Genomic DNA, 57,671 nt, shown 5'->3' with positions numbered 1-57,671 from the left:
CCTTAGGCATACCGCTTCCCCGCCTCCCGGGCGAGGCGGTAGATAAGCGGAGCGTTGCCGCGCACAATCTCAGAGAGGAAGTCGAGATCAGCGGCGGTAAAACCCTCAACGGACTGCCAGCGGCACTGCGGAAGGAAGCACGTCGCCGAGCAGAAGCCTCCGTCGATGGGGCGCTCGACGGAAACCTGAACCGTTTGGTCGTCGAGAATATTCGAGTGCGCTATCTGAGTGTCGTCAGCGAGCTTGATGTAGTTGTACATCATGGGCGGCCTCCGCATCTTGCCGGGTCAGCATGGCGACTCTATTCTACCACGCCGAGAACCCCGACACTTGCACCCACCCGTGAACACGCCTCAGACGCAGGCGCCCACCACGCACCGGCGAGCGAGGGGCACGGAAAGGGCCGGAGCGCATTTGGCGCTCCGGCCCTCGAATGAGACGAATCTCCGTGTCGCAGGAAAGCCCGCGACGTAGCCTACCCGCAGTGCGGGCGCAACCGCAAAACCGCCAACCGCTACCCGCGAACGCGGCGGCGGACTGCAACGGCGGCGGCCAGGGCGCAGGTGGCGAGGGCGGCGGTGGCCAGGGGCGCGGCCGCTGGGGCCTCGTCGCCGGTCTGGGCGAGGCGGGTGGCGGACTTGGCCGTGGACTTCACCAGGGCCTTCGCGGCCGGGTCGGCCACGGTGTAGGTGGCCTCGATGACCCGCTCGGTGCCGTCGGGCATGGAGTACACGGCCGTCACCTCGTAGGTGCCGGCGCTGGTCGGGTCGATGGCCTCGACCTCCTTGCTGCCGTGCCTGATGGTGACCGACACTCTCTCAGCGTCAGCCGGGAAGCCCTCGCGCGAGCCGAAGCGCTTGGCCAGGTCGCGGACGATGTCGTCCTTGTCCATGGCCACGCCGGTCGCGTCCAGCGGCAATGCCACGACCTCCGAGAAGGCCACCGTGCGCTTCGGGGCCGGGTTGGCGGAACCGGAGCCGTTGCCGCTGCCGTTGTTAGAACCGCCACTTCCATTACCAGAGCCGGAGTTGTCTCCATTGCCGTTGTTACCGCTGCCATCACCATTGTCCGAACCGGATCCGTCCCCGTTAGAATCACCGCTCGAATCACTCCCCACGACAACGGCAGTATAGGTGCCAGCCGTGCGGGCCGGGATGGCGTCGGCCGCGAAGACCTCTCCCTTCTCGTTGCGCCATTTTAGCGATTCGCCCCACTTCATATCATCGCGTCGGTCGGGAAGATCTGCTTTAGCGAAATCGCCCGTAGCCGGCAGCGAGATGCTGCTCAAAGAGTCGCAGCCCACGAACATCATGTCGGTTTCCTTTACCCGCGCCATATCAAATTTCGAAAGGTCGAGAGACTCCAGGGACGAGCAGCCGGGAAACATTCTCCACATGTTTGTCACCCAGCTGGTCGTAAACGTGTCCGGGAATTGAATGCTCTCGAGCGAGGAGCAGCCACTGAACATTTGGCTCATGTTTGTCACCTTCGAGGTGTTGAATTTCGAGAGATCGATCGACTTCAGAGACGAGCAGCCCTCGAACATTCCTGCCATGCTCGTCACCATATCAGTCTTTAGGGTCGTCGGAAACACAATAGCCTCTAAGGACGAGCAGCCGGAGAACATGTCCTGCATGCTTGTTGCCCGGGAGGTGTCGAAGCCCGACATATCCAAGGCTTTGAGGGATGAGCAGCCCCTGAACATTGCCCACATATCCTCCACCATCCCCGTCTTGAAGCTCGCAGAAAAGACAAGGGACTTCAGGGAAGAACAGCCATCGAACATCGAACCAGCATTAACCATCTTAGAGGTATCGAACTTTGAGAGGTCGATGGTCTCCAAGGACGAGCAGTCGGAGAACATTCCGTAAGCCTCCTCCAAGCTCGAGGTATCGAACTTGGACAGGTCGATGGACTTCAGAGAGCGACAGCCGTCGAACATGTAGCCCATGTCCGTCACCTTAGACGTGTCCAACTTCGAGATATCGATCTGCTCAAGATTCTCCAGACCCTGGAACCATTCGGATGTGCTCTCGGGCTGGAGAGCGTCGGCCACGACTGCGCTTAGCACATAGGATCTCTTCCCGTCCAGCGGATCACCGGGCCCACCCGAAATAACCCTGCCCAGGGGATAAACCTCCTCCAAAGGGCCATATTCGGCCCTAGCGGCCTCACCCTTTTGGAACACGAGCGTGTAACCACCACTGTCGCGAGAGTACAGCGCGACGAACACGTCGTCGTCCGCGACGGGAGCGGCCTCGTCCGCCCAAGCGCCAGAGGCAGATGCCAGCGCAAGAGAAAACGCGACGGCCACCATCAGCACCAAAGCCCACAGGGCTGTGAAGCCCTTCGCCCTCAATGTGCCCCGCATCGTATCTCCCATGTTCGCCTTCCCTTCTCTCGGCACGCGCCGGGCAGCGAAAGCCCGGCGAATCTTCTCCATCCGAGAGTAGCAAATAAGTGCCCCCCCCCCCCGCAAGGGGTGAATTCGGAATGGGTGCCGAGTTTCAGGGCGGAAAGTATGAGACTGAGCCATCAAGACAAGGCCGCTAACCCGATAGCTCAACGGCGAAACGCTCTTGAGCCCCACCCCGCGACTATCCCAGCGCAGCGGAGGCATCGCACGGAAAGGCAGGCTTAAGCCAGCTCTCCCGTGGCATAGGCATCGTAGATGGCCTCGGGGGAATCGTAATAGAAGCTGCCGTTGTAGTCGTCGATGAGCGCACTGACGGGCGACCGGTAGGCCCGCAGCAGGGCCTCGGGCAGATCGACGCCCTCGCGATCGGCGATGGCCAAAACAAGGCGCTTGTAGACCTTCCCCACGTCCCAGTGGGAGGGAACGGCATAACGGGCGGCCGCCACGTTGTCGAAAGACCCCTCACCGATGGCCGCCTCCTCGATGAAGCCGTCGCTCACGGCATCGATGTTGTCGCTGTGGTACACGTCGGCCAGCTCGATAATACGGGCCACGCGCCCAGAGCCCAGAGCCTCCGCCACGTCCACCCGGCGGTTCTTCGTCTTCCGCGCAATGTAGTCGATGAGACTGCATGCGAAGAACACATCGTTCGCCCGGCGGCTCTCACGCCCTGCCATGGCCGACCTCCTCGCATCCGACGAACTCCAGCGACCGCAGTGCCGCCTCCGTGCAGAAGGCAATCTGGTGCGTGGGATATTTGAATTTGGCGAGAGACCAGAACTGCTCCCGCGTGAGAGTCCCCTCGATGTAGTCGGAAACGTAGTTGTACACCTGATCGTCGGCCATGGCTCCGATGACCACGTCATGACCATGGGGCTCGCCGTGGCGGCAGGCGACGATGAAATCGAGCCATTCCTCGGTCATCTCGCGAAATTCAAGAATATCGAGGCCTTCAGCGAAGCGCACAGTATAGGTGTTGACACGCGGCACCGGCATACGGAGCGCCCAGCGCTCGGCCTGCTCGCGCATAACCGTGCAGTAGAAACCCGGGCCGAAGTCCTTGGTGTAGCGCCCAATGCGCACCTCCGGGAATTCGACCACGTCCCCGCTGCCGTGATACACCGTCATGAGAGCCATGGAAACCGCGCTCCTTTCTGAGAAGGAGCCCATTATACCGCACCCCCGACACCGAAAAATGGCCGAGGCCCGAAGCGTCATGCCTCGGGCCTCGGATGAGAGACGGCTTGCATTCGTGGAAGCAGCTGCGGAATCGACAGTCGCTATCCCCGAGCGCGACGCCGAACTGCGACAGCAGCGGCCAGGGCGCAGGCGGCGAGGGCGGCGGTGGCCGCCGGCACGGCCGTCGGAACCCCATCGCCGGTCTGAGCGAGGCGGGTGCCGGACTTGGCGGCCGACTTCGCCGGGGTCTTAGCCGCCGGGTCGGCCACGGTGTAGGCGACCTCGATGACCCGCTCGGCGCCGTCGGGCATGGAGTAGACGGCCGTCACCTCGTAGGTTCCGGCACGGGTCGGGTCGATGGCCTCGACCTCCTTGCCGCCGTGCTTGATGGTGACCGCCACGTCCTCAGCGTCGGCTGGGAATCCCTCGCGGGTGCCGAAGCGCTTGGCCAGGTCGCGAATAATGTCGTCCTTGTCCATGGCCACGCCGGTCGCGTCCAGCGGCAGCGCCACGGCCTCGGAGAAGGCCACCGTGCGCTTCGGGGCGGGGTTGGCGGAACCGGAGCCGTTCCCATTGCCGGAGCCATTGTTGCTGCCATTGTTGGAGCCACTATTTCCATTACCAGAGCCGGAGTTGTCCCCATTGCCGCCGCTGCCATCACCATTGCCCGAGCCGGACCCGTCCCCATTAGAATCACCGCTCGAGTCACTCCCCACGACAACGGCAGTGTAGGTGCCAGCCGTGCACGCCGGGATGGCATCGGCCGCGAAGACCTCCCCCTTCTCGTTGCGCCACTTCAGCGATTCGCCCCATTTCATGCCATCACGTCGGTCTGGAAGATTTGCTTTAGCGAAGTTGCCCATAGCAGGCAAGGAAACCTTAAAGAGAGAGTCACATCCTGTAAACATCCAACATATCGCATAGTTCTCTCGATCAGCTGACATAGCTGCATCTACTTTGGCCATGTCGAACTTCGACAAGTCGAGAGTCTCTAGCAACGAGCAGCCAGAGAACATGCCGTACATGCTCTCCACCAAACTGGTTTTGAACGAAGCAGGAAATGCAATCGAGGCCAGAGACGAGCAGCCAGAGAACATATAGTCCATGCTCGTCACCTTGGAGGTGTCGAACTTCGAGAGGTCAATGGATTCCAAGGACGAACAGCCTTGGAACATCTTACCCATATCCGTTACCCAACTGGTCGTAAACGCGACAGGAAACTGAATACTCTTGAGAGAGGAACAGCCATTAAACATGCGCTCCATGTCCGTCACTTTGGAGGTATCGAACTTCGAGAGGTCGAGAGAATCCAAAGATGAGCACTTTTCGAACATCCCCGCCACACGCTTAACTCTAGAAGTATCGAACATGGATAAGTCAATGGATTTCAGCGACGCGCAGCCAGAGAACATGCCGTACATGCTCTCCACCAAGTTGGTTTTGAACGAAGTAGGAAATGCAATCGAGGCCAGAGACGAGCAGCCAGAGAACATATAGTCCATGCTCGTCACCTTGGAGGTGTCGAATCGCGAGATATCGATGCTCTTCAGTGACGAGCAGCCGGAGAAAACCCCCGACATATCCGAAACAGACTTCATGGTGAGGCTATTCGGAAGCTTAATTGATTCAAGGGAGGAGCAATCAGAGAACAGAAAACCGACCGCTGTCGCTTGACCCATATCAAAGGAAGACAGATCCAGAGAAGTGAGCGAAGAGCAGCCTGAGAACATGCCCTCACCGTCGTTGGGGCCGCCAAAATACAAAACCCGCGAGGTATCGAGGCTCGAGAGATCGAGTTCCTTCAGCGATGCACACCCCGAGAACATGCGCTCCATATCTTCCACTTCCGAAGAGTCCAATCCCGAGAGATCGATGGTTTCAAGTCCCCCGAAACCACCGAACCATCCACCCAGTGAATGGGGCTTCACCCCCGGCTTGATCATCACCTTCGTGGTGTATCCGACGTATTCATACGGCAGAAGAGGATCGCGCGAGTATCCCATCTGGATGCAACCGCACGAACCAGCGGGAGAAGGCGTCTCGTCGCATATGAGAACCACTCCGTTGTTCGCTGGCTTTCCATAGGAGGTATCCACTGTGTCGCCGTTCTGGATGACCAGCGTATAGGACTTCTTATCGGGGTTTTCATAAAAGATGGCGTAGATATCCTGGTCGGCATCGGCAGCTAGCGCTGGCAATGGGGAGCCCATGACGATTCCAAGCACAGCGGCCATCATCAGCGCTGAAGCGCAGAAGGCCGCGATGACCCTCGTCCCCAACCCGTGTCTTGTCGTCTCTTTCATGATCGCCTTCCTCTCAAAGGTTTACGTTCAATAAAGTAAATTGAGGTTGCAGATTAAGCGCTTTCAGCACATACCCCCGTCGACCCGAGCCTCGCTCCCCGAAGAGCAGATCCCACCCAGTTGGAGCGATAACTACGTTGTCGATAGAGAGCGGGGCATTCGGATTGCGGCGAGCAACCATCCCGCCATCGAAGAGACAAGCTAGCATTGCGTCAGACACCGACTGTTGCCACGGAAAGACATCGAATGGGTTGTCCTTGTGCCGGCAGTAGTCCCGAAGGAACGCTCTCAGCCCGTCGATCCTGTAGGGAGGACAGGCATTCGAGGGAATGCGCCAGCCGTTATCTTTGAAAGCACCGATCTGATCACCGTACCTCCTGCAGTACGCCTGAACAGTACGCTCGGAAACACCCCAGCGCTTGGCCGCTTCTCTTGTTGTCATGAAGTCTTCTCCCACTGACTTCACATCTCCTGTCTTTCCTTCGTGCCGCGAGCTCAACGGGCGCTCCTCGGTTCTTAGATGCAAGGGACCCGCATAAGCACCCCGTCATTTGCCGGCGGCGCTGCGCTCCCGATACGGGCGATCATGGGCACCGAACCTCTCTCCGATCGAGAATAGCAAATAAGTGCCCCCCCCCCGCAAGGGGTAATTCGAGAGTCGGGGCTTAGGTTTCGAGGCACAGTGAATTAGACCCATCGAGGTGCAGGCGAACGAAGGCACACCGAGCCCTCAGTGCCGGGAGGGCGCATCGAGCTACCGATATAGCGGTGCGCCAAGCGAGCCAATCGCCGAAACACCTGCAAAAAACCGCGGCGCGAGATTCCGCAAGCCGCCAACGTCCTTCTCGGTACCCAAACTCCCCGTTTCCGACAGGCACCGCGGTCTTTCTGGCGGAAACGAGGCGTTTGGTGTCATTTTTCAAGCCGAAAGCGGGGATTTGACGTTCTCGTCCAACAAAAGCCAGTTCGCAGACGGGCGATCCGACACATCGTGATACCAAACCTTCTGTTTTTGCCAGGTTCCGCAGGTTTTCCGTCAAAAACGAGGGGTTTGGTATCGTTTTCTCTGGCAGAATAAAGGGATTGGATACTTTCAGTCGACAAAACCCCAGGTCGTAAATGGAAGATTCAGCGCACCCTGTTACCAAACCCTCTGTTTTTGCCGGAAAACGAAACGAGGGCGGCGAAAATGCGGGATTTGGTATCGGAGAAGGGCGCGAAAGACGTGCCTATGGGCACACGTTGCAGCGGCCTTGCCGTGGAGTTCTCGCGGAAGAGGGGCGAGAGGAGCGCCAAGAACATACCGAAAGGCTCAGCCGGGCAGACCCCTGCCTTGGGCGGCCGGGCCCTACTCGACGGGCTCAGCCGCCACTCCCCGCCTTGGACGGCCGAGCCCAACTCAACCGGACACAGCTGCCAGTCGCCGCCCCGCCTCGGGCCCGGCCAGCCGACTGCACCCGAACGCCTCGGCCTGGCTCGCTCGGGCCGACTGCCAACCGTCACGCACCTCGGGCTCGGCAGCTCAATCGCCAACCGTCAGGCGCTTCCCTACAGCAGGTCCATGGGGTCCACGTCTACAGCGGCGTTTACGTGGGGGTTCGCCTTGCGGGCGCGGAAGAGCTGGGTGAGGGGCGCGGACAGGTCGGCGCCCAGGGGCGCCTTCACGACGATGTGGTAGCGGTAGGTGTTGCGCAGCTTCCCCAGGGCGCAGGGCACCGCCGGCAGCACGGTCCAGCGGGAATCCCCCACTTCGCTGCGGATGTGCTCGCTGATCTGCGCGTGCAGCAGCTCGGCCTCGGTGGCCACGGCGTGCTCGTCGGCGCCCCACACCAGGACGTTGGCCAGGGCCATGTAGGGCGGGTACCCCAAGAGCTTCCGGCGCGGCAGCTCCGAGCGCAGGAACAGGGCCCGGTCGTAGCGGGCCGCCGCTTGGATGGCCACGGCGTCGGCCTCGTAGGTCTGCACGAGCACGCGCCCGTCGAGCTCGGCACGGCCGGCGCGGCCCGCCACCTGCTCGATGAGCTGGAAGGTGCGCTCGCCGGCCCGGTAGTCGGGCAGGTGCAGCTGGGTATCGGCGTTGATGACGCCCACGAGGGTCACATCGTCGAAGTCGAGGCCCTTGGCGATCATCTGGGTGCCCAGCAGCACGGCGGCCTCGGCGGCGCCGAACCGCTCCAGCAGCTCCTGGTGGGCGCCCTTGGCCTTGGTGGTGTCGGCGTCCATGCGGATGATGGGCACCTCCGGCCCCACCCCGGGCATCTTATCCAGCAGCGAGCGCAGGTCGGCCTCCACCCGCTGGGTGCCGGCGCCGAACTTCTTCAGATAGGGGCTGCCGCACTCGGGGCAGACGGGCGGCGCGGGCACGCTGTGGCCGCAGTGGTGGCACACCAGCTTGGCCCCCTGCTCGTGATAGGTGAGGCTCGTTGAGCAGCTCGGGCACTCGGGCACGAAGCCGCAGTCGCGGCAGAGCAAGAACTTCGCGAAGCCCCGCTGGTTCAGCAGCAGCACCGCCTTGCGGCCGGCCGACAGCTCCTCGGCCAGGGCTCGGGTCAGGCGCCCCGAGAACATGGAGCGGGCGCCCGAGGCGAACTCCGCGGCCATGTCCACCACCTCGATGGCGGGCATGGGGCGGCCGTTGGCCCGCTCGGGCAGGGCCGCGCTCGTCCAGCGCGGGTTCTTCGCCACCTGGTAGAGCGCCTCGATGGAGGGCGTGGCGGACCCGAGCACCACCGCCCCGCCGGAGCGCGCCATCATCCACTGGGCCACGTCCCGAGCCTGGTAGCGCGGGGCCGAATCTTGCTTGTAGGAGCCCTCGTGCTCCTCGTCGATGACGATGAGCCCCACGTTGGCCAGGGGCGTGAACAGGGCGCTGCGGGCGCCCACCACCACCCGGGCCGCGCCGCTTCGGATGAAGTCCCACTGGTCGAAGCGCTCGCCGGCGCTCATGCGCGAGTGCATGACGGCCACAGTAGCGCCGAACCGGCCGCGGAACCGCCCCACGGTCTGGGGGGTGAGCGAGATCTCGGGCACGAGCACGATGGCCGTGCGCCCTTCGGCGAGCACCTCCTCGATGGCCCGCAGGTACACCTCGGTCTTGCCCGAGCCGGTCACGCCGTCCACGAGCACCACGCGCCCCTCGGCCGCCACCCGGGCCTCGCCGATGGCCGCCAGAGCCGCCGCCTGGCCGGCGGTGAGCACCGGTCGCGCGGGGGCCGCGGCTGGGACGGCGGGAGCGACGCCTTCCATGCCGCGCATGCGCCGGCGCCGTTCCACGACCACGGCCCCCTTCGCCTCCAGCGCCTTCAGCGTGGAAGCCACCGATCCGAACTCGCAGGCCAGCTCGGCCACGCGCACGTCGCCGGCGCCCACGGCGGCCAGCACCTGCTGCTGCCTCACGGCGTTCTTCCGAGGTTGGAACTGGTCGAAGGCGGGGCCCTGGGTCACCCAGCGGTCGTCCACCTCCCCGATTTTGGGCTCTTCCAACCGCCAGCGCCCGTCGCGTCCCCGCACCATGCGCGGCACGGCCCCCGGGGGCGTGAACAGGCGCACGCAGCTGGCCAGGGGCGCCACATAGCGCTCAGCGATGTACTGGGCGGCCGCGGCCCCCTCCTCGTCGAAGTACGGGGCCGTGAGCACGGCCTCGATTTGGCGCAGCTCGGCGGCGGCCAGGGGGTTGCCCCACAAATCGGTGCCCTCATCGGGAGAGGCCGCGGCTTCTTCCATGGCCACGATATAGCCCACGGCCTTGCGGCCGCCCAGCGTCACGAGCACCGCGCACCCCACCTCGGCCGGATGGGCCGCGCCCGGCCCCTCCCCGGCCGCCATCTCGTCGGACACGGCATAGGAGTAGGGGGCATCGAGCGCCTGGGTGGGGATATCGACTATGACGGAGGCAATGTACATGGGGTGCAGTATACCGCAACCGCTCCTGGCTCAGCGAAGACGCGGGGTGTTCTGACCGAGCGAGTTCCGCAGCGACTGAAACAGCCCGGTGGGCTGTTTCGCAAAGCGAGGACTGTTTGAGCGAATCAGAATACCGCGCGGCTCCGCTCCCGAAAGGCGCTGCTTTACCCCGTGAGGTCAGCGTAGGCGCAGGCGACGGCGGCGGTCATGCCGGGAATCCCCCACGGCTTCGAGGCGATTTGCGGGCGACCAAAACGGGACAGCCGCAAGGCGCCAACGCGGTTTGTGGACGGTTGCCAGCGAGACATTCCCGCGAACTTTTTACGGTTCCGGGAAAGTAAGCTATCGGCCAAGCAAATCATGCGAAAGGAGCACGCCCATGGAGATACGAGACCTCGTCTTCAGCGACGGCCCCATGTTCCAACGGCTCATGAGCAATGCGGATATCTGCCGCGGCGTGGTGGAGCGCGTGCTGGGCACCAAAGTCGTTGAAGTAGAGAACATCGTGACAGAGCAGGTCATCGAGCCGAGGCTCGGGAGCCACGGTATACGGCTCGATGCCGTGCTCGCCGCAGACGGCCGCACCTACGATGCGGAAATGCAGAGCTACCGAAAGGGACGGCTCGCAAAACGGCTGCGTTACTATCAGGCTTCGCTCGACATAGCAACTCTAGGACCGGGGCGTGCCTATGACACCCTCCCCAACACCTATATCATATTCATTTGCACCGATGACTTCCTGGGGACCGGCCTTCCCGTGAGCACCTTGGACATACGCTGCGACGAACGGTCCGATTTCCGTTGCGATCATGGCTTCACATGGGTTATCCTAAACGCAAGTGAATGGGTGCAGATGCCCAAGGGCCTTCTGCGCGATTTCCTGAAATTCGTCGGCACAGGCAGGGCAGCTGAGGGCGACCCGCTCTTATCGCTGATCGAAAGAGAGATGCATCATGCCAATGCCGATGCGGCGTGGAAGGAGGAACTCATGCCCTTTCTGACCATTGAGGACGACGCGCGCATTCAAGCTCGCATCAGCTACGAAGACGGGATGGCCGAAGGTTTGGCCGAGGGCAAGCGCAAGGGCATCGAAGAGGGTCAGGAAACACTTGCGGCCCTTATCCGCCAGTTGCTCGCCGAGGGGCGTATCGAAGATATCGAGCAGGCCACCGCTGACCCCGCTGCCCGCGCCCGGCTCTGCGAGGAGTTCGGCCTTTCGGCTCAGACGGTGAGGTCGGCGTAGGCGAAGGGGACGACGGCGGCCAGATCGTCGGGGGCCATGCGCACCTGGCAGCCCACCTTGCCGCCGGAGAAGTAGATCTCGTCGAAGAGCTGGGCCGTCTCGTCCACGAAGGTGCGGAAGCGCTTCTTCATGCCGATGGGCGAGCAGCCGCCGTGCACATAGCCCGTGAGCGGCAGCAGGTCGCGGGATCGCACCATGGCCACAGCCTTCTCCCCCGCCGCCGCAGCGGCCTTCTTCAAATCCAGCTCGCAGGCCACGGGCACGAGGAACACGTAGTGCTCGCCGGACTTGCCCTCGGTGACGAGGGTCTTGAACACGGCGTCCACTTCCTCGCCCTGGGCCCGGGCGATCTCCACCCCGGTCATCGCGGGGTCGGCCTCGAAGAACAGCGCCTCGTGGGACAGGCCGGCCGCATCCAGCTCGCGCAGGGCGTTGGTCTTGTGGTCTTTGGGGGCGCGGGCCATGTTAGCGACGCTTCCCCTTCTTCCCCTTCTTAGGACTGCGGGCCGCCTCGGCGGCCTCTTGCAGCGCACGGGCCTGCACTTGGGCCCGCCAGGCGGCCACGCAACCGCCGGCGAAGCACAGCAGCCCCAGGCCCACGGCCGTGGCGAGCCACACGGCCCCCATGCCCATCCAGAAATCGAGGGGGTACATGGAGATGAGCAGCGAGTCGGCGCTGAACGTCCAGGTGCCGTCCACGAAGAACAGGGAATGGAACGCGGCGAACAGGCCGTTGAAGTCCACAACGCCCCACAGGCCGAGCACCACCAGCAGCGCGACCAGCAGGGCCGGGCCCATGCGCAGCATGAAGGCGAGGGCCGCCCACTGCCGGCGCACCCCCAGCAGCACCCCCACGATGAGCGCGGCCACCCCGATCATGCCGAGCCACGAGCTCACCCCCACGATGAGAACGTTGCAGTCCTCCAGATGGTCCATAGCCGCTCCGTCCAGGGCGTAGCGATCCGACACCTTCGCCAGGGCATCCATAGTGGCCAAAGACGATCCGTCGCCGGCCAGGGCCTCCCGCGCCCCCTCGCTCCACCCGTCGGCCTTCGGCGCGCCGGCCTCCGAGGCCTCCCGGGCCGCGGCCACCACTGATGCGGCCAGGCCCTCGGCGGCCGCCTCCGCATCCCCGTGGGGGTCAACGGTGAAGGCCCGGGTCGCGCCGGCCAGTTCCACCAGCTGCTCGTGGGTGTAGGGGGAATCCTCCCCCGTGCTCACGGCCCCGGCCAGGGCCGCCGTGGTGGCCGGCAGGCAGCAGGCGGCGAAACCGCACACGAGCAGCGTGACGGCCAGCACCGTGGCGCCGATGCCGGCGAGAATGCTGTTCGATCCCATTTACAGCTCCAGCCCTTCTACGCCCTCGCAGTCCACCCAGATGGTGGCGGCGGTCATGCCCTCGTTGGTCTTCGAGATGGTGGGGTGCGGCCCCAGCCGGCTGAACATGCCCTGGAAGCGGCCGTTGTACAGGTACAGGCCGTTCAGGTTGTTGTAGGGCACCGGATCGCTGGTCACGGCCCCGTCGGGCATAGCCAGAATGCCCGCATCCGGCGGCAGCGTGTCGGTCTTGAAGGGGCGGATGTAGCGCTGCACGATGAAGGGGTAGCCGGCCCGCCCGTTGGCGAACTCGTCGATGACCCGTTCCCACTCCCGTTGGCTCACCTCGCAGCCGGCGTACACGTTGTCGGCGCCGTAGTGGTCGGTGGGCTTCACGATCCACTCGTCCTTGTTGGCGCGAATCTGGGCGAGGTTCACCACCGACTCGTCCAAAAAGGCGGTCATAGGCACGGTCTCCTCCACAAAGGCGATCTCCTCCTCGGTGAGGAAGGCCTGGGTCTCGGGGGCGAACAGCACCTCGAACAGCTGCTTGTCGTGGACGATGTGCCCCGAGAACGCTCCGATGAGCGCCACCTTGCGCGCCCGCACCGCGTTGATGAGGGCCTGGGAGTCGTCCCAGAACTCCAGCACGTCGTTGGTGACCGAGCGGCGCCAGATGGCGTGCACGGGCAGCCCGTCGGGGGTCGTGAGCACCTCGCCGTCGAAGGCCAGGTCGCGCACGTCGGCCACCACGCAGTCCACCCCGGCCTCGCGGAACTTCTCGGCGAAGATGTGGAACTCGTCCACCACGCCGTTCTCCAGGTAGTCGCAGATGGCGATGCGCGGGTGCTCCACCTTGAAGCGGTAGGTGTCGTAGATATCCAAGAAGGTGCGCACCCAGGGCTCGAACAGGTCGCAGCCGGCCACGGCGTGGTTCTCGGCGAACACGCGGAAGGTCTCGGTGCCCGTCACGGCATGAGTGATCTCGCGGTTCTCGTTCATGCCCGCGCTGCCGTCGCCGTTGAACTCGCAGAAGTGGATGCGGTAGTCCTCCTCGTTCAGGAAGGTGTCCACCCGGGCGAAGGGCAGCACCGCGTCGTAATCGCGCGGCAGCAGAATGAGCTCCACCAAGCGCTCGTCGAAATCGAAGAGCTTGCGGTACTCCTCGTCGGACCGGTAGCGCTCGATGACCTTGCAGAGCACCCGGTGGCTCATCTCGGCCGTGCGCTTCATCACCTCGTAGCTCTTCTGGTTGAACAGCCGCGGCACGAAGGAGGAGGCCACCACCTGGTGGTGCACGATGGCCGTGGAGTTCTGCATGTACTCGAAGGCGGCGCGGCGGTCCTCCACCGCCCCGTCGAGCTCGTCGATGATCTGGAAGTACGCGCGGGTATAGTCGGCGTTGGTGGGCATGGAGGCTCTTTTCCTCGGATCCGGTACAACAGGGTAAGTGTAGCACGACCGCGCGACGGCGCGGGGAAGGCGTAGGGGAGACGTTGGCCGCCCTCGACCGGGCGAGCCGCGGCGGAGCCGCCCGAGAGCCGCCACGCAACCGCCGCAGGGCCGCCGCGACGCCCCGTCCCTCCCCTTCCGCCGCCTTCCGTAGGGTTTCTGTAGCCTTCGCCTCGGCCGTCCTTGCGCGGGCGGCCCTTCCCCGTTACCATGGGCAATCGCGCCCGTGCGTGCCCACAGGCCCGCGGCGCACCCAGTTATCCAGAGTCGGGGTAGAGAGTTGGCTCGCCGATCCCGACACCAACCTGACGCGCCTCGCCCACGGGCGGCCGCCAAGGTGGTCCGGCCAACAGCGATACGAAAGGAATCTCATGAGCGAGAATCGCACCAGCTACCTGTTCACGTCCGAGTCCGTCACCGAGGGCCATCCGGACAAGATCTGCGATCAGATTTCCGATGCCATCCTGGACGCCATCCTGGCCAAGGAGATCGCGCTGGCCGAAGAGGGCTACGTGGCCCCCGACGGCAACCCGGCCGACCCTTCCAAGATGCGCTGCGCCTGCGAGACCCTGGTGACCACCGGCACCGTGTTCGTCACCGGCGAGATTCGCACCCAGGCCTACGTGGACGTGCAGTCCATCGTGCGCGACGTGGTGTGCGGCATCGGCTACGACCGCGCCAAGTACGGCTTCGATGGCAACACCTGCGCCGTCATGAGCTCCATCCACGAGCAGTCCGCCGACATCGCCCAGGGCGTGGACGAGTCCTTCGAGGCCCAGCGCGATGATACGGCCGCGGCTGACCCCTACGAGACCGTGGGCGCCGGCGACCAGGGCATGATGTTCGGCTACGCCTGCAACGAGACGAGCACCCTCATGCCCCTGCCGATCTTTCTGGCCCACCGCCTCTCCGAGCGCCTGACCGCGGTGCGCAAGAACGGCACCCTGGACTTTTTGCGCCCCGACGGCAAGACCCAGGTGTCGGTGCGCTACGTGGACGACGCGCCGGTGGCCGTGGAGAAGGTGGTCGTGTCCACCCAGCACGCCGAGGACATCGAGCAGGACGCCCTGCGCGAGGCCATCATCGAGACCGTCATCCGCCCCGTCTTCGAGGCCGAGGGCGTGGCCATGGCCGAGGACTGCGAGATCTACGTGAACCCCACCGGCCGCTTCGTCATCGGCGGTCCCATGGGCGACGCAGGGCTCACGGGCCGCAAGATCATCGTGGATACCTACGGCGGCATGGGCCGTCACGGCGGCGGCGCCTTCTCGGGCAAGGACTGCACGAAGGTGGACCGCTCCGCCGCCTACGCCGCCCGTTGGGTGGCCAAGAACGTGGTGGCCGCGGGGCTCGCCGACCGCTGCGAGGTGCAGATCGCCTACGCCATCGGCGTGGCGAAGCCCGTGAGCGTCATGGTGGAGACCTTCGGCACCGAGAAGGTGCCCACCTCCGCCATCGAGGCCGCCGTGGCTGAGGTGTTCGACCTGCGCCCCGGCGCCATCATCGACGCCCTGGATCTGCGCCGCCCCATCTACCAGAAGACGGCCGCCTACGGCCACTTCGGCCGCGAGCTGCCCGAGTTCACCTGGGAGGCCACCGACCGCGCCGCCGATTTGCGGAAGGCCTGCGGGCTGGAGTAAGGGGCGCAGCGAGGGGCACCATCCAGTCGGGACCGCCCCTCGGTCGGGACCGCCGGGTATTCCAATTCGCTCAAACAGTCCTCGCTTTGGAGAACAGCCCACTGGGCTGTTCTCGTCGCTGCGGAACTCGCTCGGTTGGAACACCCGACGTTCCCTCTACGCTTTCACACTGTTGCAGCAGAAGGGGCCCCTGATGGGGCCCCTTCTCATACGTGATGCCGGAGGCGGCTGTCGCGGGCGGCTACTCCCCTTCGCGGTAGACGGTGGTGGTCACCCGCGCGATGCGGCGGCCCGTGTCGTCGGTGACGTCGGTGGTGTAGAAGCCGAGGTGACGGCCACTCTTGTCCACGTTGCAGGTGGCAATGAGCCGAGTGCCCCGCGAGGCGGACATGTAGTCGATGGCGCTCGAAACCGACACGCTCGGAGCCACGCCGATGTTGCTGGCCAGGGCCAGGGCGAAGTCGGCCAGGGTGAAGATGGCCCCGCCCATGACGTTGCCGAGCGCGTTGCGGTGGTGGTCCTGGATGTCCAGCTCCGCCACGCCGTGGCCCACCGAGCCCTCCACGATGCGGCAGCCCACGTGCTCGGCGAAGCGGTCGTGGCCGAAGAAGTCGTTCAGCTCGTCCAGGGTGGGGTAATCGGACAGCGGGGGCATGGGGCCCTCCCTTCTTGCAAGAAGCGCTCCAGCCGGGGCGGAAGCGCTTCGATAATCGTGCCTATATAGAACCGGCCTAGTTCTCCAGGACCGGCGTGGCCGTGGCGGCGAAGAGCTCCAGGTACTGGCCGTCGACCACGGTGACGGTCTGCTTGCCGCCGGGGATGATGTACTGGGTGTCCACCACGGAGTCGTCGTCGAAGTCGAGGTCGTCCATGACGTAGGCGGCGCACTCGTCGGTGACCTCGGGGTCGTCCACGGGGGCCGCCGTGATGGTGTAGGTACCTGCGGGGATATCGATGCCCACGCGGTAGCAGCCGTTGCCGTAGGGCACCGTCGGGTTGACGGAGGTGGACGGCGCCGGCTTCATGACGGCCCCTTCCACGCCGGGCTCGAAGGCGATGAGGTCGCCCTCGTCGAGCTCGACGAAGTAGTTGCCCAGGTACTGCACGCTGTCATCAAGGTCATAGGCGTTGCCTTTGCCCGTGGCGCTATCGCCATCGAAGACGTAGTAATGGCTCAGGAGGTCGCCGCCCTCCAGGGCGTAGAGGCCGGCCGGAATGGCGCCCTCGGGACCCACGGTGTAGTAGCCCTTGGGGCAGGTGCCGTCGGCCGCGGGGGTACCGGCCTCGAAGCCCTCGGTCTCCAGGAGGCTGGTCACCTCCTCGTAGCTGAGGGCCATGGTGGTGGCACCGTCGGTGTCACTGTCCTCGGGCGTGTAGTAGTCGCCCTCCGGCGGCCAGTTGTGGTAGGGATCGTCGTAATCGTAGTCGTAGCCGTAATCGTCGTAGACGTAGTCGTTCACGCTCTCGTAGCCGGCCACGGTGAGCCCCACGCAGCTCACGCAACCGCCCAAGCCGATGACGAGGCCCACGGCAAGGCCCAAGAGGAACCAGGGCCAGCGGCGCTTCTGGCCGCCTGAAGCCGGCGGCTCGTAGCCGTACACCGGCGCCGGGGGAACCGGCGGCGTCGGCGGCACGGCCCCGTAGGGCTGCTGGGGCACGGCGCCATAGGGCTGCGGGGCCGCTGCGCCATGGGACGGCTGCCCGGCGGCGGCCCCGTAGGCCCGCTCATAGGCGCTGTAGCCGGGTGCGGGAGCCGCAACGGCGGGCGTCGGGACGGCCTGGCCGTAGGGCTGCGCGTAGGGCTGGGCAGCGGGCTGGGCCGGAATGCCCACCGCATAGGGCGCGGTCGGCTCGGGAGCCGGGGCCGACGCAGCGGCAACGGCCTCGGGCGCCGGCCCCGGCGCGGCGGGACGATGGGCGGCGAAGGGGTTCGACACGTCGGGCGCCGCCGGCTGCGCGGGAGCCGGAGCCGCGGGAGCGGCTTCGGCCTCGGCCGTCACCGGTGCGGCAGCGGCAGTCGGCTCGGGCTCCGTCACGGCCGCGGGCTCGGCCACAGGGGTCGTCACCTCGGGCTCGGGCGCGACCGTCGGAGCCGCTTCGGGTGCCGCAGCGTTGGGCGCGGCAGCCTCAGGCGCAGCCGCCACGGGCTCGGGCTCGGCCTCGGGCGCCGGGGAGATCTCGGGGTTCTTCTCGTCCATGGGAAGGCCTTTCTACTTGAAGACGTGGGCGACCACCGCATCGATGCGGGCCACCACGTCGGCGGGATCCATGAGCATCATGGCCTCGAACAAGGGCGGCGACACCATGTTGCCGCAGATGGCCACGCGCAACGGCTGGAACAGAAGCTTCGGCTTGAGTCCCGCTTCCTCGCCGGCGGCGCGGCAGAGCTCCTCTAAGGCCTCAGCGTCCCAGGGGTTGTCGTCGTCAGTCAGGATGGCGCGGCAGATGGCCAGGGCCTCGTCGGCGCGGGCCCCTTCCTTCAGCAGCACCTTCTGCACGCTCTTCTCGTCGAGCACCACCGAGTCGCCCCAGAACAGGAAGGCCAGCTTGGCGGGAATCTCGTCCAGGCGCGCCAGGCGCTCGGCCACGAGCGGGTACATGGCCTCGTAGAACTCGGGGTCGTCGTCCACGTCGGCCAGGCAGGCCTGCCACGTGTCGGCGTCCACGCCCTCGCCGGGCACGCGGGTCACGGCCGCGGCCGCAGCCGCCTCCTCCTTGGTGGGCGTGGGCACCTCGGTGATGCCGTCGGCCACGTTCGACCCGTCCAGATTGGTCTGGGCGAGCCACGGCTTGGCCGCCTCGCGCCAGGCGGCGGCGCCCATCTCGCGGATGTAGACGCCGTCCATCCAGTCGAGCTTCTTCTCGTCGAAGATGGAGTGCTTCTTGGTGATACGGTCGAGCGAGAACGTGCGGCAGAGCTCCGCCGGAGGGATGATGGTGGTCTCGCCGTCAAGCGACCAGCCGAGCAGGGCGAGGAAGTTCACGAGCGCCTCGGGCAGGTAGCCCCGGTCGCGGTACTCCTCCACGTTGGTGGCCCCGTGGCGCTTGGACAGCTTCTTGCCGTCGGCCCCCAGGATCATGGAGAGGTGCGCGAACAGCGGCACCTCGGCGCCCAAAGCCTCGTAGATGAGCACCTGGCGCGGGGTGTTGGACAGGTGGTCGTCGCCGCGGATGACGTGGGTGATACCCATGTTCACGTCGTCGCAGACCACGGCGAAGTTGTAGGTGAAGGTGCCGTCGGTGCGGCGCAGGATCATGTCATCCATGACGTCGATGGGGAAGCTCATGTCCCCGTAGACGGCGTCGGCGAACTGCACGGGCCCGTGGTTCTCGGGCACGGCGAGGCGCCACACATGGGGCTCGCCGGCGGCGATGCGCGAGGCGGCCTCCTCGCGCGGGATGGCGCGGCAGGTGCGGTCGTAGCCGCCGTAGCCGCCCTCGGTCTTCTCCGCCTCGGCCCGCTTGGCATCGAGCGTCTCCTTCGAGCAGAAGCAGGGGTAGGCGGCCCCGGCCTCGATGAGCTTCTCAAGCGCCGCCTCGTAGGTGTCGGTGCGCTGGGTCTGGAAGTAGGGGCCGCACGGGCCGCCCACCTCGGGACCCTCGTCCCAGGTCAGGCCGAGCCAGTCCATGGCCCGCAGGATGATCTGGGTGTTCTCCTCGGTGGAGCGCTCCGGGTCGGTATCCTCGATGCGCAGGATGAAGGTGCCCCCGGTGGCGCGGGCGAAGGCCCAGTTGTAAATGGCAGTGCGGGCGCCGCCGATGTGCAGCTTGCCGGTGGGAGACGGCGCGAAGCGAACGCGCACGGGCTTGTCGGTGGTGGTCATGGAACTCCTCGGAATTCAGTCGTATACGGGGTCGATGTAATCGCCGACCAGTATAGCACGACCCTCGCCCGCGACCTTCCCTACCCCAATTTCCGCACAGGCTCGGACAGACGGCCCACGGTGATGGGCAGGTCAGCCAGGATCGCCAGGGCCTCGTCGGCCGTGGCCTCGGCTCGCAGCCGCTGGCTCATATTAAGCCCCTCCCGGTCGAAGGCCTCGGCCGCCGCAGCCGCGTAATCGCACTTATGGGCGTCATTGAGCGCCTTCCAGGGAATGTCGGCGAACCAGCTGGCCACCTCTTCGTCCAAGGGCAGGCGCCCCTGCAGCAGCAGAGCCGCGATGACCGGGTAGCCGGCGTAGCCCTGCCAGTAGGTGGCGCTGTCGTTGGATCGGTAATGGCCGTCGTCGTCCCACGTCACCGTGTACTCCTTCGATCCGTCCGACGAACGCACGGTCAGTCGGTGGGGCGCGAGATCGAACCGCTCGTCGGCCAGCACGCTGTAGGCCTCGTACACTTTCTCAAGGGGCGGCAACTTCTTCATGGACAGGCTCCTTTCCTGCATGGGAAGCCCATCATAGCGCTCGGGCCGCGCACCCCGCAGGCAGAGCGTCCCTTCGTTTCCAAACGAGAACCCGTGGCGGTCGGACCGTCACTCCCCTACGATACCGGCGGGGCAGCCGCTTCCGAAACCTGCTCCCCCTTCGCGCCCGAGAGGGACACGAGGGCGATCATAGCGGCCATGAGAATGAGGCCGAGCCAATCGGCCCCCGAGAACGCCGTGCCGAGCCACAGCGCGGCGATGATCATGGCGCCGGCCGGCTCGGCCACGCCCAGGAGGCTGCCCTTCACGGAGCCGACGAGGGACACGCCGTAGAGGAACAGGCCGAAGGCGGCGAAGGTGCCGAGCAACCCCACGCCCCCGATCAGAGCGAGCCAACCGACGGCGTCCAAGGCCGGAACGAGAGAAGAGCCTGCGCCGCCGCCCGCGGCCTGGACCACCCACACGAGGGCCGCCGCGATGCCGCTGATGACCATGCCGCAGCTGATGATGGTGACCCGGTCCCACCGGCTGTACAGTCTTTGGGGCGCCATGATGTAGAGGGTCTCGGACAGGGCGTTGCCGATGCCCCAGGCCAGGCCTGCCACGGGCAGCACGATGACGCCCCAGTCACCCTGGGTGGCGATGAGCGTTGCGGCGGCCAGGGCGCACACCAGGCCGATGAGATCGGGCAGTCGGGGCGCCCTACGCAGCTTCAGGCAGGTGAACAGCATGACGAACACCGTGCAGGTGGCCTGGAGCACCGTGGCCGTGCCGGCGTTGGTGTACTCGATGGAGATGGCGTAGGTGATCTGACTGAGGTAGAGCCCCACGCCGAACAGCAGCAGAGGCCCGCAGGCCGCCCGGGCACCGAGCAGCGACAGCAGGGCCTCGCGGCGGGTGACCAGCACCACGGCGATGAACAGCACCGCCGCCACGGCGGCCCGCACGAAGGAGATGAACGACGAGGTGATGGCGTAGCTCTCCCCCAGAAACTGGATGCAGGCCCCCGAGAAACCCCACAGCGTGGCCCCGCCCAGCGTGCAGGCCACGCCCCGCCAGAAATGGCTCGTTCCCATAATCGTCCTCTCTCACCCTTTGTCTCTCACAGTCTGCCGAACGCCGCCGTGCCACGTCAGGCGCCATGCAGCCCAGCGCGTGTCCGATGGCCGTGGCAAACCGCCCCATCTCGTCGCGTGACGGCTCGCCCGCAGGGACGGCCGCTCCTGCTACTCGTCCCGCTTCTTCGCCCGGGCCGCCCGTTTGGCCGCCAAGCGGTCGCGGGCCGCCTCGCCCCGGGCCTGAGTCGCGGCCCGGCGCTCCCCGCGCGCCGTCAGCTTGCCGCCCGTGCCGCGCCCCGACTGTACCGCGGTACCCGCACGCCCGGCGGCGCCGGAAGCCTGCGACCGTCCCGCGACCGCGGAGCCCGCGCCCCGCGACCGCTCCGCAGCCGTCGCTCCCGCCGTGCCCGACCGTCCCGCATTCGCCGCCTTCGTCGTGCCGGGCCGTCCCGCAGCCCCCTCGGCCGGCGCCGCAGCTCCCACCGCACTCCCGTCCGCCTTCTCGGCGGCCCGTTCGTCCAGCGGCTCCTCGGCGCTCTCGTCGCCGGTCACGTCCGCCAGAAAGCCCGCAATGGGACCCATGAGGTTGTCCTGCTCTTCCAGGCCGAAGTAGCGCAGGGGCAGGGCGAGTTTGCGCTTGTCGGGGTTGTAGCGGGCCGCGGCGCGGCGCAACCCCTTCATCTTGTCGGCGGGAATGTCGATGGGCTCCACCACCAAACGCCCGGCCACCACCGAGATCAGCTTGATGCCGCGCTCGTTGGCGAAGGCCTTCAGCCGCGCCCGCTCGAACAGGTTCGCCGCGGCCGGGGGCATCTCGGGGGCCTTCGCCTCCATCTCCTCCCGCAGGGCCGCCACCGCATCCACCGTGGCCGCCGCGGCCAGCTTGCGGTACCACAGCACCCGCGCGTCGGCATCGGGAATGTACTCCTCGGGCAGGTAGGCGTGGCCCGGGATGTTCACCGTGATGTCCGACAGGGCCGGCGGCAGCTCGCCTGAGGCCTCGCCGCGTTCCCGCGTGTCGTTCACGGCCTGGGAGAGCATCTGAGCGAACAGATCGAAGCCCACGGCCGACATGTTGCCCGACTGCTCGGCCCCCAGCATAGATCCGGCGCCGCGGATCTCCAGGTCGCGCATGGCGATGCGCATGCCGCTGCCCAGGTCCTGGTGCTCGCTCAAGGCCGTCAGGCGCGCGGCGGCCTCCTCAGTCAAGGGAACGTTCTCGGGGAACATGAAGTAGGCGTAGGCCTGGGCCGACGAGCGGCCCACGCGGCCCTTCAGCTGGTACATCTGGGCGAGGCCGAGCCGCTGGGCGTCCTCGATGATGAGCGTGTTGGTGTGCGGGTTGTCGATGCCGCTCTCGATGATGGTGGTGGCCACGAGCACGTCCAGCTCGCCGGCCGCGAACTCTTCCATCACGCGCTCCAGCTCCTCCTTGGTCATCTGCCCGTGGGCCACCCCCACCCGCGCCTCGCCGGCGGCGGCGTGCACCCGGTCCACGGCCTCGTCGATGGAGCGCACGCGATTGCTCACGTAGTACACCTGGCCGCCCCGGGCCAGCTCGTAGCGGATGGCGGCCGACACCACATCGGGATCCCACTCCCCCACGTGCACCTCCACGGGGCGCCGCTCGTCGGGCGGCGTCAGGATGAGCGACATGTCGCGCACCCCCGACAGCGACATCTGCATGGTGCGGGGAATGGGCGTGGCCGACAGCGTGAGCACGTCGATGGACTCGCGCAAGTTCTTCATCTGCTCCTTATGCTGCACGCCGAAGCGCTGCTCCTCGTCGATGATCACCAGGCCCAGGTCGTGGGGGTTCACGTCGCGGGAGAGCAGCCGGTGGGTGCCCACGAGCACCTGCACGTCGCCGGAGGCGAAGCCCTCCAGGGCGGCCGCCTGCTGCTCGGCGCTACGGAAGCGCGAGAGCACCTCCACCTTCACGCCGAAGGGGTCGAAGCGGTCCTTGAAGGAGGTGTAGTGCTGCTGAGCCAGAATGGTGGTGGGGCACAGCACCATCACCTGCTTGGCGTCCTGGGTGGCCTTGAATGCGGCGCGCAGCGCCACCTCGGTCTTGCCGAAGCCCACGTCTCCGCAGATGAGGCGGTCCATGGGCCGGGCCGATTCCATGTCGGCCTTCACGTCGGCGATGGCGGCCAGCTGGTCGCGCGTCTCCTGATAGGGGAAGGCCTCCTCCATCTCGCGCTGCCAGGGGGTATCGGGGCTGAAGCGGAAGCCCTGGGTGGCGGCGCGGCGGGCGTACACGTCTACCAGATCGAAGGCGAGCTTCTTGGTGGCCTTGCGTGCCTTCGCGAGTGCCCGGGACCAGTCGCTCGTGTTCAGGCGCGTGAGCCGCGGGCTCGCCCCTTCCGGCCCCACGTAGCGCGTCACGCGGTCCAGCTGCTCCACGGGCACGAACAGCTTGTCGCCCTCGGCGTATTCCAGTTGCAGGTAGTCGCGCTCGGTGCCGTCCACCTCGCGACGCACCAGGTCGCGGAAGAACGCGATGCCATGGGCGGCGTGCACCACGTAGTCGCCCGGCTTGAAGGGGAAGGTGACCTCGGTGACGTCCACCGACACCCGCGCCGCCCGGCTCGCGGCCCGCGACCCCTGGGTGTCCGCGGCGCTCACGAGGGCCAAATGCGCCTTGGGAATGATCATGCCGAGGGGAATGTCGTTGTCCACGATGTTCACCACCCCCCGGCGCAGCCGGCGCTTGGCCGCCTTTTCCTCATAATCGCTTTCATCGGGCCGCTGGTCAGGCGACGTCAGCGAGGGGTTCTGAGGTATCTGAGAAACGCCCGCCGCAGGACCAAGTTGGCTTTGGCCAACGCCGCGTCCTGCACAAGGGTGTTTATCAGATGCATCAGAACCCCGCAGCGTCGACCCGTCCGTCGTTGCGTCAGCAACGACGGAATCGAGATTTTCCGGCTGCACGACTTGGATGGGAATGCCATGGTCCACGAAAGCGTGGCGCATGGCCTCGCGGGCGCGGTAGTTCGGCGAGCTGAACACCACGGTGTAGCGGTCGGTGGTGAGGCTCTTCATCTTCCCGAAGATCTTGTCGGGCACCCCGGCCACGTCCACGCGCTTCACGGGCAGCTCGTCGTCCAGCTCGCCGCCCACGCGCATGATGGACACGTAGGTGGCCCGCACCGCACCGCCGAAGTCCATCTCCGCCGGTGCCGCGTACAAACCGGAAAGGGCGATGTTGGTGCCCCGGGCCCGCTCGGCCAGGTCATCGGCGCCGTGGGAGGCGTCGTCGAAGAGCGAGCGCGGCTCAATGAGGGCCGTCATAGTGCCCGCCCCGGCATAGGCCCCCAGGGTCACCGGCTCCTTGTACAGATAGGGCAGAATCACATCGGATCCCTCGAACACGAGGCCGCCCTCCAACTTCTCCAGCACCTCGCGCAGGGCCGGGTTCGTGAGCGCCGGCTTCTCCAGGGCCCGGCGGGCCGCGGCCAGGGCCCGGGGCGACGTGGGAAACTCAGACACGGGATAGATGTCCACAGCGGGCAGCGAGGCGATGGTCTGGCCCGTGGCCGGCACGATACGGCGGATCTCGTCCAGCTCGTCGCCGAAGAAGTCCAGTCTCACGGGGAAATCGAGGTTGCCGGGGAACACGTCCAGGGTGCCCCCGCGATGGGCGAAGGTGCCCGGGCCGTCCAGCTCGCCCGTATCCACGTAGCCGGCCGCCGCCAGGGCGCGGGGCAGGTCGTCCAATTCAGTCACGCCGGGAACGCCCATGGTATCCAATTCCGTGCCGGCGCGCAGGGCCAGCGGTCGGGCCGCCATCTCGGCCACGGGCGGCAGCAGGCGCAGGAGCGCCCGGGCGCTCGCCACCACGATGACCTCGCGGCCCGATTGCAGGGCCCAGGCGGCCTCCATGCGCCGGGCGACCACCCGGGCGTCGGGCCTCTTCGGCGCGAAGGGCGCATCGGGCCGTTCGGGGAAGCGCAGTACCCGCTCCTCCCCCACGTAGGCCGCCACCTGGCGGGCGAAGGCCACGGCGGCGTCTTCCCCGGCCACCACCACGAGCGTGGCCTGGGGCCCGTGGGCGAACCGCGCCGCCACGAGGAAGGGCCGGGCCGAGGCGGCCACGCCCAGCGTGGCGTCGGCACCATGGTCCAGCTTTCCCCAGAAAGCCTCCAGGCAGCCCGATTTCTCCAAGGTGAAGGCAAGCGCGTCAATGAGCACAGCGGTCTCTTTTCGTCGGTTGCGGGCCCGTCGCCGGGAAAGCGCGGGGCCGCAGGAGCGGTCGTTCGTGGAAACCCGAAAAGCCGCCCAACAAGGCGGCCGCGGTTTGCTACAGTGTACTTCATAACGGAAACGGGAATCCGCGGGGAATCCCCAACGGTAACGATGCGGTAAGCAGCGATAAGGAGCGGCCATGGCACGGGAATCTCTGGCGAGCAAGCGGGAACGGGCGGCAGCCGTCGAGGAGCGCATGTTCGCCCACTACGGCCCCGGCAAGGCATCGCTCGACTACACCACCCCCTTCGAGCTGACCGTGGCCGTGGTGCTGTCGGCCCAGTGCACCGACGCCGCCGTGAACAAGACCACCCCGGCGCTGTTCGCCGCCTACCCCACGCCGGCCGCCATGGCCGCCGCCGACCCGGCCGCCATCGCCGAGATCATCCACTCCCTGGGGTTCTTCCGCAGCAAGGCGAAGAACCTCGTGGCCCTGGCCCAAACCGTCATGGCCGACTTCGGCGGCGAGATTCCCGCCGACGTGGACGCCCTCCAGAAGCTGCCCGGCGTGGGCCGCAAGACCGCGAACTGCGTCATGTGCGAGGCCTTCAAAGACCCCCAGGGCATCGCCGTGGACACCCACGTCTTCCGCATCGCCCACCGCCTGAAGCTGGCCGGCCCCTCGGCCGACACGCCCCAGAAGGTGGAGGACATTCTGCTGAAGGTGTACCCCCGCGACCAGTGGCTGTTCATCAACCACCAGTGGGTGCACTTCGGCCGCGAGTTCTGCCGCGCCCGCAACCCCCGCTGCGCCGACTGCATCGTCGGCGACCTCTGCCCCACCCGCGGCCAGTGGAGCTAGCCCCTTCCGAAAAATTCCCGTCCTCGCGTCACCTTTCCGATCGCCGGCGCATCTAAAGGGCCGACCAATACTTCTGCAAGAGAAAGGCCGCGCCGTGACCAGCGAACACTCTGATATGCCGCGTCTGCGCCGCCTCGTGCGCGCAGCCCAGGGCGGCGACGCCGATGCCTTCGAGGCCCTCGTGCGGCCGTGCGCCGACTCGCTCTACCGCATGGCCGCCAGCTGCCTGGAGGGCCGCGAGGCCGATGTGGCCGATGCGATCCAGGAAACCGTCGTGGCCGCATGGCGTCATCTGGGCAGCCTGAAGCAGCCGAGCTACTTCAAGACCTGGCTTCTGCGCATCTGCATCAACTGCTGCCGCCAGATCACCCGCAAGCGGCGTCCCGCCGCCTCCCTCGACGAGGTGCCCGAGCGCCTTTTGGAGGATTGCGGAAACCGGGGAGCAGCCACAGCCTTCGAGGACGCCGACGCCTTCCGCAACCTCGTCATTGCGGCCGGCACCGCCAATGCCCCCGCCATCGCCCTGTTCTACGGCGAAGGCTACTCCGTGCGCGATATTGCCAGACTGCTGGGCATCTCCGAGGCGGCCGCGCGCCAGCGCCTCTCCCGCGGTCGGAAACGCATTGCCGAGATCCTCGCCGGCAACGAGCCAAGGGGCGCGGCGGAAGCCCCTTCCGCGCCACGGCGACCTCTTCCCGGCGGTGCCCGGCCGCGAGCACCCTCGCATGACGGTTCCGCCCCCGTCCGTTCCACCCCACCATCCCCGTGAGGAGCCCCGCCATGAGAGACAGCCTCGACGCTTCCATCGCCGCCGTTCTCCGCGGCACCCCCGCCAGCCCTGCGGCCCACCATAGCCTCGATGCAGCCTTCGCCGCCGTCCGTTCTTCGGCGGACGCAACCGAGGAGGGCGCACAGGTCACCCCCTGTGCCGCAGACCCAGCCACAGGCGCGACCAGCCCCCGCCCCTCCGCAACCGCGGGCGAGACCACCGCGCACCGCGCCGCAACCGCCGCGGACGCCGCAGCCCGGCGCGGCCCATTCCCCCCGCATTCCCCCTCTCCATCTCACCCGAGCGGGCGCCCGCGACATCCCTGGCTGCGCGGCGTCGCCATCGCCGCGACCATCGCACTGGCGGTGGCCGGCACCGCCTACGGCGCCGACCGGCTCGGACTCATCGACCTCCGTTGGTCAGCTCCCCACCAGGTCATGATCGGCGTGTCGCTCGACAATACCGCCTCGGAGGCGATCCCCGATACCGTCGAAGGCTACTACACCAACCTCGCCTACAAGCCGGCCGGTCTTTCAGCCAAAGACGCCATCGGATCTGAGGCCTCCCTCGATGCGGCCCCGTCGATCCAGTTCTTCTCCAGCGACTTCATGGAGTTCCTCTCGGTGTACACGCTCTACCGCGACACCAACGAGGCCCTTCCCCTTTCCTTCGCGACCGAAAGCGAGCCGGTAACCGTGAACGACCGCGAGGCGCTGCTCGTCACCACGCGCGCCACCGCCGAAAGCGAGGGGCTTCTGCAGCTGATCGTTCCCTTCGAGGCCGAGAACCGCATGGTGGTCGTTACAGCCCGCGAGCCCTTCCGCGATGAAATGCTGCGCGTAGCAGAGGGGATTAGCCTGACAGCGGCCGGCCCCGTGCCCTCCGACACCCTCTGGCTCTGGAGCGACTACCTTAGGCCGGACGAGCCGAACGACGAATACGATCCCGAAACCGGCATGCACGCGACCGCCGAGCAGATGGGAAACCTCCATCGCATCGGCGAGACGGTGACACTGTCCAACGGCACCATAGGCCTTACGGACCTCGTTCCCGACAATGCACCACCGATTCTGACGGCCAGGGTGACCTCCGTGGATACGGCCGACAACCTCTCATCGCTCGCCTGTCCCGAACTGATTCCCGACGACTGGATGGAGCTTGTCGGAGACGAGGGAACTCTCGGCCCGGACACCGTGATCTTCACGCGCTGGGGCGACGGCGAGAGCAGCCTACACGAAGAGCTGGAACGCCGCACCATTCCCGTATCCCTCGTGAGCGTGACAGTGGAATACACCAACACCTCTAGCGCCGTCTTGGACGATTTCGTCTTCAACGCCGCCCTGCTGAGTGCCATGGAGAGTGACACCGGCTGGACTGTCATGCGGCCCGAGGAGGCCGTCACGGGTGCCGACTATGCCGAGAGCATCGCCATCCTGTCCATGGGAAGAACCGACTACTTCGACGTGGACGGCGCGAATCCGTCCGACAATCCCGACCAGCCGAACCATATTCGCAATCTGGGACCCGGGGAGACGGCCGAGGTGCACTTCGCGTGGATCGTTCCCAAGAGCGAGACCAGCCACCTGCTGCTAAGCCTCAACGGCCACGGCTTCCAATTCTCAGAGAGCAGTCTTGCCCTGGGCTATGTGGACTTGCGACAGGAGTCTTGACGGAACCGCCAGTCAAAGTGGGAATGCCCTTGCCGGGTAAGAAGTGCGCCCCGGTTTTGCGGCGAGGGCGGTCGTGCAACGTCCTTGCCCGGCAAGGATCCCGCAGATGGAGCCAGTCGCACCCTAGCCCTTCTTCCGCAAGGGGAAGCCGCGGCGGAAAAGCTCGGCGACGACGGTTTCCACGAGGAGGGGCAGCGCATCCGCACAGGCGGGGGTGAGGCCCACGGCGAACTGCTCGGGCGAGGGATTGCCCACCTGCATGCCGAGGCAGAAGCCCTCGGCCTCGTAGCCCATGAGCGTGGCAGCGTCGAAGAGGTCCACGAGCTTCAGGTCGTGCAGCGAGGCCTCGGGCCCCGCATGGCGCGCCATGGCCTCGGGCTCGAAGCGGTAGACGGTGCCGGGCGCGTCCCCGGTGCCGTCCACGGCGTCCACGGTGAGGATGAGGTCGCAGCGATCCACGTAGGACAGCATATCCAGAGCCATGCAGCCCACGTCGAGCAGCGTCACGTTGTCGGGAATGTCGTAGGCGGCCATGATCTCGTCGTAGGCCGCCGGCCCCACCCCGTCGTCCAACATGAGGCGGTTGCCCACGAAGAACACCGCCGCCGTGTGAGAAGGATCGGGCGCGGCGCAAGCCTCCCGCTCGGGACAGTCCGTCACGCCGCCATCCCCTTCGGGGGCGTCCGCACGCGAACAGCCGCTTGCCGCTCCATCGGGCCGACCGTCAGCCGCCGGCCGGGCGCCGCGCACGCCGCCGGGCGCGCTCATGCGGCGCCTCCTGCCTGGGCGGCGGCTTCCGCGGCCGCGTCCACAAGGGGGCGGAACTCCAGGTTGTACCAGGTGGCCAGGGCCACCACGATAACAGCCACTACCACGGAGACCACGGCCCACACCCGCTGGCGGCGCAAGTAGTGCTCGCGGCTCTCCCCCAGGTTCTCGGCCCGATGGGCCGCCAAGGGCTGCGACACGATGGCGAACACCACGGTGGCGCCCACGAGAGCCGCGGTCATGACCGCCGCCAGCACCACCGACAGCACCGTCGGCTCGGTCACGGCGGCGTAGATGACGTTGTCCACGAACAGCCACGCCACGAAGAACAGGAACGCCGCCCAGATGCCGTGGGCCGGCCCCCACACCGGCGCCAAGAACAGCGCCCCCAGATTCACCCGGGGCAACCCCCGCAAGAACTTCTCTTCCTCGGCGATCTGCTCGTCGGTTAGCGCCATGGGCCTCTCCTTCTCATCCAACTAACTTGGATGATTCTACCTGTTCCACGTACCATTCCATGAACTTTTCCAGTGGCTTGCGCAGAACGAGGCCCAGAAGGGCGGCGGGGATGAGGAAGAGGGCCAATTCTCCCATCTGCACCCAGAAGTCGTTGCCGTAGGGGCCCATCATGGCCGCGCGCATGGCGTTCACCACGTGGGTGGCGGGCAGCCACGGGCTGATGGTCTGGATGAAGCCGGGCAGAAGCTGGAGCGGGAAGGAGCCGCCGCAGCCGGTCACCTGCACGATGAGCAGCAGCACGGCGATGGCCTTCCCCAGATTGGCGAAGGCGGCCACGAGCGAGTAGATGAGGAAGGTGAACACGAGGCCGGCGCCCCAGAAGCAGATCATGAACAGGGCCGGCTCGGCCACCTGCACCCCGAGGAACAGCCAGTTGCCCAGGCCCATGACCGTGGTCTGGGCCAGGGAGAGGACGCCCATGACGGCGAAGCGCCCGAGGAAGAGCTGGCGCGGCTTGGGGTCTACCAGCCCCGCCTCGTCGATCTCGCGGGCCGATACCTTCGGGCGCACCACCACGAGGATGAGCAGCGAGCCGATGAACAGGGCCAGGGTCGTGTAGAGCGGGGCCATGGCGCTGCCGAAGTTCTCCACGGGGAACACCGCCACCCGATCGAGGGCCACCGGCGTCGCCAGGGCCTTGGAGAGCACGTCCACATCGGCGCCGAGCACGGCCTGGAGGGTCGCGCGGTCGCCCGAGGCCAGGGCCGCGTCCAGCCGGTCGGCCATGGCCCGCAGCTTCTCGGAGGCACCGGCGAGCTTGTCGGTGACGGCGCCCACCTTCTCGGCGGTCTGGCCCATCACCTCGGCGGCCGAGCCGGCCGAGGCGGACAGGTCGTCGCCCACCCCGCGCAAGTCCCCTGCCACGGCGCCCATGCGCTCGGCTGTGGCACGGGCGTCCTCGGCCAAAGACGAGAGGCCGGGGGCCACGTTGGCGGCGTAGTCGTCCTTCATGGATTGGATGGCCTCGCGGGCCGCGGCCGCCTGGGCCCGGGCCTCGTCGCGCTCGGCGAGGAAGCTCTCGTCGCCGGCCTGGAGCTTGTCGGCGGCGCTGCGCAGACTGGCGGCCATGGAGGCGGCCTGGTCGGCCACGGCTCTCATGCGGTCGGCGAAGGCCGAAAGCCCCCCGGCCAGCTCCGCGGGCGCCTTCTCGGCCAGGGCGTCCATCTGGTCGGCGGCCTCGCGGTAGAGAGCGGCCTGGGCATCCAGAGTGTCGCCGTGGCCGCGCAGGTCGCCGGCGACGGCATCCACATCGGCCGAGGCGGCGGCGAAGAGGTTGTCCACGGCCTCCTCCACGGCCCCGAAGCCCGCCGCGCTCTCGTCCAGGGCCTCCGAGAGGCCCGCGGCGGAATCCCGCAGGGCGTCCACCGTGGCGGGAATGGCGTCGGAGCGGCCCGTGGCCGCGTCCAAGGTGCCGTCCAGGGTGCCCGTGGCCTTCTGGGCCAGGGCCGCCGAGTCGTCGGCGAGGCGCTGGCAGGCCTCGGCCAGGGAACGGTAGAGGGACAGCACCTGGGCGGTGTCGTCCACGGCATCGGCCATGGAGCGCACGTGGCCGGACAGCGCGGCGATGCGGCCGTCCCAATCCTCCGAATCGGCGAAGGTGGACACCGACTCCGCCAGGGACAGGGACACCTCCGAGAGGGTCTCGGCGAACACGGCGTTGATCTGATAGGACACCGAGTCGGCGCCCTTATCGGTGATCTTCGGGGCGATGGCGCTCTTCTTCTCGTTGGTGTAGTACACGATGTCGGCGTGCTGGGCGTCGGCGGTGTAGAAGGTGAGCATGTCACGGCTGAAGCTCGGCGGGATGACCACGGCGGCGTAGTAGCGGCCCGAGCGCGCCCCGTCGATGGCATCCTCCTCGTCGGTGAACACCCAGTCGATCTGGTCGTTGGCCCGCAGAGCGCTGACCACCTGGTCCCCCACGTTTATCCGCAAGGGCACCAGATCGCTCTTGTAGCCCTCGTCGGTGTTGGCCACGGCCACGGTGAGGTTGCCCGTGTTGTCGAAGACGTTCCAGCAGGCGATGATGTTGTACCAGGCGAAGAGCGACGGCACGATGACGAGCCCGACGGCGATGATGATGGACATGACGTTGGCCCCCAGCCGCCGCAGGTCGGCCCGGGCGATGCGCCGCATGTTATCCACGGCCCTCACCCCCCTTCGCGGCCCCGTCGTCCGGCGGTGCGGCCGCGCCTCCGTCCGCGGGGGCACCGTCCGCCTCCGACGACCCTTCCGCAACCGTCGCGGATCCCTCGGCCGACCGCGGCGCAACCGTCGCCGGCGAGCTGCCCGACCGCGCCGCAGCCGCCGTGGCAGCCCGGGCGGCGGCCCGATCCACCGTGGCCGTGGCGCTGTAGAGGTCCAGCAGGCTCTCGTCGGAGAGGGTCTCCAGCTGCATCTGGCGCTCGAAGCTGAACCGGAGGCTCTCCACCACGATCAGCGCCACGAAGATGACGATGACCCAGATGAGCCATGCCGTGAGCAGCCACACCTTCTCGGCCGGCGTGAGGGCGAACACCACGGCCAGGACCACGGGCACCGCCACCCCGGCGATGAGGGCCCCCTGCATGATGCGGGGGTACCAGCGGGCGAAGCGCTCGTAGCGGACGGCGATGGCGCGCCCGTAGGCGCCCTTGTCGGCCAGGGCCCGCAGGATCTGAGAGATGCGGTAGGGCCGCACGGGGATGTCGGTGTCCTCGCCGTTGAACAGGCCGCCGTCCCTCACCTGACGGGCCACCATGCGGTTCACATTGGCCATGAGCGGCCGCACCAGAAGCCCCGTGGCCGTGGCCGCCACGAAGAACAGCCCGAGCACCGCCAGATCACTGGCGTACTGGCTGCCGTAGAAGCCGCAGATGGCCTCCCGCAGGGCCCCGATGCCGTAGGTGAAGGGGAAGGCCGGGTAGATGGCCTGGAAGAAGCCGGAGGTCATCTCGATGGGATACAGGCCCGTGGCCCCGGGGATCTGGGCGAACACGAGGATGATGCAGATACCCTTCCCGATGTGCTGGAGGGTGACCGACAGGGCGTAGATGATGGCGAGGTAGGCCAGCGAGGCGCAGACGGCCGCCGCGAAGAGGGCCGCCACGCTGGCGGCCTGCACGCCGATGACGAGGACGCCGGCGCAGCAGATGACCGCCTGGAGCACGGCCATGGCCGCCAGCAGCAGGAAGCGGCCCCAGTAGCGCTGGGCCAAGGTGAGGTTCTCGATGCCCCCGCCGTCGGCCTCCTGACGCATGATGACGAGCAGCATGAAGGCGCCGATCCAGAAAGTGAGGTTCATGAACAGCGGCGCCATGGCGCTGCCGTAGGCGTTCAGGGGGTACAGCGACTCGGTGACCACCTCGGTGGGCGAGGCCATGAAGCTGGCGATCTTGCCGGCATCGAGGCCCTCCTCCCCCACCAGGCGCGCGAGGGCATCGGAGGCGCCGACGGCGGACAGGTCGCCGTAGACGAGCCCGAGCTCCGACTCGAGCCCCGCGAACAGCTTGTCGGTCTGGTCCACCGTGGCCCGGGCCGTGTCCATGGTGGCGTCCAGCTGGTCCACCACGAGCCCGGTCTGGTCTATGAGCAGCTGCTGGTCGGCCAAGGCGCCCCGCAGGGCGGCCGCCGTTTCCACGAGGGCGTCCAGGGCGTCGTTCACGGCGGGCAGCGTCGTGCCGAACAGGCCCGTGGCGTAGGCGCCCAGGCTGTCGGTGGCCCCCTGCACGGCCGTATCGAGGGAGCCCGTGGCCCCGGTGAGGGCAGAAGCGGCGCCCTCGGCGCGCTGGGAGAGATCGTCCAGGGAGGCCAGGGTGTCGGCCGCGGCGGCGCTGCGCTCGTCGAGGGCATCGGCCAGGGCCAGAAGCCCCTCCTTCTCAGGGCCGTCTCCGAGGGCCTCGGCGGCTTGCCGGACCGAAGCGGCCAGGGCCCGGCTCTCCTCCACGGCGGCGTTGCCCTGGGCGAGGGCCGCCTGGATGTTCCCCTCGGCCGCACCGATAGAGGCGGCCAGACCGCTCGCCGCGTCATGGGCGCGGGCCGTGGCCGTCGTGGCCGCCGAGAGACTCTTGCTGAAGGCGGGCAGGGCGAAGGCGGAGAAATCGTCCAGGGTCTTCTGGAGGCCCTGGGCCGTCTGCTCCATCTCGGTCAGGGTGCCCGAGGCAGACTCGATGCCCTCGCGGGCCCGGTCGAGGGCATCTCGGGCCGCAGCGGACTTCTCCTGGGCCCCATCGGCCGCCGAGCCGATCTCGGCGAGCGTGGCCCGGGCCTGGCCCACAGCATCCACCGCGGCCGACACGTGCCCCGCCGCCTCCGACCGGGTCTCGGCCGTGGAGGCGCGGGAATCGTCGATGGCCTCGTCGATGGCACCCACCGCCACGTCGGTCACCGTGGAGACGAAGGTGGCGTTGATGGTCTCGTCCAACGTGGAGGCGCCCGTGTCGGTGATCTTCGGCGCCACCGGGCCGGCCTTCTCGTTCACGAAGTACTCCAGCTTCGGCTGGGTGAAGTCGCCCGTGGTCAGGGTGAGCAGATCGGCGGTGAAATGCTCGGGAATGACGAAGGCGGCGTAGGCCTCGCCCGAGCGCACCTGGTCCATGGCGCTGTCGTAGTCGGTGAACTCCCATTTCAGCTGCGTGTTCTCGTGCAGCTGATCGACGATCTTGTCGCCCACGTTCATCTCGCCCGTCAGATCTGAGGAGCCCCCCGCGTCCTGGTTCACCACGCAGACCGTGAGGTTGCCGGTGTTGTCGTAGGGGTTCCAGAAGCCGATGACGTTGTACCAGGTGTACACCGAGGGCAGGACGAGCAGGGCCACGACCACCACGAGGGCCGCCGGGGTGCGAACGAGGCGCAGCAGGTCGCGTCGCAGGATCTTCAACACGTTGCGCACGGAAGACGTTCCTTTCCGCAAGACGAGGAGGGGTGAAAACAGTATCGCCCATCATAGCGCAACCCTGATGGGGACGCTCACCCTTGTTGACGGATTGGCACCAACAGTCAAACATGGAAGAGCGCAGAGGAGACGGCGGGTGTTCCGACCGAGCGAGTTCCGCAGCGACGAGAACAGTCCGGTGGACTGTTCTCCAAAGCGAGGACTGCCGAGCGAATCGGAATACCCGGTGGCTCCGACCGAGGCGAGCCGCAAAAAGAAAGGGCGACCTCCGAAGAGATCGCCCTTTTCAAGCGTGCTTGCGGCTAACGCCCTAGTGCACGTCGTGGTCCTCGCCCACGATGTTGTGCAGGTCGGGGTCGTACACCAGGCCACCATGCTCCTTGTGGATGAACATGAGCTTGGTGGGCTCGAAGCCCTCCACGTTCGCCAGGTAGATGTGGATGAACATGAAGATGATGAACACGTACATCATGAAGTAGTGGATGATGCGCATGGACATGAGACCGCCCACGAGGTTCGTCGTCGCGGCGAACACGGGCACGTTCATGGTCACGCCCCACAGGCACAGGCCGGTCCAGAACATCACGATGATGAGCACCGGGATCAGCAGGTAGCTGATCTTCTGCGGCACGCCGAGCTTGGCGCCGAGCGGATGGTCCTTCTTCAGGAACAGGTAGTACTTGATCCACTCGAGGGCCTGATGGCGGTTGTCCTTCTGGGGCAGCCAGGTCTTGTAGTCGGTCACCTGCTGGCGCGTGCCGCCCGTGGGCGAGGTCTTCACGAAGAAGGCCATGATCACGCGGGCGATGCAGTTGAAGAACAGCACGAAGCCGAAGAACAGGTGGCAGCCGCGGGCGATGCCCATGAGGAAGGGCAGGAAGGGGAAATGGATGAGGAAGCCGGTCAGGATCAGCATCACCATGGCCACCAGGTTGATCCAGTGGGTGATGACGAACACGAGCGGATGGGCCTCACGGTAGTGTGCGAGATGGGCCATCTTACTTCACCCCCCAAGGGCTGGTGACGGTCTCGAAGTGCTTGCCGGTGGCGCGGTCGGTGACGTGCACGGCGCAGGCGGTGCAGGGGTCGAAGGAGTGGACCGTGCGCAGGGCGTTGATGGGCATCTCGATGTCCTCCACGGGCACGCCGATGAGCGCCTGCTCCAGCGGGCCGTGCTCGCCCTTGGCGTTGATGGGCGCCAGGTTCCACGTGGACGGGATGATGATCTGGTAGCCCTCGATCTTGCCGTCCACCACCTTCTCGGAATGGTAGAGGGCGCCGCGCGGGGCCTCCCAGAAGCCGGAGCCCTCGCCGGTGGTGCGCTCGGGAGCGCGGAAGTACTCGGAGTCGCCGCCCTTGATGGCCTCGGCCAGCTCGGTGACCCACTCCACCATGAGATCGGCCACGTACATGGTCTCGATCTGGCGGATGGCCGTGCGGCCCAGGGTGGACTGGAAGGCGGACAGGTCGCCCGGCTTCGCGCCCAGCAGGCCGAGGACCGCGTCCACGTTCTGCTTGATGAAGGGCACGCCGCGGACGTAGGCCGCGAAGATACGGGACATGGAGCCCGCCTCCATGGGCTTGCCGTCGTAGGTGGGGCACTTCACCCAGGTGTAGCGATCGTCGACGTTGTAGTCGGTGAAGGCCGGGTCGGTGGTGAAGTAGGGCGAGGTGTAGGTATCGTCGCCCTGGTACCAGGAATGACCCATGTACTCCTGGATGAGGTCCTCCTGCACGTCGGTGACGCCGAACTTCTCGTCCAGCACGCCCATGGGCAGGTAGCGGTTCTTCATCTGCTCGATGTAGTCGTCGCCGTAGGGCCAGCCGTTGCCCTCGAACACGCCCCAGGCGATGTAGCGGCCGCAGCCCTTGCCGAAGGTCATGGCCTCGGGGTACAGCTCGGCCAGCACGAGGGTGTCGGGCAGCACGGTGTCGTTCACCCAGTCGCGCACCTCGATGGCCATGGCCAGCAGGTCGTCGAGCTTGGACTCGGTGGGCACCCACATGTTGCCGCCGGGGATGGAGGTCATCACGTGGGGCATCTTGCCGCCGAGCAGGGCCGCCATCTCGGAGGCGCGGGCCTGCATCTTCAGGGCCTCCAGATAATGGGAGGTCAGGATCAGGTTGGCCTCGGGGGCGTCCACGTAGGCCTTGCCGCCGTCAGCCTCGAACCAGTTGCCCGAGAAGATGGACAGCTGGCCGTTCTGGGCGAAGGCGCCCAGCTTGTCGTAGAGCTGGTTCAGGTCGGAGTGCAGGGCCAGGCCCTTCTCCAGGGCGAGCCCGTAGGCGTCGTCCACGTTGGCCTGAAGGGCGTTCAGCGGGTTGACGTAGTCGAGAGCCGCCAGGTTGTACAGCCACAGGATATGGCTGTGGAGGAACTGCGCGCCCTCCAGCAGGTTGCGGATGATGCGGGCGTTGTTCGAGATCGTGATGCCGTAGGCCTTGTCGCCGGCGATGGACGACGCATGGGCGTGGGACACGGGGCACACGCCGCAGATGCGCTCGACGATCTGAGCGGCATCCTCGGGGGTGCGGTTCTGCACGACGAGCTCCATGCCGCGGAAGCAGCCGCCGGAAACCCAGGCATCGGCAACCTTGCCGTTCTCCACTTCCATCTCGACGCGGAGATGGCCCTCGATACGGGTAATGGGATCGATAACGGAACGTGTCAAGTCAGCTCACCTCCTTCTCTAGTCGTTGTTGCGGGGATCGGCGTTCTTGTGGACGAGCTCCTCGTCGAGGACCGGGCCGCCGGTGACCGGGTCGGCGTAGGTGCCGATCTCCTGCTGCGGGTGCTTGGAGTCCCACTTGCGGATCTTCTCGAAGGGCGCGCCGCCGTCCATGCGGCCGGAAGCCTTCATGCCGAAGCCGTGCACCACGAGAGCGGCCGCCACGAGGCCCGTGACGGTCACGGCGATGGTGGTCGGCTGCAGGTTCAGCGGGCCGATGCGCAAATCGCGCATGCGCTTGTAGAAGGGGGTGTTCACCTCGACCCAGTTGTCGCCGGGGTTGTGCGGGTTGGACTCGCAGCAGCCCACGCAGGGGGCGCCGGCCTGGACGCACCAGCTGCGGCGGTTGTTCCACAGGGTGACGCCGCACATGGCGCGGGTCTGGGGGCCCTTGCAGCCCACGGGGTACAGGCAGTAGCCCAGGGCCTCTTCCTCGGAACCGAACTCGTAGACGAACTCGCCGTTCTCGAAGTGGCCGCGACGCTCGCAGTTGTCGTGGATGGTCTGGTTGAACAGGTCGCCCGGCATGTTGAAGTCGTTCAGGCGGTTCAGCAGCAGGTCCATGTCCTTCATGACCACGACGTCCACCAGCACCGACATGACCCACTCGGGGTTCACCGGGCAGCCGGGCACGTTCACGACCGGAGTGGCCACGCCGACCTTCTCCAGGTACTGCTGGACGCCGAGGGCCTGGGCCGGGTTCGGGGCGGCGGCCATCCAGCCGCCGTTGACAGCGCAGGAGCCCACGGCCACGACGGCGTTGGCGCTCTCGGCGGCCTCCACCAGGGCAGTGGTTCCGACCTCGCCGGCCACGCGCAGGGCGTTGCCGTCGAAGGCCTCCAGCACGGCACCCTCGTAGATGAGGATGTAGTTGCCCGCCTTGATGGTCTGGGCCTTGGCCTCCTCCACGGAGTGACCGGCGGCGGCCGACAGGGTCTCCGAGTAGTTCAGGGAGATCAAGTCGAGCACCACGGAAGCCACGTCGGGAGTCTCCACCTGGGCGAAGGACTCCGTGCAGCCCGTGCAGGACGCGCCCTCGATCCAGATGACCGGATAGAGGTCACCGGACGTTGCGCCGATAACAGACTCCTCGAGCGCACTCGCCACGCGCGGGACCGCCAGCGGGGACAGGCCCGCGGCAGCGGCGATGCCGGCGCACAGCTTCATGAAGCTGCGGCGGGACACGCCACGCGAGGCAAGGATGCTGTCGAACTCTGACATCGTTGCCTGATTTTCCATGCGTACACCTCCTTATAGGTGTTCTCGTCTCGCTTACATGCGGGCCTAAGAGTATCCTTATTGGAGACCTATTCACTCCGCGAAGCACCGATGGCTGCGAAACATTCTACCAACGGTTGGAAAATGTTACGCGGCATCGCGCGGGTAACAAGGCAGGTGAAAGCCCATGCCGCTCGCAGATTTTTCCGACCGCTGCTGACAACGAGGGCGGCTCCTTATGCAGCCCGGGGCCCGGGACGGCGGCGGTGAACAAGAAAATGGGGGGCGCCCCTACTCGATGGGATAGCTGCCGAGCACCTTCACGTCGCGCAGCTTCAGGCGCAGGCACTCGAGGGCCGTCTGCACGTCGATGTCGTGGATGGAGCCGGCCAGCTCCACGAAGAACATGTAGTCCCCCAGCTGGCGCTTGGTGGGGCGCGATTGCAGCATGGTGAGGTTGATGCCGGCGTAGGTGAACTCCGAGAGGATCATCTGGAGGGCGCCGGGCTTGTCGGCCCGCAGGAAGAGGGCCAGGGAGGTCTTGTACCGCTCGCCGGTCAGCAGCTCGGCATCGGCGAGACGGCCCACCAGGGCGAAAGCGGTCTGGTTCTCCGGGTTGTCCTGAATGGCGCGACGCAGCACCCGGGCCCCGTGGATCTCCGCGGCCAGGGCGTTGGAGATACCGGCGCAGGTGGGATCGGCCGCGGCCAGGCGGGCGCTCTCGGCGGTGGAGGACACGGCCAGGGTGGCCCGGCCGGGCAGCTCGGTGGCCAGGAAGCGGCGGCACTGGGCGATGCCCTGGGGATGCGAGGCCACGCGCACGATGGCGTCCAGATCGGCCTCGGGGTGGGCCACCAGGCAGTGGCTCACGTTGATGACCTCCTCGGCCAGGATGACCGCATCGGTGCGGAAGGCGAAGTTGTCCAGGGTGGCCGTGACCGGGCCCTCGAGCGAGTTCTCCTTGCCCACGACGCCGAAGCGGGTGACGCCGCCGTCCACGCAGTCGAACACCTCGTCGAAGGAGGTGCACTCCACCAGGTGCGGCTCGGCTATGCCGAGGCGGGCGGCGAAGCGCAGGGCCGCCTCGTTGCTGTAGGTGCCGGCCGGGCCGAGGAAGGCGATGGAGTCGTCGAAGAGCATGGGCGCGCCTTGTCTGTCAGGATGCCAATAGGTCGCCGTCCATGATAAACGCTTTCGCCGCCGACGCACCCGGCACAGGCCGCCCCCTCGGGCGGCGGCGGGCAGGGCGCGGCGCTCTCCTCGGGCAGCGGCACAGGGCAGGCGCCCCCTCGGGCGGCGCCGCGCGGCGCGAGACGGGACCGGACCGCACAGTGAGGCGGGACGAACGCCCCCGATGGGACAGCCTAGCCGGCGAGGTGCTCGCAGAGGATCTTGCAGCCGAGCAGGATGAGGACGACGCCGCCGGCGATGGTGGCCGGCTTCTCGAAGCGGGAGCCGAACTGGTTGCCGATGACGACGCCGGCGAGGGACAGGACGAAGGTGGTGACACCGATGAGGGCAACGGCGAGAACGATGTTCACCCCGAGGAAGGCGAAGGTGATGCCCACGGCCAGGGCATCGATGGAGGTGGCCACGGCCAGCATGGTGAGTTCCCGGAAGTCCAGGGGCACCGGAGCGTCGGCGCAGGCCGCCGTGCCCCGCCGCGCGCAGGTGGCGCACTGGCGGTTGCAGGTGCGCTCGTCGGAGCCGTCTTCATGGAAGGCATCCCAGAGCATCTTGGCGCCGATGAGGGCCAGAAGCCCGAAGGCGATCCAATGGTCCACCGCCGTGATGTAGGACGAGAACAGGCTGCCCACGGCCCACCCGACGAGGGGCATGAGGGCCTGGAAGCCCCCGAAGAACAGGGCGATGACCACGGCCTGGCCCCACTGGATGCGCCGCATGCCAAGGCCCTTGCACACGGCCACGGCGAAGGCGTCCATGGACAGCCCCACGCCGGTCAGAATCAGTTCGATGACACCCACGGCAACTCCTTCAGGGGATGAGGAGGGCGCCCTCGCGACGGAAGAAGCCCTCGGCCACGAGATCGTCCACGATAGAGGCGAACAGCGCTCCGTCCACGGCCGGGCGCCCGGCGGCCCCTTCGGCGGCGCAGAGCTCGGCGAGCACCCGCGAGGCCTCGGCGCCCTCGGGGGCAGCCAGCACCCGGCGCACGATCCAGGCCCGCTTCTGGCGGCGCGACCCCTCGAAGGCCGACTGGCGGCTGTAGGAGGCGGAGCGCCGCGTCGGGTTCACACCCGTGGCCTTGAGGTGCGCCCCGTAGTCGAGCAGCCCGTAGTACCAGCGCCGCGGATCGGCGGCGGCCGGCCCGCAGAAGGCCGCTGCGGCCACGACCGGCGCCAGCTCCCGGTCGGTCACGGCGTCGCGGCCGGGGAACAGCTCGTGGAGGAAGACGGCCCGCACGTTGGTCTCCACGTACACCCCGGGCACCTGATGGGCGAAGGCCATGACCCCGGCGGCCGTGGCCGGCCCGATGCCGGGTAGGGCCAGCAGCCCCTCGTAGGTGTCGGGCAGCCGCCCCTCCCCTTCCGCGGCGCACTGGTCTGCCGTGCGCTTCAGGGCCAGGGCACGGCGGTTGTAGCCGAGCCCCTGCCACAGCTCCAGCACATCGGGCACGGCCGCAGCAGCCAGGGCATCTACCGAGGGAAACGCCGCGAGGAACCGCTCCCAGAAACGGCCCACGCGGGCCACCTGGGTCTGCTGGAGCATGATCTCCGACACGAGCACCGCGTAGGGGTCGTCCACGTGGCGCCAGGGGAGCTCGCGGTACAGCTCGTCGCCGCGGGCGAGCATCCGCCCCACGAAGGCCTCTACCGGCTCGGCCCATGCGGGCCAGGCCGGCTCTACGATCTTCCCCACTGCGCGCCCTTCCCGCCTGCCGGTTACAGCAGGTCCTCCAGCTCGCCCAGGCCGGCGGCGAAGTCCGAGATGACGGCGTTCTCCAGCTCGGCGTACTCCGCGGAGTCAAGCGGCTGGTAGGCGGCCAGCTTGTCGAAGAGGTTGTCGCGGGTGACCGGCTGGTAGCGGCGCTCCACGAGGCCCTGCTTGTAGGCCTCCTCCAGGGCCTCGCGCACGGCCATGTAGATATCGTAGCGCGGCAGATTCGCCGACAGGCGCACGAGCTCGTCGCGGTTGAGAGCCCGCAGCGAGGGATGGGTCCGGGCCAGATCCATCCAGATATCGTCGCGCTCGGCCGGAGTGGGATAGTCGATGTCGATGCAGGAGATGGGATAGAGCATGTCGAGGAAAAACGGATCCACCGCCTCGGCCGAGGAGGCGGAGGCCAGCACGTAGACATCGGGGTTCTCCACGGCTTGGCGGATGAGGTTCACCGCCTCGCGGGCGCCCCGGGACATGGCGGCCATGAGAAGCCCGGCCATGTCGTCGGCGGCCTCGGACAAAGGCGAGCCCCACAGATCCAGATCCTCCAGCACGAGCACGCCACCGCCCTCGAAGCCCCGGCGCAGGCCGGCCAGCTTGTCGGCGTCGGCGGCCTGGGCGCTCACGCAGAGCATGGGCACTCCCTGGAAGCTCTCCTCCATGCGCATGCGCACGGCGGGCAGCCCCAGCTCGCCCACGGTGGCCATCATGAAGCGGCTCGCGTCCTCCCGGGCCGGCGAGCAGAACAGCAGGGTGTCCACCATGGGCATGGCGTCGAAGCCGTGGCGGGCATTCAGCATGGCGACGAACTCGCCAAAGGAGGCATCGCCGGCCAGGCCGATGCCGAGGGAGCGCATACGCTCCACCACGGCCCCGTAGCCGGGCACGGTATCGTAGGTGTAAATATCCACCGGCTGGGGCTCGGCCCCGCCCTCGGGCGCACCGGCGGGCGGCACGGGCTGCTCGACTGCCCCTCGCTCCGAGGAAGGCGGGGCGGCCAGGGCAACCGCCGGGGCCGCCGAGGCGCCGATGATGAGCGGCGGGGCGGCCATGAGGCCCATGACGTCCTGGGAGATAGCCTCGGACATCTCCTCGAGGTCGTCACGGGAGATGCCGAATTCCTCCAGGCGGTCGAAGGCCAGACCCTGGAGCTGGGACGTGCAGGCCGCTACCTCGTCATGGGACAGATAGGGCTCGAGCCGCCCGAAAATGTACTCGGCCAAAGAGCGCTCCTTGGTGGCGCAGGCCACGCGCCAGGCCTGCTTAAGGCCCATGATGGCATCCTCCGAGGGTACCTCGCTCGCCTCCGAGGCCTGCTCGAAGGCAGCCAGATACAGGTGCAGGCCCAGCCGCGCATCGCCCGCCTCGCAAGCGGCCACGGCCCGGGCCAGATAATCGGACGGGGCGCCGGACGGATCGCCGGGCGCAGGCGGGTTCGCTTCGTCTCTCTCAAACATGGCTGCTACCTCTCATAAGCTGCGGGCCCCTGGGCCCGGAATCGTGTGTCGACGCTATTTTATCGAACAAAAGTGCGCTTGCCTAGGGGCATTTATCACCAATCGAGAATATCGTAGCCCTCGGCGTTAGCCGTGCGCGTGAGGGGCCGGTCCGGCGTGACTGCGCAAGCATGGCGGGCGGCGGCCAGAAGCGATCGGTCGGAATGGTGGTCGCCGTAGGCCCAGCCCAGCTCCCAGTTCCCCGCGCCGAACTGCTCGTCGCAGAACCGGCTCAGCACCACTACCTTCTCGGGGCCCTCGATGGGCAGCCCCGCCACCTCGTCGGTGTAGTTGCCCGCCCCGTCCACCTTCATGCGGGTGGCGATGGCGTACTGGATGGGATGGCGCTCCATGGCCGCGGCCACAATGGGCTCGAAGGTGGCCGACACGCAGACCACGGCATGGCCCTCGGCCTCGTGGGCCCGCATGGCCGCCTCGGCATCGGCGCGGAAGCGCTCATCGATAAAGCGATCGTAGAAGTCGTAAAGGAACCGGTTCACCTCGCCGACGGGACGGCCGGCGAAGGCGCGGAACACAAGCCCCCGCACCCAGCTCTCGTTCTGGGGCAGGCGCGCCTTGTAGCAAGCGGCCCAACCGAGGATGCGGGCCACCACCGAGGGGGCGAGCATGCGCTTGCGCGCCAGATGGCGCACGAGGAGCACTGGGGAGTTGCCGCGGATGCAGGTGCCGTCGAAATCGAAGGCGGCCACGAGCACGCGGTCGGAACCGGTCGTCGGCGCGCCCTCGATGAGGCGGGTGGCCCCGAGGGCCCCCGCGGCCACGCGGCAGATGCCGTCGGGCAGGTGGGCGGACGATCCGCAGGCATCCTCGCTCACGGGGACCCCAGGGGAATGCGACGCTATGGACATAATATCTCGACGTTCCTTTGGCGAATCGGCGACGGTCGGTCTTTATTCGGAACGCCTATCATAGCCAATGGGAAGCCGCCCCGCGGCGAGGACTGCGCAACAACAGAGAACCTTTACCTTTCCGCAACCGTGGCCCGCTCAATCCTCGAAGCGGTCGTTGCAGGCGGCGAACTGGGAGGCGTACAGATCGGCGTAGAAGCCGCCGGCCGCCAGGAGCTCCTCGTGGGTTCCCTGCTCGGCAATGTCGCCGTCCCGCATGACGAGGATGAGGTCGGCGCGGCGGATGGTGGACAGCCGGTGCGCGATGACGAAGGAGGTCCGCCCCTCCATGAGCCGATCCATGGCCCGCTGGATGCGCAGCTCGGTGCGGGTGTCCACTGAGGAGGTGGCCTCGTCCAGAATGAGCATGCGGCGGTCGGCTAGAAGCGCCCGGGCGATGGTGAGCAGCTGGCGCTGGCCCGCGGAGACGTTGGTGCCGTCCTCGTTGATGGCGAAGTCGTAGCCGCCGGGCAGGGTGCGGATGAAGTGGTCGGCGCAGGCCTCGCGGGCCGCCGCCTCCACCTCCTCGTCGGTGGCATCCAGGCGCCCGTAGCGGATGTTCTCGCGGATGGTGCCGGAGAACAGCCACGTGTCCTGGAGCACCATGGCGAACAGCGACCGCACCTCGGCCCGCGTCAAGTCGCGGACGTCAACGCCGCCGATGCGGATGGCGCCCCCATCCACGTCGTAGAAGCGCATGAGCAGCTTCACCATGGTGGTCTTGCCCGCCCCTGTCGGCCCCACGATGGCCACGGTGCGCCCGGCGGCGGCCCGGGCCGAGAAGTCCCGGATGACCGGGGCGTCGGGGCTGTAGCCGAAGCGCACATGATCGAACTCCACGTCGCTGGCCAGATCGGCGACGGGTACCGACGAGGGCTCCTCGTCCATCTCGGGCAGATCGAGGAAGGCGAAGATGCGCTCGGCGGCCGCAGCCAGGGATTGCAGCACGTTGGACACCTGGGCCAGCTGGGTGATGGGCTGGGTGAAGTTCTTCACATACTGGATGAAGGCCTGGATATCGCCGACGGTAATGGCCCCCGTCACGGCGAAGAAGGCGCCGGACACGGCCACGGCCACATAGCCCAGATTCCCCACGAAGCCGAGCACGGGCATCATGAGACCCGAGAGGAACTGAGCCTTCCAGCCGGCGTCGTAGAGGGCCTCGTTGTCCCGCTCGTAGGCCTCCACCGTGGCCCCCTCGCGCCCGAAGGCCTTCACCACGGCATGGCCCGAGAACGTTTCCTCCACCTGGCCGTTCAAGGCCCCGAGCAGCCGCTGCTGGGCCACGAAGTGCTTCTGGGACAGGCGCACCACGACCATCACGAGGGCCATGGACACGGGAATCATGACCAGGGCCACCAGGGTCATGACGACGTTGATGGACAGCATCATGGCCAGTACGCCCACCACGGTGACCGACGAGGTGATGAGCTGAGTGATGCCCTGGTTCAGGCTCTGGCCCAGGGTGTCCACGTCGTTGGTGATGCGCGAGAGGGTGTCTCCGGTGGAGTTCTTCTCGAAGTAGCCGAAGGGCACGCGCTCGATCTTGCGGGCGATGGCGTCGCGCAGACGGTAGCAAGTCTGCTGGGAGACGTAGCTCATGATCCACGATTGCACCCAGGCGCACCCGGCCGAGGCCAGGTAGAGCCCAAGCGTGACTATCAGGATGCGGCCGATGGCGGCGAAGTCGATAGAGCCGGTGCCCGCCGCTGCGGCCACGGTACCGTCGAAGAGCACGGTAGTGGCCTCGGAGAGCACCTTAGGGCCCACGATGGAGAACACGGTGGACCCGACGGCGAACAGGAGCACGAGGGCGAGGCGACCCTTGAACTGCCCCATGAAGGAGAGCATGCGGCGCAGGGTGGCCTTGAGGTTCAGGGGCTTCTCGCCGCCCATCATGCGCCCGGCCGGCCCATGGCCGCGACCGGGACCCCGTCCGGGACGGGGCACGAAACCAGGATGGCCGCTCATCGCGCACCCCCTTCCCGACACGGGGTATCTGAGACGGTTGCGGCGGGGCCGGGCTGCGGTTCGGCAGCGGTTGAGCGAGAGTGCGGCGACGGCTCCGAGGCGGTTGCGGAAGGGGCCAGCGGGTCGCACAGGACGGTTGCGGCCGGAACGTCGATATCGTTTCCGACGGCGGCGAGCTCGGCCTCGGAGAGCTGGGAGAGGGCGATCTCGCGATAGGCCGGGCAGGTGTCCATGAGCTCCCCATGGGTGCCGCGCCCGACCACGCGCCCCTCTTCGAGCACCACAATGCAGTCGGCATCGAGCACCGTGGAGATGCGCTGGGCCACGATGATCTTCGTGGCACCGGCAGCGTAGGCGGTCAGAGCCGAGCGCACCCGGGCATCGGTGGCGTAGTCGAGGGCCGAGAAGGAGTCGTCGAACAGGTAGGCCCGCGGGCGCCGCACGAGGGCCCGGGCCATGGCCAGGCGCTGGCGCTGGCCACCGGAGACGTTAGTGCCGCCCTGGGCGATGGGGGCCGCCAGCCCCTCCTCGCGCTCCTCCACGAAGGCCAGGGCCTCGGCCGCGGCCAGGGCGGCCCGCATGGCCGCCTCGTCAGCATCCGGATCCCCGTAGGCGATGTTGGTGGCCACGGTGCCCTCGAACAGGAAGGCCTTCTGGGGCACGTAGCCCAAACAGGCCCGCAGCGCGTCCTGGGGCCACTGGCGCACGTCGATACCGTCCACGGTCACGGCCCCGGCGCTCACGTCGAAGAAGCGCTCGATGAGCTTCACCACCGTGGACTTCCCCGACCCCGTGGAACCCACGATGGCCAGGGTGGTGCCCGGTTCGGCGGTGAACGACACGTCCTCGAGCACCGCCTCGCTGTCATCCTCGTAGCGGAAGGACACCCCCTCGAAGGCGATGCGCACGCCGCTGGCTTCTGAGGACGAAGGCACGGCGACGCCCCCTTCCCGATCGGCCCCCGGTACCGTTGCGCCAACCGGCGAAACGACCCGCAGTCCCTCCCCCTTCGCCGCGAAGTCGTCGCCCCGTCCCGTTCCCGTCTCGGCAGCAGTCCCGCTGGCGCTCCCGCGCACGGGAGCCGGATCGGGCACCGAGGGCTCGGCTTCAAGCACCTCGCGCACGCGGGCGGCGGCCACGTCGGCCCGGGGCAGCATGATGGAGATCATGCCCATCATGAGGCAGCCCATGATGATGACCATGGCGTAGGTGATGAAGGCGATGAGGTCGCCGGTCTGCAGGGTGCCGGCCCCCACGGCCCCGGCGCCGAACCACACGATGGCCACCGAAGTGAGGTTCATGATGAGCATCATGGCCGGCATCATAGCGGCCATGGCGCGGTTGGTGAACAGCTGGGTGCGCATGAGCCGGGCCGAGGCCTCGTCGAAGCGCTCCTCCTCGTAGCCGTCGCGGTTGAAGGCCCGCACCACCGAGAGCCCCGTGAGCATCTCGCGGGCCACGAGGTTCACCCGGTCGATGAGCTTCTGCATCATCTTGAAGCGGGGCAACGTGAAGTGGAAGAGCACGGCGATGACCGTGAACACCGCCGCCACGGCCACCACGACGATCCATCCCATCTGAGGGTTCGTGGCCATCACCATGACCACGCCGCCGATGGCGAGGATGGGAGCGTAGAGCACCATGCGCAGGATCATGGTGCACACGTTCTGGATGAGCACCACGTCGTTGGTGCCGCGGGTAATGAGGGAGGCGGCCGAGAAACGATTGATGTCCCCCTCCGAGAAGGCAACGACCTGGGAGAACAGCTGTCGGCGCACATCGCGGCCGATGGCGGCGCCGGTGCGGGAGGCCACGAGGGACACGGCCACGTCCAAGACCATGGCCGCCGCGGCCACCCCCAGCATGAGCAGCCCCAGCTGCCCCAGATAGGCCATCTGCCGCGGCAGGAGGTCCACCCCGGCCGCCCGCAGATGCTCCAGCTCGGCCACGTCCTCCACGCCGGACTGGGCGATGCCCACATCCACGATCTGGGATGTGAACACCGGCAGGGCCAGATCGCAGGCCGCCTTGGCCGCGAGCAGCAGCATCACGAGGGCCACGGCCCCCTTGTGCTGCCCGAGAAAGCGGATCACGCCCACAATCGCGCCCTATACCGCGAAGAAGGCCAGGGCGGCGTAAACCCCCACGCCGGCCACGGCGGTCCACAGCAGCGACTTCGTCTTGGCCGCCACAAGCGCGCAGGCGATGGCCGCCACGAGCGGAATGGCCGCCGGCCAGATGCCGGCATCGAACATGCCGGGGTTCAGCAGGTCGTTGGCCACCAGGGCCGCGAAGGCCGCCGGAGGGATGAAGCCGAGGGCCCGCTCCAAGTTCTCGGGCAGCGCCTTGCCCTTCAGCAGGAACAGCGGGATGACGCGGCAGGCCCACATGGCCAGCACGCACCCGACGAGCACGACCCAGAACTGATCCCAACTCATCGGCGCTCCCCTTCCCCCGCCGCCTTTTTCGCTGCCTCGTCAGCGAAGTGAGCACCCTCCGTTGCGACGCCCTCCAGCGCCGCAGCCTCAGTGCGCGCCCCTTCCACGGAAGCAACCCCTTCCCCCGCCGCCTCTTCCCCTGCGGCGCCGGAGCGCTTCCCCACGGTGAGGGCAAAGGCCATGGCGCACACCACACCGGCCACGGCACCGATGAGGATGGCTGGGCCCGTGAGGCCGGCGGCCTTGCAGACATACACGCCGAGGGCCGCCACGGCCATGGCGATGATATTCGCGGACGTGAACTTCTGAGTGACCAGCAGGCAGATGAAGATGGCCGTCATGGCGAAGGCGGCGATGTTCACCGGAATGGCCACGGCGGCGCCCACGGCGCAGCCGATGACGTTGGAGATGGTCCACGAGCTCTGGGAGAACAGGTTCACCATGAGGGCCCGGTCCACCGACCAGTTCCCCTCGGCGAAGCGCTGGGTGTTCACGCCGTAGGACTCGTCAGTCACCGAGGCGGCGAACAGGGCCGCCAGCCAGCGCGGGGTCTTCTCGCAGGTGGGGGCGAAGGAGGCCGCGTAGAGCATCTGGCGCGTGTTCACCAGCGAAACGCTCGCGGTAATGGAGGCGATGGAGGACCCGGCCAGGAACATGTTGCAGATCATGAACTGGCCGGCGCCCGAGTACAGCAGGGCGCACAGCAGAAACACCTGCAGGGGGTTCAGGCCGATGGTGTTGGACAGGATGCCGCAGGGCAGGCCGATGGCCACGTAGCCCAGCATGATGGGGGCGGCCGCGGAGAAGGCCGACAGTATGTGCTCGCGAGAAAACATGACGCCCATTATAGCCAACCTTCGCCCCATGAAAATCGGGAAATTGCGCCGCGGTAGGAATCGCCTCCCTACCTGGGAATTCCCAGGAAACACCTGGTCAACGTGGTGGCGGCAGCGCAGGGCCGAAACCCGCAGGCTCCGGCCCGCGAAGAGCTGTTACGCGCGGGTGCGGCGGCGGGCGAGCCAAGCTGCGCCGCCGGCGATTATGGCCGCCAGCAGGGCCAGGGCCGCTACGGCAGGCGCTTCGTCGCCGGTCTGGGCCAGCTTGAGGCGGATCTTGGTGGCGTCGTCGTCCCCGTCGCCGGAACCTTCGCCGTCATTCCCCGAACCGCTTCCCGAGCCGTCGTCGGGATCCGTCGGGTCATCGGGAACGGTGCCGGGAATGGGCTCCAGTACGATCTGCACGGTGTGGTTCTCGCCGATGTCCTCGAAGGTCCAGGAGGAGGCGCCCAGAAGATCGGGTCGCTCGCCGCCGTCGATGAGGACTTTCACCACCCGATAGCCGGGCGCGGGCGCCCATTCCACGGTGTAGCTGCCGCCGCGATCCACCGACGCGCCGCCGGTGATGGTGCCCGCGCCGCCGGTGAGAGAGGTCTCCACCCGCAGCTGCTCGGGGGCCTCCGGCCGCGGCGTGCGCGAGGGCACGGTCTCATCGCCGGGCTCGCGTTTCTCCACCACGAGCTCCACGTGGTCGCCGGGCTTGAAGGTGCCCCCGGGAATGACCACCTCGGTGGCGCCGGGCGGCACGGGGAAGCGCTGGTCGCCCACGACGATCTCGGTGGGCTCATAGCCCTCGGGGATCTCCCAGGTCACGGTCTGGTCCTCATCGGGATCGACGAAGCCGGTGCCGTCGCCGATGGTGACCGAGCCCGGGCCGCCCTCCACGCCGCCGGTGACGTCCACGACGTCCTTCACCGTGTCGGGGTTGGCCGCCTCGCCGTCCTTGGCGAAGTACACCTTCACCACGTGGTCGCGGTCGATGCCGCCGATACCCATGTCGAGCCCCGCCCCGTCGGCCTGGCGCCGCTCGATGGTCGGCGCGGGGAACACCGGATCGGCCGCGGCCGCCAGGGCAACGGCCTCCGGCGCGCTTTCCTCGGCCCAGGCCTTCTCGGGCCCGAGGGCGAAGGAGCTCGCCACCCCATCGGCTTCGCTGCCGGCCGCCGAGCCCACCGCGTCGCCCACGGTACCGCTCAGAACCGCGGCGGCATCGGAGAGGGCCGCCACCGTGGCCAGGGCGCCGGCGGGCACGCGCTCGTCGAAGACGGGCAGGCCGTCCACCTCGATGTAGGAGATATGGGCGCCCCCGTCGGGAGTGCCGGAAATGTCAACGTAGCCCTGGCCCTTGAATAGGGTGCGGGAATCGGAAGCGGCCCCCGGCCCGTAGGCGAGCACCGCCACGTCGAAGACCACGGGCCGCAGGGTGACCACGACGGCCTTGTCCTCCTTGATGTCGGAGAGCTCCAGCTCGCGCTCGTCGGTACCGGCGGCCTCCTCGCCGTTCACCTCCACCTTCGCCACCTCGTAGACGGCATAGGAGGGATCGGTCACGTCGGGCACAGTCTGGATGACCGGCTGCCAGGCCACGTGGTACTCGCCGCCGGCAGTCACCGTGCCGCTGCCGGTGATGGTGCCGGGGCCTCCCTTGATCTGAGTGGTCACCCGGTGGTCGTCGGGGCTCAGCGCCGGCGAGCCGTCGGCCCGCTCCACGTAGACGTCCACCACGTGATTGGCCGCGATCTTCGCGAAGTCGATGGCGCCGCTGACCACAGCCGTGGCGGACAGCTCCTTGCCGTCCACCCACACCGCCGCGATGCGGTAGCCCTCGGCGGCCTTCCAGGTGGCGCGTCCGTCAGCCCCGGCGGAGAGCACCGCGCTCGGGCTCACCTCCGCCCCGGCGCCGTAGCGGTTCACGGTCACCGTGTAGAAGCCGCCCGTGGAGCCGCCCTCGATGATGGGGTTGCGAGCCAGGGTGACCACCACCTCGTGGTTGGCGGCAATCTTCTCGAACACCTGGCGGACGCCAGCGACGTCCACCAGGCGGCCGTCCACCTTAACCGAGGCCACGTAGCAGTCGGGCCCGGCGGCCCACGTGACCGTGGCCGTGGAGCCGGCGGTCAGGGTCTGGCTGGGAGTGATGGTCGCCCCCTCGGTGGCGCCGGCGAGCCGCGTGCTCACCGTGAACAGGCCCGGGGCCGGGGCAGGCGCGGGCTTCCCCTCCACCACGTAATCGATATCGGCCACGTAGTCGGTGCCGTCGGGGCCCGGATAGGTCACGGTGATCTCGTAGTTCCCCGGCTCGGAGGGATCGATCTCGTCGACGGGCAGCCCATCCTTGGTGATGGTGACCACCGGGTCCACTCCCTCGGGAATGCGCTTATCGTCCGGAGCATTGGAATCGGGCCCGAACTTGTCCTCCACGAGGTCGATCAGGTCGTCCTTAGTCACCGGCGTCGGCACGGGCTTGGGCGGCTCCACGGGACGCACGATGTCGATGGGATCGTCCTCGGTGAGGTCCACCACGATGCGCTCGGTCACGGCAAGCTCGGCCGGCTTCAGCGTCACACGGTAGTTGCCGTCGGCGGTGAGCAGCGCGCTCCCGATCTCAGAGACCTTCGGGAAGGAGGCCTGGAGCCGGTAGGCGCCCAGCTGCGGCCGCGCGGCGTTCAGGGCCAGGCCGCCGGCCGTGGCGGCGGTAAAGGTAGGGGCGCCGAGCACGACGGCGGGGTCGTCGCCCGGGGCGAGCATGGAAGCGGGCCACGCCACGGGCCAGGTGTGCTCGCCGTCGTCGGCGCTGTCGGTGGCGGCTGCGCTGTCGAAGGCGGCCAGATCGCTGTAGCGGCCCACGGGGGCACCCGGGGCAGCGGGGTCGGCCAGGGGCACGTTCTTCACCCACGAGACGGGATCGGTGCCCGCCGTGGGGAACCAGCGGGTGGCAATGGCCAGGTCGCGCGGCTCGATGGCGCCCTGGACCGTGAGGGTGCCGTCAGCGGACAGCCCCGCAATGCGGTAGTCGGCCGCCTGGGGGCCCTTCACCTTCACGCCGTGCAGCACCAATTCCCGCTCACCGGCGTCCTTGGCGACGAACTCGGCCCGCTCAAAGGAGAGCCACGCCGAGGCGCTTCCCACCAGGCCGTCGGCCATGGACACGTTGCCGCCCGCCAGGTAGGGCGTCCCGTCATAGACCTTCGACCAGCCACGGCCTGCCACGGTCACCTTCTCCCCCGTCTCGGGGTCGGTGACCTCGGTATCCTGGGTGGCATCGGGAGCCGCGGGATCGTCCGGAGCCTCGGCCGGCTTCGTCACGTCCACGGCCCGGGGCTTGATGGTGAAGGTGGCCTCGCCGGCCACGTAGTCCTGCACCGTCGCGCCGTCCTCGGTGACGCTGTAGACGCTCTTGGACTCCACCTTGTAGGAGCCGGCGTGGATGGGCTCGCCCTTCTCGTTCATCTCTTCGGGGCGCAAGGGCCGCCAGCCCTTGGCGTCGGCCCCCTCCGAGCCGGGATCCTTGATCCAGTAGGTGCGCTCGACCTCCGCATCCCTCTCATCGACGATGGCGCCGTCCTTCACGATGTGGGTCTTCACATGGGTATCGCCGTTCACGTTCTCCTGAACGGCCAGCGGGTCGCCCACCTGAATGTCGTCCGCCTCGGTGGTAATGGTGCGCCCCGTGGGGTCTACGATGATGTCCACCTTCACGTACACGTCCAGCGACACGTCGGCCCCGGCCTGGTCATCGTCGGGATCTACGTCGTCGGGCATGCCGCCGTACTCGATGACGTAATAGTTGACGCTACCGTAATCGCGCGGCAGGTCGTTCCATTGACCGAGTTTATCGGTGGCCGAAGCCCCGAAGTTCACCGCCAGCTGCATCCAGCGCTCGCCCGTGCTATAGCCATCGGGCTGGGCGCTGGCCCAGAACATGAACATCTCCTCATTAGTCTCGGGGTTGATGGCCGGCCGGCGCTCGGTATTGGAGCGACACTCGCCCATCTTGAGGCCGGCCTCTGGGCCCGAGACCCAGTAGTAATGGCTGTAACCACCGGAATTGTAGGTCTGCACGTCGGACCAGCGGGTCGCAGCATCGGCGTTATGGGTGCGGTAATTCTGGGCCCAGGCGTTGGTGCGGCGCGTATGGGTATCGTCGCAGGTGCCGCCGATCCAGGTGTCGGTGTGCACCAGGGAGAACACGAAGTCCTGCTCCGCGCGATCGGTCACCGTCACCAGATACCCGCGCATGCCCATATAGGTATGCTTCTCGGCCTCCTGAAGGGCGCCGAGCCATCCGATGCTGCCGACTCCCACTTCGTAATAATGCCCGTTCAGGGAATTGTAATCGCGAATGGTCGTCACGGGTGCGAGGCTCGCCACCAGGCGCAGGCCCTTGGTATTCGTGGCATCGGCCAGGCTCAAGGTCAGATAATCGCGCAGGAACTCCTCCCACTGCTCGGCCGTGGCGCCGCCGTTGGTCTTGTAGTTGACCGACCAGTTGCCCGTTTTGCCCACGCGCTCAAAGCCAGCGGGCAGCGTCTCGTTGTTGTTCTTCTCGTGCTTGGAGTTGTAATAGATGTCGTCCCCAGAGGCAATGCCCGTGGTGAACTGCACGGTAATGCTCTGGAACTTCGCGTCGGCCGGCTCTGCGCTCACCTTCAGATCGGGGAAGTGGTAGGTGTTGGCCTGCCCCTCCACGGGCGTGGCTGCACCGGCCTTGATGGTCAGCTTGACCGTATCGGCCGCCTGGGCCACAGGCTCATCGGCCCACGCGCGCTCAACGGTAGCACCCCCCCCCGTGAGGGGCATGGCCATAGTCGCAGCCAAAGCGAAGGCCAGGGCCAGCTTCAAGCTCTGTTCGAATGCGCGCTCCATCAGAACCTTCCTTATCTCTGGCGGGGAGCGAGCCCCGCATCCTTCTCCGCTGATCGACGTGCCGTCGGTAGCCTTCTCATGGTGTCACTAATCCGTTAGAAAAGCAACAATCGACGGACAACTGGGGCCATTGAAGAGCGAACCGAGCCTCCCTCGCACAGCCACTCGGCTGGCAGCGGAACCCACAGAAAGCCTCAACGACAGGAGATGCCCCCGCGGAAAGCGAGGGCATCTCCTGCTGCATGCTCTATCCGGTACGTTCTACCTCAGCGGAGCGAAGCCTATACGCAGCGCTACCGGCATCGGGCGGGGGGCAGTCAACAGCCCAAAGAACCGCGACGCTGCCTCTCCCCCTACCACTGACCCGTGTGGCGCTCTCGGCGCTCGCGCCGGCGGCGGAGGGCCAGGACGATGAGCACCGCGGCCGCTGCGGCGGCTGCCAGGGCCAGAGCGACGGCCGCGCCGAGCAGGTCGTCGCCGGTCTGGGCCAGCTTGATGCGGGTCTTGGAATTGCCCTTACCGCTGCCATTGTCCTCGTCATCCTGTTCGGCGGCCGGCTGCACGCCGCCCTTGGAGTCGGTGCCCTCGGGGTAGGCGACATCGGGATTGGCGAGGCCCGGGTTGTCCTTGAGGAAGGCGTCCCAGCCCTCGGAGGGCTCGAAGGGCTCGCCCGGGGCCGGCCGGGTCGCACCCGGGGCGACTTCCGACGGGTCGGCGTCGGAGGGCCGGGTGCCGTGGGCCGTGGCCACGTTGCCGATGTCGGCGCCGAGGGCGTCCTCCGTGACCTCGCACTCGAAGGTCAGCACGGCCGTCCGGCCGCCGGCGAGGTCGCCCGCCGTGACGGCGAGCACGCGCGTGGCCGGGTCGTAGGCGGAGTCGGGCACCTCGACCTCGGCGCCGGACGGCGCGGTGAGGCGGATGGTGCCGGCCAGGGGCTCGAGGCCCTTCGGGATCTCGTCGCGGATGACCGCGCCGTACCACATGGTGTGGGCCTTGGCGTTGGAGAGCGTCACCGTGTAGCGGACGGTATCGCCCACGCGGGTGGTGCCGTCGCCCCGGTCAAGGTTCTCGGCGGTCTTGGCCACCTTCACGTCGGCCGGGCCGTCGGCGTCGTCCTCCAGCTTGGGGTTGGCCGGCAGCACGGGCGGCATGTCGGGATCCTGGCTCGGGGGCGTGGAGACGAGCTCGTCCTCGAGGTCCTCCCATGGCTTGGCGGGCACGAAGGGGGTGCCGGGCTCGGGCTTCTCCACGGGCTCGGTCGGCTCGCCGGGCACGAGGGGCCCGTCCGGGTCGTCCGGGTCCGGCACCATGGGGTGCTCGCGCTCCCACTCGTCGGTGGGGGTCTCGCCCAGGGTGCCGCCCTCGATGCCGGGGCCCTCGGGGCGCCCGCCGGGGTTGCCGGGGTTGCCGGGCTTCGACGGGTCGTCGGGGTCATCCGGGTTGCCGGGGTCGCCGGGGTTGGACGGATTGTCGGGGTCGGACGGGTCGCTCGGGTCGCGGGTCTCGCTCGTGGAGGTCACCTCCACGTCGAAGACGAGCCTGGCGCTCTCGCCGCCGTAGAGGTCGCCGGCGTTCACGGCCACGACGCCGGTCTTCGGGTCGTAGGCGCTGTCGGGCACGGCGATCTCCGTGCCGTCGTCGAGCACGAGCTTGATGGTGCCGGGCACGGGCTCCATGCCGACGGGCAGCGTGGCCTTCACCACGGCGTTGGCGAGCTTGGAGTCGGGCGCGGTGTTGGTGGAGGTGACGGTCACCTGGAGGGTGTCGCCCACCATGAAGCGGTCGCCGTCGTGCTCCTCCCTGTGCTCCTTCAGCTCCACCTTCACCGTGGTCTGGATGTCGGCCGCGGCGGGGTCCTTCGGCAGCACAGGCGTGGGCTCCGGGTCGGGGAACTTGCCCGTATCGGGGTCGCGGTCGCCGTCGCCCACGATCTCGATGTCCGCGGCGGGGTCGAGGGGGTTCGGGGGCTGGGGTTTCTCCCCAGGGGCCAGGTCGCCCTCGTCCTTGCCGAAGCCGCCCGTGCCCGAGGGCTCGTTGGATATCTCGGGCAGTTTGCCGTCCTCAGGGCGGTCGCCGAGCCCCTCGTTCTCCCCCACCGTGGCCTGGAAGCGGACGGAAGTGGACTGACCGCCGTAGACGGTGCCGATGCCCTTGGTGAGCGTGGGGGCCACGTAGGAGAAGTCGTCCCGGTTGACATCGCTCCAGTCGAGGTCGTCCCAATCGAAGTCGCGGTAGAAGGCGGCGGTGCCCAGGTCGTAGGCGTCGCTGTGGGTGGCGTAGTTCGGGGCGATCTCCACCGACTCCGCGTCGAAGGAGAGCTTCGCATCGATCATGTCCTTCAGCTCAGCGGCCTGCCAGGCGCTTCCGGGCGTGAGGTTCAGGCCCGTGACCGTGTACTCCAGCACGTCGCCGGGGCGCGGCGGGGTGCTGGCACGGTCGGCAGCGGCCCGGGAGGCGAAGGCCGCGGCCTCCCCGCTGGCCACGGCGGCCACGCCGCGGGCCGCGAGGGCCGCCGCCGGCTCTCCCCCGGCCTCGTTCAGGGCCGTGAGGTTGCGCCAGGTGAGGCGGATCTGGATCTGGGGCCGGATGCTCGGGTCGGGAAGCACGTTCACCGTGAGGATGTACTTGATGCCGGTGTAGAGGGCGTTGGCCTTCTGCTCCACGGTGATGACCGAGGTGCCGCAGCTGTTAATCTGCACCTGGAGCTTGCCGTCCTCACCGATGAGCGGCGCGCCGTCTTCGCCGCGCACCAGGTCGGCCACGGCGTTGTTGGACACGGCATAGGTGGGCTTCACCGACGAGCTGGACTCCAGGGCCAGGGCGAAGAAGTCCTCCAGGTCGGGGTTGGCCTTGTCGTGGAAATCGGCGTAGCTGGCCGTGATGGTCTTGCGGATGACGGTCATCTTGCCCGTGGGGTCGTCCGGGTCGGTGCTTCCGGGGCCCGGATCGGGCGTCTCCGATTCCTCGATGTCCACCGGGCCGTCGGGCTTCACGTCGCCCGTGGGAGGCACCGGCACGATGAAGGCGTCGTCCTCGCCGGCGTTCTCCGGGTTCTTGTCCACGCCCTCGATGTAGTTCTTGTCGGCGATGTACTCGAGGTTCACCTTGTGCTCCTCGCCGTTGCCGGCCGATTCCAGCAAATCGAGCAGGCCGTCGCGGTTGGCCGGATCCAGGTAGTAGGTCACCACGGTGGCATGGCGCGTCTCGGGCTTGCCGTCGGCGCCCTTCACCGATATGTCCTTCTCCTCGATGGTGGAGTGGGCCGACTTCCCGATCTCCTCGGCCGTGAGCTTGATGGGCTCGCCCACCTTCTTGCCGTCGATGCGCACCTGGAAGCTGCCCGTGGGCGCGGCGCAGGTGAGCGCCGTGGTGTTGGCCGAGCGGATGTTGAAGGTGAGCTTCAGGCGGTTGCCCGCGATGCCGCCGGCGGTCTGGTCCTTCAGGATGGGCTGCCAGGCATTGGCATCGCCCGGCGTGGCGTCCTCATCGAGATAGCCCCACTCCACGCCCTCGATCTCCAGCACGGCGGGCACCGGCGTGATCTTGGCCCAGGCAGTGATGCGGTGGCCCCAGTAGTTGCTCTCGAACGTGGCGTCGGTGGCGTATTCCTTCGACACCAGCTGCACGCGGAAGGTGCCGGTATCGGCCGGCATGGCGGTGCCGGTCACCACCGAGCTTCCCGGCAGGGGGCTTCCGTCCACGGCATCGTAGGGCTGGTAGGAGGTGGTCACGTGCTTCATGTCGGTGAGCGTGTACTTGTTGCCCTGCTCGGACACGAACTC

At 67.5% G+C, this 57,671-nt stretch carries 40 protein-coding genes and 1 pseudogene (2 of these 41 running past the window's edge); 5 read left to right on the top strand and 36 right to left on the bottom strand.

Translation table 11 applies throughout. The annotated features are described in order from the left end of the window. From ACTOXK_RS00895 to priA, 9 genes and pseudogenes are all read right to left on the bottom strand, one after another. Positions 1-10: the 5' end (the start) of a DUF4160 domain-containing protein gene (locus ACTOXK_RS00895; protein ID WP_242370468.1), read on the bottom strand. The gene continues 266 nt to the left of window position 1, outside the view; only the first 10 of its 276 coding nucleotides appear in the window; it begins with the start codon at positions 8-10; its stop codon lies beyond the left edge, outside the window. Continuing rightward, positions 3-263 (bottom strand): hypothetical protein, encoded by a 261-nt coding sequence (locus ACTOXK_RS00890; protein ID WP_482278440.1) that lies wholly within the window; start codon positions 261-263, stop codon positions 3-5. The genes ACTOXK_RS00895 and ACTOXK_RS00890 overlap by 8 nt, the downstream gene beginning before the upstream one ends. A 251-nt stretch (positions 264-514) precedes the next feature. Then, positions 515-1,312, bottom strand: coding sequence for a hypothetical protein (locus ACTOXK_RS00885; protein ID WP_482278453.1), 798 nt, complete (start codon positions 1,310-1,312; stop codon positions 515-517). Positions 1,313-1,324: 12 nt separating this feature from the next. Beyond that, positions 1,325-2,317 (bottom strand): annotated as a pseudogene (locus ACTOXK_RS00880) (BspA family leucine-rich repeat surface protein); the annotation flags it as partial. 320 nt (positions 2,318-2,637) lie between these two features. Continuing rightward, entirely contained in the window at positions 2,638-3,093 is a 456-nt protein-coding gene (locus ACTOXK_RS00875) for a hypothetical protein (protein ID WP_482278441.1), read from the bottom strand. Then, entirely contained in the window at positions 3,080-3,553 is a 474-nt protein-coding gene (locus tag ACTOXK_RS00870) for a DUF3990 domain-containing protein (RefSeq protein WP_482278442.1), read from the bottom strand. The genes ACTOXK_RS00875 and ACTOXK_RS00870 overlap by 14 nt, the downstream gene beginning before the upstream one ends. Positions 3,554-3,696: 143 nt before the next feature. Continuing rightward, positions 3,697-5,898 (bottom strand): BspA family leucine-rich repeat surface protein, encoded by a 2,202-nt coding sequence (locus ACTOXK_RS00865; protein WP_482278443.1) that lies wholly within the window; start codon positions 5,896-5,898, stop codon positions 3,697-3,699. Positions 5,899-5,911: 13 nt separating this feature from the next. Continuing rightward, the gene (locus ACTOXK_RS00860) at positions 5,912-6,364 is read right to left on the bottom strand and encodes a helix-turn-helix domain-containing protein (RefSeq protein WP_482278444.1); all 453 of its coding nucleotides are present in this window, start codon (positions 6,362-6,364) and stop codon (positions 5,912-5,914) included. A gap of 1,082 nt (positions 6,365-7,446) precedes the next feature. Further along, positions 7,447-9,801 (bottom strand): replication restart helicase PriA, encoded by a 2,355-nt coding sequence (gene priA / locus ACTOXK_RS00855; RefSeq protein ID WP_482278445.1) that lies wholly within the window; start codon positions 9,799-9,801, stop codon positions 7,447-7,449. Between the two features lie 379 nt (positions 9,802-10,180). On the opposite strand from priA, the gene ACTOXK_RS00850 reads away from it, so the two are divergent. Beyond that, on the top strand, positions 10,181-11,044 hold the full coding sequence (locus ACTOXK_RS00850) for an Rpn family recombination-promoting nuclease/putative transposase (protein ID WP_482278446.1): 864 nt from the start codon (positions 10,181-10,183) through the stop codon (positions 11,042-11,044). Here ACTOXK_RS00850 and ybaK read toward each other — a convergent pair. The 3 genes from ybaK to ACTOXK_RS00835 are packed head-to-tail and all read right to left on the bottom strand — an operon-like array spanning position 11,023 to position 13,774. Next, the gene (gene ybaK / locus ACTOXK_RS00845) at positions 11,023-11,508 is read right to left on the bottom strand and encodes a Cys-tRNA(Pro) deacylase (protein WP_482278447.1); all 486 of its coding nucleotides are present in this window, start codon (positions 11,506-11,508) and stop codon (positions 11,023-11,025) included. The two genes, ACTOXK_RS00850 and ybaK, sit on opposite strands and share 22 nt — an antisense overlap. 1 nt (position 11,509) lies before the next feature. Beyond that, complete coding sequence (locus ACTOXK_RS00840; RefSeq protein WP_482278448.1) at positions 11,510-12,382, bottom strand: lipoprotein intramolecular transacylase Lit; 873 nt, start codon at positions 12,380-12,382, stop codon at positions 11,510-11,512. Then, on the bottom strand, positions 12,383-13,774 hold the full coding sequence (locus tag ACTOXK_RS00835; RefSeq protein ID WP_482278449.1) for a carboxylate--amine ligase: 1,392 nt from the start codon (positions 13,772-13,774) through the stop codon (positions 12,383-12,385). A gap of 410 nt (positions 13,775-14,184) precedes the next feature. Here ACTOXK_RS00835 and metK point away from each other — a divergent pair, with 410 nt between their 5' ends. After that, positions 14,185-15,453: a methionine adenosyltransferase gene (metK, locus tag ACTOXK_RS00830; protein ID WP_482278450.1), complete on the top strand. Its 1,269-nt coding sequence runs from the start codon at positions 14,185-14,187 to the stop codon at positions 15,451-15,453. 241 nt (positions 15,454-15,694) lie between these two features. Here the strand turns inward: metK and ACTOXK_RS00825 are convergent, their stop codons facing one another. From ACTOXK_RS00825 to mfd, 6 genes are all read right to left on the bottom strand, one after another. Then, positions 15,695-16,108, bottom strand: coding sequence for a PaaI family thioesterase (locus tag ACTOXK_RS00825; protein ID WP_482278451.1), 414 nt, complete (start codon positions 16,106-16,108; stop codon positions 15,695-15,697). A gap of 76 nt (positions 16,109-16,184) precedes the next feature. Continuing rightward, entirely contained in the window at positions 16,185-17,651 is a 1,467-nt protein-coding gene (locus ACTOXK_RS00820; protein WP_482278452.1) for a hypothetical protein, read from the bottom strand. A 12-nt stretch (positions 17,652-17,663) separates the two neighbouring features. Further along, positions 17,664-19,277, bottom strand: coding sequence for a glutamate--tRNA ligase (gene gltX, locus ACTOXK_RS00815; RefSeq protein ID WP_482279822.1), 1,614 nt, complete (start codon positions 19,275-19,277; stop codon positions 17,664-17,666). An 80-nt stretch (positions 19,278-19,357) separates the two neighbouring features. Next, positions 19,358-19,819: a hypothetical protein gene (locus ACTOXK_RS00810; RefSeq protein WP_482278283.1), complete on the bottom strand. Its 462-nt coding sequence runs from the start codon at positions 19,817-19,819 to the stop codon at positions 19,358-19,360. A gap of 116 nt (positions 19,820-19,935) precedes the next feature. Next, a complete protein-coding gene (locus tag ACTOXK_RS00805) occupies positions 19,936-20,895 on the bottom strand; it encodes a DMT family transporter (RefSeq protein WP_482278282.1) in 960 nt (319 codons plus the stop codon). Between the two features lie 150 nt (positions 20,896-21,045). Continuing rightward, on the bottom strand, positions 21,046-25,071 hold the full coding sequence (gene mfd, locus ACTOXK_RS00800; RefSeq protein WP_482279821.1) for a transcription-repair coupling factor: 4,026 nt from the start codon (positions 25,069-25,071) through the stop codon (positions 21,046-21,048). A gap of 193 nt (positions 25,072-25,264) precedes the next feature. Between mfd and nth the strand changes: the two genes are divergently transcribed. The 3 genes from nth (at position 25,265) to ACTOXK_RS00785 (ending at position 28,366) form a co-directional block, all read left to right on the top strand. After that, on the top strand, positions 25,265-25,927 hold the full coding sequence (gene nth, locus ACTOXK_RS00795) for an endonuclease III (protein WP_482278280.1): 663 nt from the start codon (positions 25,265-25,267) through the stop codon (positions 25,925-25,927). 94 nt (positions 25,928-26,021) lie between these two features. After that, positions 26,022-26,696 carry an RNA polymerase sigma factor gene (locus ACTOXK_RS00790; RefSeq protein ID WP_482278279.1) on the top strand — a complete coding sequence of 225 codons (675 nt, stop codon included), beginning with the start codon at positions 26,022-26,024 and terminating at the stop codon, positions 26,694-26,696. An 11-nt stretch (positions 26,697-26,707) separates the two neighbouring features. Continuing rightward, positions 26,708-28,366 (top strand): hypothetical protein, encoded by a 1,659-nt coding sequence (locus tag ACTOXK_RS00785; RefSeq protein ID WP_482279820.1) that lies wholly within the window; start codon positions 26,708-26,710, stop codon positions 28,364-28,366. A gap of 123 nt (positions 28,367-28,489) precedes the next feature. On the opposite strand, the gene ACTOXK_RS00780 is transcribed toward ACTOXK_RS00785, so the two are convergent. The 18 genes from ACTOXK_RS00780 to ACTOXK_RS00695 form a co-directional block, all read right to left on the bottom strand. Beyond that, entirely contained in the window at positions 28,490-29,134 is a 645-nt protein-coding gene (locus ACTOXK_RS00780; RefSeq protein WP_482278277.1) for a hydrogenase maturation protease, read from the bottom strand. Further along, complete coding sequence (locus tag ACTOXK_RS00775; protein ID WP_482278276.1) at positions 29,131-29,592, bottom strand: viscotoxin-A3; 462 nt, start codon at positions 29,590-29,592, stop codon at positions 29,131-29,133. Before ACTOXK_RS00775 ends, ACTOXK_RS00780 begins: the two co-directional genes overlap by 4 nt. Before the next feature lie 13 nt (positions 29,593-29,605). Further along, positions 29,606-31,789: a YhgE/Pip domain-containing protein gene (locus tag ACTOXK_RS00770; protein WP_482278285.1), complete on the bottom strand. Its 2,184-nt coding sequence runs from the start codon at positions 31,787-31,789 to the stop codon at positions 29,606-29,608. Position 31,790: 1 nt separating this feature from the next. Next, complete coding sequence (locus tag ACTOXK_RS00765; RefSeq protein WP_482278275.1) at positions 31,791-34,523, bottom strand: YhgE/Pip domain-containing protein; 2,733 nt, start codon at positions 34,521-34,523, stop codon at positions 31,791-31,793. A 313-nt stretch (positions 34,524-34,836) separates the two neighbouring features. After that, on the bottom strand, positions 34,837-35,523 hold the full coding sequence (locus ACTOXK_RS00760; RefSeq protein ID WP_135969986.1) for a cytochrome b/b6 domain-containing protein: 687 nt from the start codon (positions 35,521-35,523) through the stop codon (positions 34,837-34,839). A gap of 1 nt (position 35,524) precedes the next feature. Then, positions 35,525-37,198, bottom strand: coding sequence for a nickel-dependent hydrogenase large subunit (locus ACTOXK_RS00755; protein WP_482278274.1), 1,674 nt, complete (start codon positions 37,196-37,198; stop codon positions 35,525-35,527). An 18-nt stretch (positions 37,199-37,216) separates the two neighbouring features. Then, positions 37,217-38,494, bottom strand: coding sequence for a hydrogenase small subunit (locus ACTOXK_RS00750; protein WP_482278273.1), 1,278 nt, complete (start codon positions 38,492-38,494; stop codon positions 37,217-37,219). A gap of 270 nt (positions 38,495-38,764) precedes the next feature. Beyond that, entirely contained in the window at positions 38,765-39,613 is an 849-nt protein-coding gene (pheA, locus tag ACTOXK_RS00745; RefSeq protein ID WP_482278272.1) for a prephenate dehydratase, read from the bottom strand. Between the two features lie 224 nt (positions 39,614-39,837). Next, a complete protein-coding gene (locus tag ACTOXK_RS00740; RefSeq protein WP_482278271.1) occupies positions 39,838-40,458 on the bottom strand; it encodes a manganese efflux pump MntP in 621 nt (206 codons plus the stop codon). 10 nt (positions 40,459-40,468) lie between these two features. Next, on the bottom strand, positions 40,469-41,353 hold the full coding sequence (locus tag ACTOXK_RS00735) for an HhH-GPD family protein (protein WP_482278270.1): 885 nt from the start codon (positions 41,351-41,353) through the stop codon (positions 40,469-40,471). 23 nt (positions 41,354-41,376) lie between these two features. Further along, positions 41,377-42,831 (bottom strand): ribonucleotide reductase subunit alpha, encoded by a 1,455-nt coding sequence (locus ACTOXK_RS00730; protein ID WP_482278269.1) that lies wholly within the window; start codon positions 42,829-42,831, stop codon positions 41,377-41,379. A gap of 95 nt (positions 42,832-42,926) precedes the next feature. Then, positions 42,927-43,739 carry an HAD family hydrolase gene (locus ACTOXK_RS00725; RefSeq protein ID WP_482278268.1) on the bottom strand — a complete coding sequence of 271 codons (813 nt, stop codon included), beginning with the start codon at positions 43,737-43,739 and terminating at the stop codon, positions 42,927-42,929. A gap of 138 nt (positions 43,740-43,877) precedes the next feature. After that, a complete protein-coding gene (locus ACTOXK_RS00720) occupies positions 43,878-45,749 on the bottom strand; it encodes an ABC transporter ATP-binding protein (RefSeq protein WP_482278267.1) in 1,872 nt (623 codons plus the stop codon). After that, positions 45,746-47,848 carry an ABC transporter ATP-binding protein gene (locus ACTOXK_RS00715; protein WP_482278266.1) on the bottom strand — a complete coding sequence of 701 codons (2,103 nt, stop codon included), beginning with the start codon at positions 47,846-47,848 and terminating at the stop codon, positions 45,746-45,748. The genes ACTOXK_RS00720 and ACTOXK_RS00715 overlap by 4 nt, the downstream gene beginning before the upstream one ends. A gap of 9 nt (positions 47,849-47,857) precedes the next feature. After that, positions 47,858-48,187 carry an AzlD domain-containing protein gene (locus tag ACTOXK_RS00710; RefSeq protein ID WP_151430799.1) on the bottom strand — a complete coding sequence of 110 codons (330 nt, stop codon included), beginning with the start codon at positions 48,185-48,187 and terminating at the stop codon, positions 47,858-47,860. After that, complete coding sequence (locus ACTOXK_RS00705; RefSeq protein ID WP_482279819.1) at positions 48,184-49,032, bottom strand: AzlC family ABC transporter permease; 849 nt, start codon at positions 49,030-49,032, stop codon at positions 48,184-48,186. The genes ACTOXK_RS00710 and ACTOXK_RS00705 overlap by 4 nt, the downstream gene beginning before the upstream one ends. Positions 49,033-49,179: 147 nt before the next feature. Then, positions 49,180-53,889 carry an LPXTG cell wall anchor domain-containing protein gene (locus ACTOXK_RS00700; protein ID WP_482278264.1) on the bottom strand — a complete coding sequence of 1,570 codons (4,710 nt, stop codon included), beginning with the start codon at positions 53,887-53,889 and terminating at the stop codon, positions 49,180-49,182. A 353-nt stretch (positions 53,890-54,242) separates the two neighbouring features. Next, positions 54,243-57,671, bottom strand: partial view of a hypothetical protein gene (locus ACTOXK_RS00695; protein ID WP_482279818.1) — the 3' portion only. The gene runs 2,187 nt beyond the window's last position; the window shows 3,429 of its 5,616 coding nt (coding positions 2,188-5,616); its start codon lies beyond the right edge, outside the window; it ends in the stop codon at positions 54,243-54,245.

Source organism: Adlercreutzia sp. (assembly GCF_056795635.1).
The sequence above is the reverse complement of the archived record's forward strand: the minus strand, read 5'-3'. Positions and strand labels throughout refer to the sequence as shown.

Coding starts and splice junctions, on each gene's coding strand:
- ACTOXK_RS00890 (WP_482278440.1), bottom strand. CDS start 263: ATGATGTACAACTACATCAAGCTCGCTGACGACACTCAGATAGCGCAC.
- ACTOXK_RS00885 (WP_482278453.1), bottom strand. CDS start 1,312: ATGATGTTCGTGGGCTGCGACTCTTTGAGCAGCATCTCGCTGCCGGCT.
- ACTOXK_RS00875 (WP_482278441.1), bottom strand. CDS start 3,093: ATGGCAGGGCGTGAGAGCCGCCGGGCGAACGATGTGTTCTTCGCATGC.
- ACTOXK_RS00870 (WP_482278442.1), bottom strand. CDS start 3,553: ATGGCTCTCATGACGGTGTATCACGGCAGCGGGGACGTGGTCGAATTC.
- ACTOXK_RS00865 (WP_482278443.1), bottom strand. CDS start 5,898: ATGAAAGAGACGACAAGACACGGGTTGGGGACGAGGGTCATCGCGGCC.
- priA (WP_482278445.1), bottom strand. CDS start 9,801: ATGTACATTGCCTCCGTCATAGTCGATATCCCCACCCAGGCGCTCGAT.
- ACTOXK_RS00850 (WP_482278446.1), top strand. CDS start 10,181: ATGGAGATACGAGACCTCGTCTTCAGCGACGGCCCCATGTTCCAACGG.
- ybaK (WP_482278447.1), bottom strand. CDS start 11,508: ATGGCCCGCGCCCCCAAAGACCACAAGACCAACGCCCTGCGCGAGCTG.
- ACTOXK_RS00840 (WP_482278448.1), bottom strand. CDS start 12,382: ATGGGATCGAACAGCATTCTCGCCGGCATCGGCGCCACGGTGCTGGCC.
- ACTOXK_RS00835 (WP_482278449.1), bottom strand. CDS start 13,774: ATGCCCACCAACGCCGACTATACCCGCGCGTACTTCCAGATCATCGAC.
- metK (WP_482278450.1), top strand. CDS start 14,185: ATGAGCGAGAATCGCACCAGCTACCTGTTCACGTCCGAGTCCGTCACC.
- ACTOXK_RS00825 (WP_482278451.1), bottom strand. CDS start 16,108: ATGCCCCCGCTGTCCGATTACCCCACCCTGGACGAGCTGAACGACTTC.
- ACTOXK_RS00820 (WP_482278452.1), bottom strand. CDS start 17,651: ATGGACGAGAAGAACCCCGAGATCTCCCCGGCGCCCGAGGCCGAGCCC.
- gltX (WP_482279822.1), bottom strand. CDS start 19,277: ATGACCACCACCGACAAGCCCGTGCGCGTTCGCTTCGCGCCGTCTCCC.
- ACTOXK_RS00810 (WP_482278283.1), bottom strand. CDS start 19,819: ATGAAGAAGTTGCCGCCCCTTGAGAAAGTGTACGAGGCCTACAGCGTG.
- ACTOXK_RS00805 (WP_482278282.1), bottom strand. CDS start 20,895: ATGGGAACGAGCCATTTCTGGCGGGGCGTGGCCTGCACGCTGGGCGGG.
- nth (WP_482278280.1), top strand. CDS start 25,265: ATGGCACGGGAATCTCTGGCGAGCAAGCGGGAACGGGCGGCAGCCGTC.
- ACTOXK_RS00785 (WP_482279820.1), top strand. CDS start 26,708: ATGAGAGACAGCCTCGACGCTTCCATCGCCGCCGTTCTCCGCGGCACC.
- ACTOXK_RS00780 (WP_482278277.1), bottom strand. CDS start 29,134: ATGAGCGCGCCCGGCGGCGTGCGCGGCGCCCGGCCGGCGGCTGACGGT.
- ACTOXK_RS00775 (WP_482278276.1), bottom strand. CDS start 29,592: ATGGCGCTAACCGACGAGCAGATCGCCGAGGAAGAGAAGTTCTTGCGG.
- ACTOXK_RS00770 (WP_482278285.1), bottom strand. CDS start 31,789: ATGCGGCGCATCGCCCGGGCCGACCTGCGGCGGCTGGGGGCCAACGTC.
- ACTOXK_RS00760 (WP_135969986.1), bottom strand. CDS start 35,523: ATGGCCCATCTCGCACACTACCGTGAGGCCCATCCGCTCGTGTTCGTC.
- ACTOXK_RS00750 (WP_482278273.1), bottom strand. CDS start 38,494: ATGGAAAATCAGGCAACGATGTCAGAGTTCGACAGCATCCTTGCCTCG.
- pheA (WP_482278272.1), bottom strand. CDS start 39,613: ATGCTCTTCGACGACTCCATCGCCTTCCTCGGCCCGGCCGGCACCTAC.
- ACTOXK_RS00730 (WP_482278269.1), bottom strand. CDS start 42,831: ATGTTTGAGAGAGACGAAGCGAACCCGCCTGCGCCCGGCGATCCGTCC.
- ACTOXK_RS00725 (WP_482278268.1), bottom strand. CDS start 43,739: ATGTCCATAGCGTCGCATTCCCCTGGGGTCCCCGTGAGCGAGGATGCC.
- ACTOXK_RS00720 (WP_482278267.1), bottom strand. CDS start 45,749: ATGAGCGGCCATCCTGGTTTCGTGCCCCGTCCCGGACGGGGTCCCGGT.
- ACTOXK_RS00710 (WP_151430799.1), bottom strand. CDS start 48,187: ATGAGTTGGGATCAGTTCTGGGTCGTGCTCGTCGGGTGCGTGCTGGCC.
- ACTOXK_RS00705 (WP_482279819.1), bottom strand. CDS start 49,032: ATGGGCGTCATGTTTTCTCGCGAGCACATACTGTCGGCCTTCTCCGCG.
- ACTOXK_RS00700 (WP_482278264.1), bottom strand. CDS start 53,889: ATGGAGCGCGCATTCGAACAGAGCTTGAAGCTGGCCCTGGCCTTCGCT.